56 protein-coding genes and 2 pseudogenes (1 of these 58 running past the window's edge) are annotated in these 57,671 nt (G+C 42.9%); 32 read left to right on the top strand and 26 right to left on the bottom strand.

Features of this window, described 5'->3' with window-relative positions:
* Positions 1-199 precede the first annotated feature (199 nt).
* Together HUJ21_RS22130 and HUJ21_RS22135 are read left to right on the top strand one after the other, a co-directional pair.
* Positions 200-1,603, top strand: coding sequence for a Gfo/Idh/MocA family oxidoreductase (locus HUJ21_RS22130; protein ID WP_291372908.1), 1,404 nt, complete (start codon positions 200-202; stop codon positions 1,601-1,603).
* Between the two features lie 212 nt (positions 1,604-1,815).
* Positions 1,816-2,202 (top strand): VOC family protein, encoded by a 387-nt coding sequence (locus tag HUJ21_RS22135; protein WP_291372910.1) that lies wholly within the window; start codon positions 1,816-1,818, stop codon positions 2,200-2,202.
* Between the two features lie 2 nt (positions 2,203-2,204).
* Here HUJ21_RS22135 and HUJ21_RS22140 read toward each other — a convergent pair whose 3' ends face one another.
* From HUJ21_RS22140 to HUJ21_RS22165, 6 genes are read right to left on the bottom strand one after another with little or no spacing between them, the layout of a single operon-like run.
* Entirely contained in the window at positions 2,205-3,095 is an 891-nt protein-coding gene (locus HUJ21_RS22140; RefSeq protein WP_291372912.1) for a DUF5777 family beta-barrel protein, read from the bottom strand.
* Positions 3,092-3,634: a YceI family protein gene (locus HUJ21_RS22145; RefSeq protein ID WP_291372914.1), complete on the bottom strand. Its 543-nt coding sequence runs from the start codon at positions 3,632-3,634 to the stop codon at positions 3,092-3,094. The genes HUJ21_RS22140 and HUJ21_RS22145 overlap by 4 nt, the downstream gene beginning before the upstream one ends.
* A 6-nt stretch (positions 3,635-3,640) precedes the next feature.
* A complete protein-coding gene (locus tag HUJ21_RS22150) occupies positions 3,641-4,009 on the bottom strand; it encodes a 2-polyprenyl-6-methoxyphenol hydroxylase (RefSeq protein ID WP_291372915.1) in 369 nt (122 codons plus the stop codon).
* Positions 3,996-4,502, bottom strand: a complete 507-nt coding sequence (locus HUJ21_RS22155) for a CHRD domain-containing protein (RefSeq protein ID WP_291372917.1) — start codon at positions 4,500-4,502, stop codon at positions 3,996-3,998. The genes HUJ21_RS22150 and HUJ21_RS22155 overlap by 14 nt, the downstream gene beginning before the upstream one ends.
* A 12-nt stretch (positions 4,503-4,514) precedes the next feature.
* The gene (locus HUJ21_RS22160; RefSeq protein ID WP_291372918.1) at positions 4,515-5,699 is read right to left on the bottom strand and encodes a hypothetical protein; all 1,185 of its coding nucleotides are present in this window, start codon (positions 5,697-5,699) and stop codon (positions 4,515-4,517) included.
* The gene (locus HUJ21_RS22165) at positions 5,671-6,234 is read right to left on the bottom strand and encodes a sigma-70 family RNA polymerase sigma factor (RefSeq protein ID WP_291372919.1); all 564 of its coding nucleotides are present in this window, start codon (positions 6,232-6,234) and stop codon (positions 5,671-5,673) included. Before HUJ21_RS22165 ends, HUJ21_RS22160 begins: the two co-directional genes overlap by 29 nt.
* Before the next feature lie 261 nt (positions 6,235-6,495).
* Here HUJ21_RS22165 and HUJ21_RS22170 point away from each other — a divergent pair, with 261 nt between their 5' ends.
* The 11 genes and pseudogenes from HUJ21_RS22170 (at position 6,496) to HUJ21_RS22220 (ending at position 17,496) form a co-directional block, all read left to right on the top strand.
* Positions 6,496-8,328, top strand: coding sequence for a rhamnogalacturonan lyase (locus HUJ21_RS22170; protein ID WP_291372921.1), 1,833 nt, complete (start codon positions 6,496-6,498; stop codon positions 8,326-8,328).
* A 74-nt stretch (positions 8,329-8,402) separates the two neighbouring features.
* Positions 8,403-8,627: a hypothetical protein gene (locus tag HUJ21_RS22175; RefSeq protein WP_291372922.1), complete on the top strand. Its 225-nt coding sequence runs from the start codon at positions 8,403-8,405 to the stop codon at positions 8,625-8,627.
* Between the two features lie 187 nt (positions 8,628-8,814).
* Positions 8,815-11,631 (top strand): DUF1553 domain-containing protein, encoded by a 2,817-nt coding sequence (locus HUJ21_RS22180; protein ID WP_291372923.1) that lies wholly within the window; start codon positions 8,815-8,817, stop codon positions 11,629-11,631.
* Positions 11,628-13,115 (top strand): DUF1501 domain-containing protein, encoded by a 1,488-nt coding sequence (locus HUJ21_RS22185; RefSeq protein WP_291372925.1) that lies wholly within the window; start codon positions 11,628-11,630, stop codon positions 13,113-13,115. The genes HUJ21_RS22180 and HUJ21_RS22185 overlap by 4 nt, the downstream gene beginning before the upstream one ends.
* 5 nt (positions 13,116-13,120) lie before the next feature.
* The gene (locus HUJ21_RS22190; protein ID WP_291372927.1) at positions 13,121-14,572 is read left to right on the top strand and encodes a c-type cytochrome domain-containing protein; all 1,452 of its coding nucleotides are present in this window, start codon (positions 13,121-13,123) and stop codon (positions 14,570-14,572) included.
* Positions 14,573-14,633: 61 nt separating this feature from the next.
* A pseudogene (locus HUJ21_RS22195) lies at positions 14,634-15,410 on the top strand (RHS repeat-associated core domain-containing protein); the annotation flags it as partial.
* Positions 15,397-15,777, top strand: coding sequence for a hypothetical protein (locus HUJ21_RS22200; protein ID WP_291372929.1), 381 nt, complete (start codon positions 15,397-15,399; stop codon positions 15,775-15,777). The pseudogene HUJ21_RS22195 and the gene HUJ21_RS22200, both read left to right, overlap by 14 nt.
* 360 nt (positions 15,778-16,137) lie before the next feature.
* Complete coding sequence (locus HUJ21_RS22205) at positions 16,138-16,548, top strand: type II toxin-antitoxin system HicB family antitoxin (RefSeq protein WP_291372931.1); 411 nt, start codon at positions 16,138-16,140, stop codon at positions 16,546-16,548.
* Positions 16,549-16,649: 101 nt separating this feature from the next.
* Entirely contained in the window at positions 16,650-16,799 is a 150-nt protein-coding gene (locus HUJ21_RS22210) for a hypothetical protein (RefSeq protein WP_291372934.1), read from the top strand.
* Between the two features lie 134 nt (positions 16,800-16,933).
* The gene (locus HUJ21_RS22215) at positions 16,934-17,179 is read left to right on the top strand and encodes a hypothetical protein (protein WP_291372935.1); all 246 of its coding nucleotides are present in this window, start codon (positions 16,934-16,936) and stop codon (positions 17,177-17,179) included.
* A gap of 5 nt (positions 17,180-17,184) precedes the next feature.
* The gene (locus HUJ21_RS22220; protein ID WP_291372937.1) at positions 17,185-17,496 is read left to right on the top strand and encodes a type II toxin-antitoxin system RelE/ParE family toxin; all 312 of its coding nucleotides are present in this window, start codon (positions 17,185-17,187) and stop codon (positions 17,494-17,496) included.
* A gap of 636 nt (positions 17,497-18,132) precedes the next feature.
* Here the strand turns inward: HUJ21_RS22220 and HUJ21_RS22225 are convergent.
* Both HUJ21_RS22225 and HUJ21_RS22230 read right to left on the bottom strand, forming a co-directional pair.
* Entirely contained in the window at positions 18,133-19,278 is a 1,146-nt protein-coding gene (locus HUJ21_RS22225; protein ID WP_291372939.1) for a hypothetical protein, read from the bottom strand.
* Positions 19,279-19,353: 75 nt separating this feature from the next.
* Positions 19,354-19,656 carry a hypothetical protein gene (locus tag HUJ21_RS22230; protein ID WP_291372940.1) on the bottom strand — a complete coding sequence of 101 codons (303 nt, stop codon included), beginning with the start codon at positions 19,654-19,656 and terminating at the stop codon, positions 19,354-19,356.
* Positions 19,657-19,986: 330 nt separating this feature from the next.
* Here HUJ21_RS22230 and HUJ21_RS22235 point away from each other — a divergent pair, with 330 nt between their 5' ends.
* The 5 genes from HUJ21_RS22235 (at position 19,987) to HUJ21_RS22255 (ending at position 25,296) form a co-directional block, all read left to right on the top strand.
* The gene (locus tag HUJ21_RS22235) at positions 19,987-21,306 is read left to right on the top strand and encodes a PQQ-dependent sugar dehydrogenase (RefSeq protein WP_291372941.1); all 1,320 of its coding nucleotides are present in this window, start codon (positions 19,987-19,989) and stop codon (positions 21,304-21,306) included.
* Between the two features lie 643 nt (positions 21,307-21,949).
* Positions 21,950-22,900: an NAD(P)-dependent alcohol dehydrogenase gene (locus tag HUJ21_RS22240; RefSeq protein WP_291372942.1), complete on the top strand. Its 951-nt coding sequence runs from the start codon at positions 21,950-21,952 to the stop codon at positions 22,898-22,900.
* Positions 22,901-23,108: 208 nt separating this feature from the next.
* Complete coding sequence (locus HUJ21_RS22245) at positions 23,109-24,293, top strand: PQQ-dependent sugar dehydrogenase (protein ID WP_291372943.1); 1,185 nt, start codon at positions 23,109-23,111, stop codon at positions 24,291-24,293.
* A gap of 182 nt (positions 24,294-24,475) precedes the next feature.
* Complete coding sequence (locus HUJ21_RS22250) at positions 24,476-24,751, top strand: hypothetical protein (protein ID WP_291372945.1); 276 nt, start codon at positions 24,476-24,478, stop codon at positions 24,749-24,751.
* 371 nt (positions 24,752-25,122) lie between these two features.
* Positions 25,123-25,296, top strand: a complete 174-nt coding sequence (locus HUJ21_RS22255) for a hypothetical protein (RefSeq protein ID WP_291372947.1) — start codon at positions 25,123-25,125, stop codon at positions 25,294-25,296.
* A gap of 328 nt (positions 25,297-25,624) precedes the next feature.
* Here the strand turns inward: HUJ21_RS22255 and HUJ21_RS22260 are convergent, their stop codons facing one another.
* The 8 genes from HUJ21_RS22260 to HUJ21_RS22295 form a co-directional block, all read right to left on the bottom strand.
* Positions 25,625-27,721 (bottom strand): PKD domain-containing protein, encoded by a 2,097-nt coding sequence (locus HUJ21_RS22260; protein ID WP_291372948.1) that lies wholly within the window; start codon positions 27,719-27,721, stop codon positions 25,625-25,627.
* Between the two features lie 239 nt (positions 27,722-27,960).
* Positions 27,961-29,469, bottom strand: a complete 1,509-nt coding sequence (locus HUJ21_RS22265; RefSeq protein ID WP_291372949.1) for a hypothetical protein — start codon at positions 29,467-29,469, stop codon at positions 27,961-27,963.
* 250 nt (positions 29,470-29,719) lie between these two features.
* Positions 29,720-29,851 (bottom strand): hypothetical protein, encoded by a 132-nt coding sequence (locus HUJ21_RS22270; protein ID WP_291372950.1) that lies wholly within the window; start codon positions 29,849-29,851, stop codon positions 29,720-29,722.
* A 35-nt stretch (positions 29,852-29,886) separates the two neighbouring features.
* Positions 29,887-31,026 carry a helix-turn-helix domain-containing protein gene (locus HUJ21_RS22275; RefSeq protein WP_291372951.1) on the bottom strand — a complete coding sequence of 380 codons (1,140 nt, stop codon included), beginning with the start codon at positions 31,024-31,026 and terminating at the stop codon, positions 29,887-29,889.
* Positions 31,027-31,578: 552 nt separating this feature from the next.
* Positions 31,579-33,996, bottom strand: a complete 2,418-nt coding sequence (locus HUJ21_RS22280; RefSeq protein WP_291372952.1) for an ABC transporter permease — start codon at positions 33,994-33,996, stop codon at positions 31,579-31,581.
* A gap of 362 nt (positions 33,997-34,358) precedes the next feature.
* Positions 34,359-34,622 (bottom strand): hypothetical protein, encoded by a 264-nt coding sequence (locus HUJ21_RS22285; protein ID WP_291372953.1) that lies wholly within the window; start codon positions 34,620-34,622, stop codon positions 34,359-34,361.
* Between the two features lie 372 nt (positions 34,623-34,994).
* Positions 34,995-35,189, bottom strand: a complete 195-nt coding sequence (locus HUJ21_RS22290; protein WP_291372955.1) for a helix-turn-helix transcriptional regulator — start codon at positions 35,187-35,189, stop codon at positions 34,995-34,997.
* Positions 35,186-35,587: a hypothetical protein gene (locus HUJ21_RS22295; protein ID WP_291372957.1), complete on the bottom strand. Its 402-nt coding sequence runs from the start codon at positions 35,585-35,587 to the stop codon at positions 35,186-35,188. Before HUJ21_RS22295 ends, HUJ21_RS22290 begins: the two co-directional genes overlap by 4 nt.
* Positions 35,588-36,084: 497 nt before the next feature.
* On the opposite strand from HUJ21_RS22295, the gene HUJ21_RS22300 reads away from it, so the two are divergent.
* Positions 36,085-37,185: an MBL fold metallo-hydrolase gene (locus HUJ21_RS22300; RefSeq protein ID WP_291372958.1), complete on the top strand. Its 1,101-nt coding sequence runs from the start codon at positions 36,085-36,087 to the stop codon at positions 37,183-37,185.
* 304 nt (positions 37,186-37,489) lie between these two features.
* Here the strand turns inward: HUJ21_RS22300 and HUJ21_RS22305 are convergent, their stop codons facing one another.
* The 5 genes from HUJ21_RS22305 to HUJ21_RS22325 form a co-directional block, all read right to left on the bottom strand.
* Positions 37,490-38,041: a DUF4256 domain-containing protein gene (locus tag HUJ21_RS22305; RefSeq protein WP_291372960.1), complete on the bottom strand. Its 552-nt coding sequence runs from the start codon at positions 38,039-38,041 to the stop codon at positions 37,490-37,492.
* A 176-nt stretch (positions 38,042-38,217) separates the two neighbouring features.
* Positions 38,218-38,421 (bottom strand): hypothetical protein, encoded by a 204-nt coding sequence (locus tag HUJ21_RS22310; RefSeq protein WP_291372962.1) that lies wholly within the window; start codon positions 38,419-38,421, stop codon positions 38,218-38,220.
* A gap of 228 nt (positions 38,422-38,649) precedes the next feature.
* Positions 38,650-39,624: a hypothetical protein gene (locus tag HUJ21_RS22315; protein WP_291372964.1), complete on the bottom strand. Its 975-nt coding sequence runs from the start codon at positions 39,622-39,624 to the stop codon at positions 38,650-38,652.
* A gap of 20 nt (positions 39,625-39,644) precedes the next feature.
* Positions 39,645-40,313: a hypothetical protein gene (locus HUJ21_RS22320; protein ID WP_291372966.1), complete on the bottom strand. Its 669-nt coding sequence runs from the start codon at positions 40,311-40,313 to the stop codon at positions 39,645-39,647.
* The gene (locus HUJ21_RS22325) at positions 40,300-40,845 is read right to left on the bottom strand and encodes a sigma-70 family RNA polymerase sigma factor (RefSeq protein WP_291372968.1); all 546 of its coding nucleotides are present in this window, start codon (positions 40,843-40,845) and stop codon (positions 40,300-40,302) included. The genes HUJ21_RS22320 and HUJ21_RS22325 overlap by 14 nt, the downstream gene beginning before the upstream one ends.
* Before the next feature lie 346 nt (positions 40,846-41,191).
* Here HUJ21_RS22325 and HUJ21_RS22330 point away from each other — a divergent pair, with 346 nt between their 5' ends.
* Positions 41,192-41,389, top strand: coding sequence for a DUF433 domain-containing protein (locus HUJ21_RS22330; RefSeq protein ID WP_291372970.1), 198 nt, complete (start codon positions 41,192-41,194; stop codon positions 41,387-41,389).
* Here the strand turns inward: HUJ21_RS22330 and HUJ21_RS22335 are convergent.
* The 3 genes from HUJ21_RS22335 to HUJ21_RS22345 all read right to left on the bottom strand — a co-directional run bounded on the left by HUJ21_RS22335 (position 41,346) and on the right by HUJ21_RS22345 (position 42,380).
* A complete protein-coding gene (locus HUJ21_RS22335; RefSeq protein ID WP_291372971.1) occupies positions 41,346-41,546 on the bottom strand; it encodes a hypothetical protein in 201 nt (66 codons plus the stop codon). The genes HUJ21_RS22330 and HUJ21_RS22335 overlap by 44 nt on opposite strands.
* Before the next feature lie 51 nt (positions 41,547-41,597).
* Positions 41,598-41,807, bottom strand: a complete 210-nt coding sequence (locus HUJ21_RS22340) for a hypothetical protein (protein ID WP_291372972.1) — start codon at positions 41,805-41,807, stop codon at positions 41,598-41,600.
* A gap of 219 nt (positions 41,808-42,026) precedes the next feature.
* Positions 42,027-42,380, bottom strand: coding sequence for a VOC family protein (locus HUJ21_RS22345; protein WP_291372974.1), 354 nt, complete (start codon positions 42,378-42,380; stop codon positions 42,027-42,029).
* A 138-nt stretch (positions 42,381-42,518) separates the two neighbouring features.
* On the opposite strand from HUJ21_RS22345, the gene HUJ21_RS22350 reads away from it, so the two are divergent.
* The 10 genes from HUJ21_RS22350 (at position 42,519) to HUJ21_RS22395 (ending at position 53,550) form a co-directional block, all read left to right on the top strand.
* Positions 42,519-43,094, top strand: a complete 576-nt coding sequence (locus HUJ21_RS22350) for a YdeI/OmpD-associated family protein (protein WP_291372975.1) — start codon at positions 42,519-42,521, stop codon at positions 43,092-43,094.
* Between the two features lie 336 nt (positions 43,095-43,430).
* Entirely contained in the window at positions 43,431-43,796 is a 366-nt protein-coding gene (locus tag HUJ21_RS22355) for a BlaI/MecI/CopY family transcriptional regulator (RefSeq protein WP_291372977.1), read from the top strand.
* A complete protein-coding gene (locus HUJ21_RS22360) occupies positions 43,793-45,019 on the top strand; it encodes a M56 family metallopeptidase (protein WP_291372978.1) in 1,227 nt (408 codons plus the stop codon). Before HUJ21_RS22355 ends, HUJ21_RS22360 begins: the two co-directional genes overlap by 4 nt.
* A gap of 166 nt (positions 45,020-45,185) precedes the next feature.
* The gene (locus HUJ21_RS22365; RefSeq protein WP_291372979.1) at positions 45,186-46,073 is read left to right on the top strand and encodes a hypothetical protein; all 888 of its coding nucleotides are present in this window, start codon (positions 45,186-45,188) and stop codon (positions 46,071-46,073) included.
* A 430-nt stretch (positions 46,074-46,503) separates the two neighbouring features.
* Positions 46,504-46,776 carry a DUF6364 family protein gene (locus HUJ21_RS22370; RefSeq protein ID WP_291372980.1) on the top strand — a complete coding sequence of 91 codons (273 nt, stop codon included), beginning with the start codon at positions 46,504-46,506 and terminating at the stop codon, positions 46,774-46,776.
* A complete protein-coding gene (locus tag HUJ21_RS22375) occupies positions 46,757-47,176 on the top strand; it encodes a PIN domain-containing protein (RefSeq protein WP_291372981.1) in 420 nt (139 codons plus the stop codon). The genes HUJ21_RS22370 and HUJ21_RS22375 overlap by 20 nt, the downstream gene beginning before the upstream one ends.
* 192 nt (positions 47,177-47,368) lie before the next feature.
* Entirely contained in the window at positions 47,369-49,222 is a 1,854-nt protein-coding gene (locus HUJ21_RS22380) for a ChbG/HpnK family deacetylase (RefSeq protein WP_291372982.1), read from the top strand.
* 672 nt (positions 49,223-49,894) lie between these two features.
* A complete protein-coding gene (locus tag HUJ21_RS22385; RefSeq protein ID WP_291372984.1) occupies positions 49,895-51,571 on the top strand; it encodes an aryl-sulfate sulfotransferase in 1,677 nt (558 codons plus the stop codon).
* Positions 51,572-51,602: 31 nt separating this feature from the next.
* Entirely contained in the window at positions 51,603-52,283 is a 681-nt protein-coding gene (locus HUJ21_RS22390; RefSeq protein WP_291372985.1) for a sulfotransferase family protein, read from the top strand.
* Positions 52,284-52,362: 79 nt separating this feature from the next.
* Positions 52,363-53,550, top strand: a complete 1,188-nt coding sequence (locus HUJ21_RS22395) for an MFS transporter (RefSeq protein WP_291372986.1) — start codon at positions 52,363-52,365, stop codon at positions 53,548-53,550.
* 398 nt (positions 53,551-53,948) lie between these two features.
* Here the strand turns inward: HUJ21_RS22395 and HUJ21_RS25120 are convergent.
* Both HUJ21_RS25120 and HUJ21_RS22400 read right to left on the bottom strand, forming a co-directional pair.
* Positions 53,949-54,116: pseudogene (locus HUJ21_RS25120) on the bottom strand (hypothetical protein); the annotation flags it as partial.
* A 37-nt stretch (positions 54,117-54,153) separates the two neighbouring features.
* On the bottom strand, positions 54,154-54,486 hold the full coding sequence (locus tag HUJ21_RS22400) for a M56 family metallopeptidase (RefSeq protein ID WP_291372987.1): 333 nt from the start codon (positions 54,484-54,486) through the stop codon (positions 54,154-54,156).
* 372 nt (positions 54,487-54,858) lie between these two features.
* On the opposite strand from HUJ21_RS22400, the gene HUJ21_RS22405 reads away from it, so the two are divergent.
* Both HUJ21_RS22405 and HUJ21_RS22410 read left to right on the top strand, forming a co-directional pair.
* Positions 54,859-55,359, top strand: a complete 501-nt coding sequence (locus HUJ21_RS22405; protein ID WP_291372988.1) for a pyridoxamine 5'-phosphate oxidase family protein — start codon at positions 54,859-54,861, stop codon at positions 55,357-55,359.
* A 352-nt stretch (positions 55,360-55,711) separates the two neighbouring features.
* A protein-coding gene (locus HUJ21_RS22410; RefSeq protein WP_291372989.1) for a hypothetical protein crosses the window boundary here: on the top strand, positions 55,712-57,671 show its 5' portion. It continues 380 nt past the right edge of the window; 1,960 of the gene's 2,340 nt are visible here — the first part of the coding sequence; the start codon lies at positions 55,712-55,714; the stop codon falls past the right edge of the window.

Raw genomic sequence — 57,671 nt, forward strand, 5'->3', positions numbered from 1 at the left:
ATAATTATTTAATAAAACAATAGTAAACAGAATAAAATAATAATAATCAAAATAGATCAACCTTTTTATGCTTTAAGGGGTTAGGGGTAATTATTTGTCAATTCCTCAAAATTTGATTATTATGCAATCGATTGCGCAGGTGCTGGTTCTTTTCACTGGACCCAAGCTTCAAATTCAAACATAAACCAACTTTATCGTCATGGAAAATAAATTTTCAAGAAGGTCATTTCTACATGCTGTCAGTTTGTTGGCAGCCGGAACAACCTTGACTGCCCCTTTAACGGGCTTTGGCATGAAAAGGAAACTTAGAGTGACCCTGGTAGGAACAGGAGTCAGGGGTACCTCCTTCTGGGGGAGAAGACTGGTGGAACAATACTCAGATATTCTGGAGTTTGTCGGTCTAAGTGATATCAATCCGGGCAGGTTAGACTATGCACTCGATTATATGAAGGTAGACTGTCCGACTTTTGTGGATTTTGATGAAATGCTAACCCAAACCAAACCGGATTTGGTCATCGTCACCACCATGGACTCTACCCATCACGAGTTCATTATCAAAGGCCTGGAAGCCGGATGTGACGTGCTCACCGAAAAGCCCCTGACCACGGATGAGGACAAATGTCAGCAGATACTGGAAGCAGAAAAAAAATCCGACAAAAATCTGATCGTAGGTTTCAATTACCGCTGGAGTCCTTATATAACCAAAATTAAAGAATTGCTTCAGAACAAGGAGATAGGTGAAGTTACTTCTGTTGATTTTCACTGGTACCTCAACATTCATCACGGAGCATCTTATTTCCGGAGATGGCATGGAGTGACCGAAAACGGGGGATCACTTTGGGTACATAAGGCGACCCACCATTTTGACTTGTTGAATTGGTGGCTGGATTCTGACCCTGAGGAAGTTTTTGCCTATGGTGCCCTGGAGCACTACGGCAGCAACGGTCCTTTTAGAGGGAAAAATTGCCGCTCCTGTGTACACAAAAATGACTGCAAGTATTATTGGGACATCACCAAAAGCCAGCGTGATGTGAAGCTTTATGTGGAAAATGAGCACCATGATGGTTATTTCAGAGATGGCTGTGTTTACCGCCATGAAATTGATATTTATGATAAGATGTCGGCCAATATCAAATATGCCAATAAGGCGGTGGTCAATTATTCCCTGACGACGTATAGTCCTTATGAAGGTTGGAAAATAGCATTCAATGGTCAGAAGGGCAGAATTGATGCCTGGTTGGATATCCCTTTCATGAGCAATGAAACCATGGATCAGGAAGCCCTTCATGCGGCAGAAATGAACCAAAACAATGCAGGGGAGGACATGCACAGAGAGCCACTTGTATTGCATAAAAATTGGGAAAAACCACAGATCATACAGGTTGTCAGTGAACGTGGAGGTCACGGTGGTGGCGATAAAAGATTGCATGATAAAATCTTCAAAAATCCGGAAGCAGCAGACCCTTACAAACATGCCGCTGGATTACGGGATGGAATCATGTCCGTAATGGTTGGTGTGGCGGCCAGAAACAGCATCAATTCCAACGGACCTGTTAAAATAGCAGACCTTACCAGTATCAAGCCCAGTCCAAACAGGGCATAAATTCATTTTATTTTTCCCCTCCATCAAGGTAAAAATTACCCATGGAGGGGTTTTTTTGTATTCTTTCCATAATTAAATTATTTTCACCGTATGAAATCGACACGATTAAAACCATCATTAATCACACTGGACAATGATTATTTTAATCGTCAAAGATTCCATAGCTTGACCCGACTAATCGGGGTGACCTGTTAAAAGCAAATTAAAAACACATGAAAATAGAACATTTAGCACTCAACGTACACCATCCTCAGGCGATTTCAGACTGGTATGAAAAAAACCTGGGGTTAACGGTGGTTAAAAAAATGGATAAAGCCCCTTTCATGACTTTTTTGGCCGACGACAGTGGCAAAGTCATGATCGAACTTTACCAAAATGCCAAAGCATCGGTTTTGGACTATGCCAATCTCAATCCCCTGATGCTACACCTGGCTTTCGTATCAGAAAACCCGGATGATGAAAAGAAACGTTTGGTAGCAGCTGGTGCGGAATTGATCAGCGATGATACCCTGGAAGATGGTACCCGGTTGCTGATGCTTAGGGATCCCTGGGGTCTGGCCATTCAATTCTGTAAAAGGGCCAAACCCATGCTTAAATAAACTTATTTCCTGGCCGGCCTGGTGTTTTTCAATTGGAAATTACGGGTAATGTTGAAGCCAAAATGGATGTCTCCATTGAAAAAATCACCCTTAGTGGAAGGTATAAATCCTGTTTCTGTCATTTGTTGGGCATTGGTCAGGTGCAATTGAAACACATGGCCTCCGGTTTCAATATCAACTCCTATGGCCAGAGGATGGGTGTTTCCATTTTCCTGCTCTGTAAACCGGTGATAATATTCAATATTTAAGTGAATGCTTTTGGTAATCTGGTAACTCAATCCTGCCCCCATTGCCAGTAAAGCGTTTGGGTCTGTCCTTTCCCGGACCAGGTTACGGTGGATATAAGTGGGCATCAGTTGAATAGAAGCCTTTTGATTCAGCTTGCTGGCTACTAATAATTGATGGGCATATTGCAACCTTCTATTCAGGTTCATGGGAATCTCCGGACGGCGGATAGTGTTGATGGAAGCATTAGAAAGCCAAACCAGGGTTATTGGCAGTTTGATTTTACCCTTGCTTTGTTGATAAAGGCTGATTTTAACAAATCCATCATACATTTTGTTGAAAGAATTTCTTCCTATCCCCAGGGTAAGCCAATCCTCCCATGCATAATCCAATCCCAACCGCATATTGGCCTGATCCATGCCAAAGAATTGATAGGCACCAGAATTGATCCTTCCAAAGCGGTGGGAAATTAAAAATTCCAAATTCCCCTTTTTCCTGGTTTCAACCGTATGGCCGTTGATCAACCTGATGGCTTTAAAGGTGGAGGTGGGCGTATTCCATTCGGTTTCATCTTCTTCCCTGAGCTGGTCCAATAAATTGTCCTGCGCCAATGTGCTGAGAAAAAGAAAATAAAAGATCAGGGAAATTACCAGTATTTTGTTTGTCATCGGTCTGTTTTTTCAAATACAAAGCTTACAGTTACCTTTACCTCTTCCGCAATGTTATAAAATAGCACCTTTGGTATCTGAATGTCATAATCTTCGAGTTTTACCGGAAAAACGGCGTCCATGATGATTTGGTCACGCGTGAAATTGATATTACCAGGAACCCGTACTTTATTGGTTTGGCCATGAATGGTTAAATTGCCTTCAGCCAAAACCTCCTGGGATCCGGATCTCTCCCGCTCATAGCCGCTCAGTTTTCCTTCAAAGGTGGCTTCTGGATAGGTATGCGATTCCATGAATTTGTCATTAAAATGTTCCTGCATCAGGGATTTCGGGAATTGGAAGGCTTTAATGGGTACCAGAAAGGCCAGGTTGCCAGTTTGTTCATTAAATAAACCGGTCGGGGCATTGTTTACAGCCTGAATATCTTCCACCGGGGCACTGCTAAAGAACTCAATTTCCCCCGACACCGTTTTGTGTCCCTGGGCTTGAAGGGACTGTGATAACAGGAAAATAAAGATGGTTATACAGCAATTTTTCATAATAGGTTAATTATCCAATGCGCCGTTTTCCACCCAACAGTAGATGGATTCTAATTCGGCGGCAGTCAATTGTTTGCCTGATTCCGGGGCTGGCATAAAACCACTTTGGGTAAAATTCCTTATCTGATTCGCATACTGAATAATATTTTCGGGAACAGAGAGGTTTACTCGCTCTGATCCCGATACATGGCATCCGGAAATGGCACAATTCTGGTTAATAATGGGTATGATATCACCTGAGAGTGAGGCGGACTCCTCGCCACACCGCTCTTCCTCAGGCAATAAATCAGCTTCATTTTCAGTGGTACAAGAGAATAATGTACACGCAAGCAATACCCATAAGCAGGGTAAATAAAAGTTTTTAATAGCCATCATTATTGTTGTTATCTGGATTGGAGTCATTGGGCATATTTGCTGTGGCATTGTCACCAATATTTCCCTGAGCAATCAAGGTAGACATGGCAGTTGAACTTAAATGTACGTTGGCATGCCCGTCAAAATTCAGGAGTTCTTCATAGTTGATGGCGGTGCCATCGCCGGTTTGGGTAACAGTAGTTTCACTGACTCCGCTAGCACCATCTACATTGTTCAATCCAATGGCGATACCACCACCTTCGCTGGCAGAATTGTTGTGGATATGGGCTGGGTGAGAATTTCCGGCCTCAGTCCCCTCCAATTCAATCCGGATTAAAGTGCTTGTTTCACTTTCTTTGGTAAAAGTGATGGTGCCCTGTATCATGGGATCCGACACCGAATTCAATACATACTCTTTTTGGATAACCCGGGGGCCATCATCATTTTTTTCACAGGCGACTGTGAAAAAAGCAAGCAGGATAAACATGTTAAGCGTTAATTTGGTCGTTTTCATGATTTCTGATGTTTAAAATTTTAATTTTTGATTTGAGGGATAATATTTGATACCAAAGAAGATTCCTGTACTTTTCAAATCCAGGTTTCCTTCCCCGATACCCACCAGGGGTAAGCGATAATAAGGTTCCACATGGACAGCCAATTTTCTACTCAGCCTTCTTTCATAGCCAAAGCCGATGTTCCAAATACCAAATACATGTTGGTTATTCCCGGTTATTTCCAATTCCTCGGAATAAGGATTGCCTCCATAATTTTCATAGGTCAAAGTATAGTTTTCCTTCATCATGAAATAGGAAGACAGACCTGTACTTATAAACCATTTGTCATTTGCACCCATTATGGGGTAATACCTGAAATTAACTGGCACTTCAAGTATCCAACAATCACCTCTTAAGGATTGATGGGCTGCATATCCTTCCCAGTAGCCAGGGCCCTGTTGGTAGGTCTTTTTTGAATGCATGGCACCCGTGGAAATGCTCCACCTTTCACTGAGAAAATATTCCAGGCTTACACCAATGCTTCGGCCAAAGGGTGGAAAATTCGTATACCTGACTGCACTGATGTCTGGAGAAACCTGAAAGCCAAGGGCAATATTGTTTTTTAGATTATCTGGTGAAACTCCTTTTATTGGGATAAATGCAGTTGTTTGGATTTCGAGTTTTGGGGATTTGAGCCCAATCCGGTTAAATTTCTCAAACACCTTGTTTTTTGCATTCGGGTCCAAATTAAAATCACTTGGAGCCAGCCTTTCATTGGTCAGGTTTAGGTCTGAAATGGCAGGATAAAATGGAGCATTACCGGAAACAGCGGTGTTTTCCCTAGATTCTTTTTCTTCTCTGGCCGGGGACAGGGCTGCTGAGGTAAAACTTAAATCTTTAATTTTTATTTCTATATTTTTATAAGGATCTAATTGGGTTAACAGGGAAGAAGAGGAGATCGAGGTGGTTTCAGGGCTTGCCGGAATATGCCTGTAAGTAGCCTCCATCCAAACAGTGAAAGTAAGACTGGCAAGCAGCAGTAATCCTAAAAGGATCCATTTGTGTCCATTCAGGGGTTGGGCCACCTTTTTCTGGTCCAGCATCTTTTCCATTTTATTCCAGTCTTCCGGAACAAAGGGGATTTCAGGGGAGGAGGATAATTTTTTCAAGAAATCATCCAGCTCTTTATCACTCATGTTTGATACTCGCTTCTTCATGATTTCTATTGGTTAACATAGCCCTTAGCTTTTGCCTCGCCCTGTGAAGGTTTGATTTTGAGGTTCCTGTAGAGATGCCCAGCATCTCCGCTATTTCCTGATGTTCATAACCTTCTATGACATAAAGGTTAAACACGGTTCTGTACCTGATGGGTAAAGCCTGTATAAGTTCAATCATTTCCATATATTTCAGGTCGTCAGTGGCACTTTTCCCCGAATCCGGAATTTCTGAAATATGTTCCAGACCCAAATGACCGGAGTGATTCAGGTTTTTTTTATGGTAATTGATGGCTCCGTTGATCAATATTCTCCTAAACCACAGCGTAAAAGGACGCTGGGTATCGTACCGGTCAATGTGTTGAAAGACATTCAGGTATCCATCGTGAAGGATTTCCAAACTTTCTTCCCTATTGGCTGCGTACCGGAGACAAATACTCATGCCATAACTGTAAAACTGCTTGTACAGCATCTCCTGACATTTCCGGTCTCCACCTGAAATTCCATTCAAAAGCTTGTTTGACAGGTATTTTTCCACAGTTGCTGGGTTTGTATCTGCCTATACAATACATAAAGCAGATGGGTTGCGTGGGACTAATTAATTTACAAAATATTTATGGCTATTCTTGAAAAAAATCCAAACAACCTCAATGAAAGTTGATATCAGGCCATTTTTAAGTTGTACAGAGCAAACCACTGAACACAATTTACTGCGTATTTTGTGGAATTTGCTTTAAATTGATTTTTGGACCTGAATGCCGGGTAATTGGAGTTGAAAAAAAGAAAAGTAACCATAACCATGAAAGGATTCCGAATAGTCTCAACATTTCTACTTTTGATGATTGGCTTTTCCCTGTATGGGCAAAGGCAAATGGAGTACCTGGACAGAGGTTTGGTAGCCGTGAAAAATGAAACCGGTGGAATATTTTTGAGTTGGCGTTTGTTGGGAGATGAGCCCGTGGATACGGGATTTGACCTGTATAGGAAATACCCTGGTGAAAAGGCGGAAAAAATCAACAGTGTTCCAATAACCGAAGCAACTAATTTTGAGGATGGGCAGGCTGATCTCAGTCGTAACCCCGGTTATTCTATCAAAAGCACAACCCAGAGAAAAAGCCGGGAAGTAACTGTTTGGGAGAAAGAATACCTTGAAATTCCTTTAAAAACCCCGGAGGGTTATCGCCCTAATGACACTTCTGTAGGGGATTTGACAGGAGATGGGCAGTACGAATTGGTAGTACACATGACCGGCAGGTCCAGGGACAATTCCCAGGATGGGTTTACGGATCCGCCTATACTGCAAGCATATACCCTGGAAGGAAATATGCTTTGGGAAATCAATTTGGGTATCAATATCAGGGAAGGAGCACACTATACCCAATTCATGGTATATGACCTGGATGGGGATGGGATTGCGGAGATTGCCTGTAAAACAGCCGATGGAAGTAAGGATGCCCTGGGGCAGGTGATAGGAGATGATAGCAGAGACTGGAGAAATGAGGACGGTAAAATCCTGGATGGGCCCGAATATTTGACTGTTTTTTCCGGCAGGACAGGAGAGGCTTTATCTACGGTTGATTATATCCCTGGCAGAGGTGATTTGTGCGGCTGGGGAGGTGAAGGTGGCAATGCGGGGAATGACTGCAATGGAAACAGGGTGGACCGGTTTTTAGCCGGGGTAGCTTATCTGGATGGATCAAGCCCTTCATTATTAATGGCCAGGGGATATTACGGCAGGTCAGTGGTAGCTGCCTGGGATTTTAAAAAAGGGGAACTACAGTCGAGGTGGGTTTTTGACTCAGAAGGCAGGGAAAATCCTTTTTCGGGGCAGGGAAATCATAGCCTGAGCATCAATGATATTGATCTTGACGGGAAAGATGAGATCGTTTATGGAGCCATGGTCATTGATGATGATGGCAGCGGGTTTTATAGTACCGGACTAAGACATGGGGATGCCCTGCATGTCAGCCGGTTTCATCCGGAGCAGGCAGATCAGTTGGTCTGGGGCATACACGAAAATGAAACCAATGAAGCCGGATATGGGGTAGCCTTGTTCAATGCCCGCAATGGAGAAATAGTATGGGGCCATGAAGAGGGGAAAGATGTTGGAAGGGGCCTGGCAGCTGATATTGATCCCAGGCACAAGGGGGCAGAATACTGGTGGAACGGATCCCATGGTTTGTTCAATTATCAGGGTGAGGAAATCAGTCAGAAGCCGAACAGTATCAATTTCGCCATCTGGTGGGATGGAGACCTGTTGAGAGAATTGTTGGATAAAAACCACATAGACAAATGGGATTATAAAAATCAAAGCCTGCAACGCTTAATGACGGCTGAAGGCTGCCTGTCCAACAATGGCTCCAAATCCACACCAGCTTTGGCTGCAGATATGCTGGGCGATTGGCGGGAAGAGGTTGTTTTCAGAACAGCCGACAATCAGGCTCTAAGGATATTTACGACCCAATTGTCCTCTCCCCATCGATTTACTACCCTGATGCACAACCCACAATACCGCCTGAGCATTGCCTGGCAAAATGTGGGATACAACCAACCCGCGCATACAGATTATTACCTGGGTGTAGATATGTCTTCACCCGGAAGGAAAGAAATCAGCATTATCAGGAAAAAATAAATTTTTTTATTTTTTTCAGGACAAATCAATATTAACCTGCGTACAGGTAAATGAACCTAAACCAAATCCTATTTATGAAAAGCAAATGGTTGTTTTTGCCGGATATTTTTTTGGTCTTGCTGATTTGCATGACCTGTGAACGCAATGAAATGACCCATTTGGAGGAAAATCCGGAATTTACTGTTCAGGGTGAACAGCTTAGACCGGTCAATCAGCAGGAAATAAAAGCTAATAAGCAACAATTGGAAGTCGATTGGAGTAAGTTGTATTACAGGGTTCAGGAAAAGACTGAAAATTAATCTCAAATGATATTATAGATTAAGTTGGTGATTTTTTAATTGTTCTTTTTTGGAGAAGGTAAGTGCATCTGCACTTACCTTTTTTCCACTCAAAGTAAAAAAGAAGGGACTAACCCTTTATGTATTTGAATTGATTCCTTTTTTAATTACTTTGTTCTGAAAATGAAGGCTGCTGGCAAAATTGATTATGCTCACCCAAAATAAAATAATAATTTACGCTTTTTCAGGCGTATTTCTTCTGGCTTTATTGGTATGGATACTTCGCATTGTTCCCCTGGAAAACAAACACCAGGTCATTCCCGCATTTGTGCTGGGTGAGCGGGTGGATTACAATCGGGACATCCGGCCCATAGTAAACAACAAGTGCATTGCCTGCCACGGAGGAGTCAAGAAGTCCGGAGGGTTTAGTTTATTATTTGAGGAGGAAGCCTTAGCTGTCAATGAATCCGGTGAGCGCGCAATTGTTCCAGGGAATACCCGCAAAAGTGAATTGTTAAACAGGATCAGGCACCATGATCCGGAGTTGCGCATGCCCCTGGAGTCTGAGCCCCTTTCCGAAGAGGAAATTGCCTTGTTTACCAATTGGATCAATCAGGGAGCTGCCTGGGATGATCATTGGGCCTACAAAGCCCCAAAAGAAAAGGAAGTACCCAAAACCAAAGGCGAATGGGCCATCACGGATATTGACAGGTTTGTACTGGATAAATTGAAGGAAAAAGGTTTGCAGCCCAATCCCCTTTCCGATCGCTACTCCCTGATACGCAGACTCAGCCTGGATCTGACAGGTCTTCCACCGGAGCTTGAAAAGGTGCAGGAATTTGTGGGGGATACATCAGAAAACGCCTATGAAAAATTGGTCGATCATTACCTGGCATCACCTGCTTATGGAGAGAGGTGGGCGGCCATGTGGATGGATCTGGCCAGGTATGCAGACTCCAAAGGCTATGAAGCCGACCGGCCCCGGAAGATCTGGAAATACAGGGATTGGCTGATTAAGGCTTTTAATGATAATATGCCGTTTGATCGCTTTGTCACCGAACAACTGGCCGGGGATTTATTACCGGATCCTACGGACGAGCAGTATATTGCCACTGCTTTTCACCGCAATACGATGAACAATGATGAGGGCGGTACCGATAATGAAGAGTTTCGTACTTCGGCAGTGCTTGACCGGGTAAATACCACCTGGACTGTTTTACAGGGAACCACTATGGAATGTGTACAGTGCCACAGTCATCCCTATGATCCTATCAGGCATGAAGATTACTACAGAAGCCTGGCTTTTTTCAATCAGACTGCCGATGCGGATATCCCCAGCGAAGCACCGGTGCTGATCAAATTTGACTCCCCGGAAGACCAGGAGAAGCTTGAAAGAATTCAAAGCTGGGTGAGAAACAGTTCAGGTGATACCAAAACAAAGAACGAAAAATATTTCACCCAATTGATCCGCCTGGGAGAGCCTAAAATTCATCCCCATTATTTTGAGCAGATGGATAAAGGAATACCGGTGAAAGGCACAGCAACTTTCAAAGTGGATCCGCTCATTTATTCTCTGACAAAAGCCCTGCCTTTTGCGGGTGAAGACCGGCTGATGTTTAAGGTTCGTGCCAGTGATAGTGGTGGAAAAATATCCTTTCGGTTGGACAGTCTCCAGGGAAGGGAAATAGGAACCTGGGATGTGCTAAGTAAAACCAAAACCAGGACCAATGAGGAGACAATGGAGGAAGAGTCTTATGCGGTGATGGAAGTGGTTTCTATACCGATAAGCCCGTTGCAGGGAAACCATGACCTATACCTGGTTTATGAAGGGGCAGAAGAAAAGGAGTTGACCTGTACTTTTGAGTGGGCGATGTTGCATCATTCCTTGCCTGGAAAAGAAAATCCGGGATATGAGGAGGTTGAAGAAGCCTTTTACGAATTATACAATTCCGAAAACGAGAAGGAAACTACGCCGGTCATGGTCTCCCTTCCGGACCGCTACAAACGAGAAACACGCTTGTTTGAGAAGGGAAGCTGGATGGTGCCCGGAGAAAAGGTAACTGCGGGTGTTCCTGAAATATGGAATCCTTTCGAGGGTCAGTATGATCCTGACAGACTTGGATTCAGCCAATGGCTATTCAGTCCCGATAACCCACTAACCGCCAGGGTAATGGTCAATAGAATTTGGGAACAATTGTTTGGCAGGGGCCTGGTTTCCTCACTGGAGGATTTTGGGTCCCAGGGCTTTGCCCCTACACATCCGGAATTATTGGATTGGTTGGCATTGAAATTCATGCATGAAATGCAATGGGATATCAAAAAGCTGCTTAAGGAATGTGTCATGTCGGCCAGTTACAGGCAGTCTTCCCATTTCAGGGAAGAACTTAAAGAAGCGGACCCCTTGAATGAATGGCTGGCCAGGGGCCCGAGGCTGAGGCTTTCTGCCGAGCAGATCAGGGATCAGGCACTTGCCGTTTCGGGACTATTGAGTGACAAAATGTATGGCCCCAGTGTAATGCCCGAACAGCCCGAAGGCATTTGGCAGGTGGTGTACAGTGGGGACCAATGGAAAACCAGCAAGGGAGAAGACAAGCACAGACGGGCACTGTATACTTTTTGGAGAAGGACAAGCCCATATCCTTCGGTCATCGCCTTTGATGCCCCGAGCAGGGAGTTTTGCCTGCCTAAGAGAATTGAGACCAATACGCCTTTACAGGCACTTGTGACATTGAATGACCCTGTTTATTTGGAGGCAGCCCTGGCTTTGGGAAGAAAAGTGCTGGATGTTTCTTCCGGGAATGAAAGGGAAAGACTTTCTTTGCTTTACAGCATGGCGGTCCGGAAAGGAATCAGTGATGAAAAGCTGGAGGATCTGGTATCCCTGCACCAGCAGAGCAAGGTGTACTTTGAAACACAACCTGAGGCGGTATGTCAATTGATAGGAGAAGAAAATGAAGCTTTGGCCATTTATACCGTACTGGCCAATGCAGTAATGAATTTGGATGAATTCCTGATGAAGTCATGAGCAGAAGAATAAGTATTACCGAGGAACACCAATACAGGCACCTGCAAAGTCAAACCCGCAGGCATTTCCTGAAGCAATGTACCACAGGACTAGGTGCCCTGGCACTTGGAGGAATGGTGGGCTGCAACAATTCGGCTGGTCCGAAAGACATGCAGGGAAAGGTGGATGAATTGCTCAGCCAGGTGCCTCACTTTGCCCCCAAGGCCAAGCGAATCATTTACCTTCACATGGCTGGGGCTCCTTCCCAATTGGAATTATTTGATTACAAGCCGGAATTGGCAAAACTGGATGGGCAGGACTGTCCACAATCTTTGCTGGAAGGTAAAAAGTTTGCATTTATCCAGGGTATACCCAAGATGCTGGGACCACAGGCTCAATTTAGACCGAGAGGAAATTCCGGCATGGTGGTTTCGGATAATTTACCTCATTTTTCCAGCATTGTGGATGATGTGACCCTGATCAAAACCATGCACACGGATGAGTTCAACCATGCTCCTGCACAATTGCTGCTGCAAACCGGCTCGCCCAGATTGGGCCGGCCCAGTATGGGGAGTTGGGTGACTTACGGTCTGGGTTCTGAAAATGAAGACTTGCCTGGATTTATGGTTTTGGTTTCCGGTGGGAATACACCTGATGCCGGGAAATCAGTTTGGGGAAGCGGCTTTTTGCCTTCGGTTTACCAGGGAGTGCAATGCCGGTCTGAGGGAGACCCGGTACTTTACGTTTCTAATCCATCAGGCATGGACGGAAGCCTACGGAAGCAGACCATTGATGCCATCAACCGCATCAATGAAAAAGAATACAGTGAGTTCGGAGACCCCGAAACCCTTACCCGCATTTCCCAATACGAAATGGCCTACCGCATGCAGACCTCCGTGCCTGATGTGATGGATATCAAAGAAGAGCCGGATTATATCCATGAAATGTACGGTACCGAGCCGGGAAAAACATCTTTTGCCAACAATTGTCTGCTGGCCAGAAGACTGGTAGAGAAAGGGGTGAGGTTTGTACAGTTGTTTGATTGGGGCTGGGACATGCATGGCGTGGCAGAAAGGGAATCCCTTGACGAGGGCCTTCCGATTAAATGTAAACCTGTGGACCAGGCCATGACGGCTTTGGTAAAGGATCTGAAGCAGCGGGGTTTGCTGGATGAAACGCTGGTGGTCTGGGGAGGAGAATTTGGCCGTACCCCCATGCAGGAAAACAGGGGAGGAAGAGAATGGCCTTTCAAGGGACGAGACCACCATACGGAGGCATTTCCGGTTTGGATGGCAGGTGGAGGCGTAAAAGGTGGGTTTACACTTGGTGAAACCGATGAAATAGGTTATTATGGTATCGAAGATAAGGTGCATGTGCATGACTTGCAGGCCAGCATCTTGCATTTGATGGGAATGGATCATGAAAAGTTCACTTATTTTTCCCAGGGAAGGGATTTTAGGCTGACCGATGTGTCAGGAAAAGTTGTACATAAAATTATCGCATAAAATAAATGGAGCAGTCCTCAGAAATCATCATCTTCTTCGGAAGATTTCATCCTTTGTTGTTACACCTACCCATTGGCTTTCTTGCCCTGGGCTTCCTCATGGAGTTATTATCCCGCAGGGAGAAGTTTGCTTATCTGAAACCGGCCATTGGCTTTGTACTGGGCTTGGGGGCTATTTCAGCCTTTGCCACTGCCATTTTGGGCCTGATGCTGGCCCAGGCGGGTGATTATGGAGAAGATTTGTTGTTTGTCCACCAGTGGGCAGGTATTCTTTTGGTGCTCTTTGCTTTTGGCACCTGGTGGCTTTACAGTCAAAAAGAGAAAAAAACCACCCTCAAATTGAAAAGGGCCTACCTGGGATCATTTTCCCTGATGATGGTATTTCTGGCAGTGGCCGGCCATTACGGAGGGTCCCTCACCCACGGGTCCAATTACCTGACCCAGTACCTGCCCAAGGGAATAAAAAAACTGGCGGGGATGTCCATAGAGGAAAAAGGCCCAAAGCTGATCGAAAACCTGGATGAGGCCGTGGTGTATACGGATATCATCCATCCAATTATGGAAATTCGTTGCAACTCCTGCCACAATGCCGATAAGAAAAAGGGGGATCTGCAGATGCATACCCGGGAGGCGCTGTTGAAGGGGGGCGAAAACGGGGCCATCTTTGAACCGGGCAATGCTGCCGAAAGTGAAATGATCAAAAGGATACACCTGGACCAAAACCACGATGATCACATGCCGCCGAAAGGCAAGTCTCAATTGTCCGATGAGCAGGTGCTGCTATTTGAATGGTGGATCAATGAAGGAGCACCATTTGAAAAGAAGGTAGCCGAGCTGCAGGCCGATCAGGAGGTACAAAAGGTACTGCTTACCCTCACCGATCCCAATGCCAATAAAACCGCTGTAGAAATTCTGCTGGCCGAAGGAACTACGGTTCCTGATGAGGAAAAATTAAATGCCTATGTGAAGGAAGGCATCGCCATCAAGCCCCTTTCCAACGATGCCAACTGGCTACAGGTTACCCTGTACAAAAAAGACCCTGTGGATGAGATTTTGAGCAGGCTGGCGGCAGATTTTCCGGAGCAGATTACCTGGCTGGATGTCAAAGATACCCCATTAACGGATGAAGGGTTGGCTTCCGTTGGACAATTTAAAAACCTTACACGGCTGCGGGCGGAAAAGACGGAGATCACCGATGCCGGGCTGGCACATTTAAAGGATCTGGAATTTTTGGAATCCCTGAATATATATGGAACAGAGGTAAGCAATGAAGGCCTGGATCATTTGGCAGAATTGCCTAACCTGAAGCGGCTTTATGCCTGGGATACCCAAGTCAGCAAAGAAGGAGCTGCCAAACTTAAGGAGGGGGCCGCCCAGCTGGACATCAACCTGGGCTACGAAGTGGAGGTCATAGATTCCCTTACCGTTAAAGTCCTGCCGGTAGCCAATCAGGAGTAAAATTTAGCAGGTACGATCAGGTACGACGGGGAAATGGTCGTAGGCGTACCGATATGGGTTCAATGGGATGGAAGGGGATGATGAGGTAAATGGCCCCGGAAGGAGCTATACGACCGAGTTCAGGCAGTATGATCCAGTCGTAGGAAGATGGTGGGGGGTTGATCCATTAGAAAATCATCAAAGGCAAATCGGAATGTCACCTTACTCTTCATTTTGGAATAATCCGATTAAATGGAATGATCAGGATGGAAGATGTCCTTCTTGTGTTGGATTTTTTGTCGGTGTTGTAGTGGACTATGGACTTCAAGTAACAGAAAATATTTTATTAAATGATGGTAATGTTACTCTAGAAGCATTTACCAAAGTCAATGGAACCTCAATTGCAATGTCGGGTCTTGCAGGTGCCACAGGTGCTGGGCTTGCAACAAAGATTAAAAAAGCATCAACTCTTGTAAAACTTGGAGTGGAACTTTCATCTGATGGAGGTGCAAGTGCAATAAACCAATTTGTAAATGAGGGAGAAGTTGATTTAGCAGATGTAGCCATTGATGCAGCAGCGGGACAGATTATTGGTAAAAGTGTCAGTAATTTTGTAAAAGGAAAAGTTCAGGGAACAGATGTAGGAAATGCGTTAAAGAGAGATGCTGATAGAGCACAGAGAGTTGCTGCCCAACCTAAAAGAAGTCCTGACAGACAAAAAGCAAAACAACAAAAAGCTGATGAAGCCTTTGAGAGGTCTGATACCTATGGAGAATCCAGGGGTGCAGCAGCAGGTTCATCCAGTGCTGGAGCTGCTTCATATGTAGTACAAACAGTGAAAGAGGATGAAAATAAATAAAAAACTCTTGGTAGATTTCGGCAAGAAAACTTTAATTCCTGTTTTTATTATTATCATTTTAGTTGTATTTGCATCAGGTAAATATGGGTTTACACCAGTCTTAATGGGGATAGGAATTTTTACATCAATAGTTTTATTTAATATTGTTGCTGTAAGAATATATCAAGAAATGTTTGTGTATTTCAAAAAAGGAAAATGGAATGAAGGGTTAGTTTTAACAACAACAATGTTGGGAATATTAATTGGAGTCCCTTTTGTATTTATTGTTTACTTAAATGATTCTTATTTAATTTTAGGAACAGTAATTAGTGTCGGTGTTTTAGGGGTTTTGTTAGTTTATGATATAATTAGAAAGATATTCATATGATTAAGGAGCATACCGCTATGGGTTTAATGGTATGGAAGCCGATGAAGAGGTAAATGGCCCCGGCAGGAGCTACACGACAGAGTTCAGGCAGTATGACCCCGTCGTAGGATGATGGGGGGTGTGGATCCGTTGGCAACAGAGCGAATTTGGTTCTCGTAGTATAATTTTGTGCAAAACAACTCGATTCTAAGTGTCGATCCTGATGGGCCTATTGGTCTACCATGGACTGTTACCGGCTGAATTGGAGAACCTGAAAACCCCACGATGTAAACGTATACAGGGGAAGTGTTTACATCAGGGGAACGCACAAAATAAACAGTAGGGAATTACAGCTGAAGCCCGAAAAGATTATGGTTTTTCATGAGTACCCCATCCAAGCGGGAATATGAAGGAATACCAAATGAAACAGGTCAGAGAACTATTGTAGTTATGAACTATCTGAAATACAAAGGTTATACGGGCAGCCTTGAGTATAGTCCCCAGGACAGTCTGCTCGATGGGAAAGTGGTGGGCATCAGGGGTCTGATCTACTACGAAGGAGAGAACGGAAAACATCTGGAAGAGGATTTTAAAGAAGCCGTTGATGCTAATCTGGCTGATTGTAAGAAAGGGGGGAAATCCCCTGAGAAGCCGTTTAAAGGAAGTTTCAATGTTAGGATACCGCCATCGTTGCACCAACGGGCTGCATTGCTGGCCATGGAGGGCAAGACCTCACTGAACAACTTTGTGGCAGAAGCGATACGGTACAGAGTCGACAAAGAACCTACCTGATTCATTTAATTTTGCAGGAATGCATGTATTTGGAGGAAACTTGAGTTCTTTTTCTATTTATCTCCTATGATGAGGGTGTTTTAAACGCCGTCAAATCACTTTTGAACATTGAGGACGAGGTGGATTTTTGGGAAGGGTTAAATGCGGAAGACCGGGCAGCCATTGGTGAGGGTCTGGAGCAGTTGGATAAAGGACAACAAGTGTCCCATGAATCGGTCCGTGAGGAAATCAAAAACCGGTTCAATTTTTAGGTTTGGCGTTGGTGATCCGCTATTCTCGTCGTGCAAGGCATGAGTAAATAGAATTGTTGAAATATCATCCGTTGAGATGAAACCCACAAATCCCAAAAAAACGTTAACTTTATGAGGACAATACATAAAGAGGAATGGACATTAAAGCAGAAAAACTAAACCTGATAGAACAGCTGGCAAGACTGGAAGATATAAAGATAATCCAGCAGATCAAAGATTTATTGAGTTCCCAGAAAGAACCAATAGCCGGTTATAAACCGGATGGAGGCCCCATTACCAAGTCAGAATTGATAGCAAGGGCGAGGGACGCAAATAAAGCTATCAAAGAAGGAAGGGTGACCAGTATTGAGGATCTGGAAAAAGAATCGGAAAACTGGTAGGCAGAATGAATGTTTTAATCACCGATCCTGCCAAGGAATCATTGAAAAAAATTTGTAAACACTACAGAAGTTTAGAGTTAGATTCTTATGCTATAAAGGTACGAAAAGTGATACTTGGAAAAGCCAAGAGTTTATCGGACAACCCGGAAAGAGGGCAGAAAGAAGAAATGTTAAAATCCCTCGATCAGGACCACCGTTATTTATTGGTCGAATCCCACTTTAAAATCATCTACCTAATAGACGAAAAACGTGTGATAGTGACCGATATATTTGACACCCACCAACATCCCGATAAAATGCCCAAAGGGAACCGGTAACGATCAATCAACAACTAATTAGAAACATACTACGCCGTGTCATATGGGCTTTGGGGAACTTTGCTGCAAATCCGTGGCATTCGCAGGTAAAGCAGTGTTCGTCATTGGCAGTCGGCAAAAAGCCAAGCCATCCCGGTGTAGCAGCCTTCCACGGATAGTTTAAAAATGGGGTGTTCCAGGCAGCCGAACCGCCCGCCCCAGGCGCAACCCGCTTGCCCGCAAACCGCCCCACTCCCTTGCTTTTTGCCCATAACTGCAGAATCAGGAGCCTTCTTTTTTTCTTTTAAGAACGTTTACAAAAAGGAAGCCCGCCCACACCTTTATTTCACCTGAAAAACTTTCAACTGAAAAAGAAAAAAACTATCTATTTAATTGTCTACAGCGGTGAAAAGTTCTTTGTTTACAGGTACAGAAAATGGTTGTGAGAAAATTGTAAGAGCTTTGGAAATTGGGATGCAGGGATTTTCCGTTATGGTTTATGAAGGTGGTTCTGTCGGCTTGTGGTCACGTTGAAGCGTTTATAAAGCTCTTCCAAAGTGATTGCCCGTTTTCTTTTTCAAAAATTAAGGTAAGAGGCAGTACAAAAGCACCATCCACCGGGATTGGGAAAACCTGAAGAAGTCTGCCTGGTCACTTTCAGGTTTCCGTTTTCCAGTGCAACCGGCACATCTGTGTGCCCAGTGCCGGATCATGGTTGGAAGAAAGGTATTCGTCCCCAGCTACCTGGTATATTTCCGGGGCGGCACAGGGGATTTGCCCCAGATACTTCCGGGCTGCTGCTTCATTTCCCTTACCAAAATCCAGCGGGTCTTCACTGCGGAAAACATGGGTAATGGCCTTGACATAATTTTGGGTTCTGAACAGGTAAAAATACCCCTCCCTGTAAACCACATGGGGGCATTCTATTTCCCACCAATTGCTGCCAAATTGGTGGGCCCGGTGTACCAATTGGTACGCAGACCAATGGAGCAGGTCTTTTGAAGTACGTACGAACATGCCGCCTTTTTGTGGATTCCCTTCTTCCAGCCCGGTGTAATACAAGTGCCAAAGGCCGTCTATCTTGATAAGGCAAGGGTCTCTTGCCTCTCCGGGACCTGTAAAGGCCCGGCTCAATCCATCGTCAAAAGTATACCTGTTCCACTTCAGCCCATCCGGGGACGTCATGATGCAAATCTGGCATTCCGTATCGAAGCTTTCATTTCGGCTATTGCCCCTTGCAGGTATACCTTCCTTGTTTCTTCCGGTACTGTGTCCACCATAAAACATATAGTACAGGCCCTTTTCTTTTACAATAAAGGGAGATTGTATCCATTCTTCCTTGTCCCATCCATTGATGCTTTCGCCGAAAGCAGCATTAGCGCGGATAAATTCCCCGGTGTCTTCCCATGGGCTGTCTGTCAGATTTTTGGACTTCCAATGATAAAGAATTCTTCCCCATCCGGTATGACGCACACAACCCCATAAATGCCAATACCCGTCATCAGCCCGGAAAATATGGTGATCTACCGATTCATAGGGTCGGATTTCCCCATTTTCGCCCATTTTTACCGGAATACTATGGCTTCCTTTCAGAGGAGGTGGGCCGATAAGCCACCAGTCGCCATCCAGGATTGGCCGGAGTTTCCTTTTGGCAATTCCCGGGCTGGTATTTATGGTTAACAATGGAGATAAACCACTTCCTGATACCAGACCAAAAGTCCCGCAAAACACACTATTCTTGAGGAAGTTTCTCCGGGAAGTTATTTTTGTACTCGTGCTGGTAATTTGATTTGTTTTTTTCAAAGCAAAAGAGAATGGGAAATAAGGGGAATTTCAATATCTTAATACAATTGTTAAAAGGAGTTGATCTTTTACCTGCTACCTGACTGTCAATTTACACAATGTATTTTTATTTCCAATACGCTTAGTTTGTTGAATCACCAACATAAAAAATACATTATCCCATCCGTCTGCATTAAAATCTGCTATGGCTACTCCTGCACCATTGTAGAAATATTCATAGGTAAGAATATTCATAAACTCATCCTCCTGAAGGCTGTTTTCAAAATGCAGGCCGGATTTGGAGGAAGAAATTTCAGAAAGCATGCTTTGCTCCTGGCAGGAAAATCCTAAAAAAAGCAGGACTGGAAACAGGAATTTGGGGATACTTTTCAGACACATGGGAGTAAAACAGTTAATGGCCAGGAGGATGATTTTAAATATAGTTGATTTGCCATGGGATTTTTATGCTTTGCTATTATTTCTTTGTGAACTTAATAAGGAAAGGAAGAAATCAGGGGGATTTGTCCAAACATGAGCTGATCTACATCCTTAAAGGCATTGGAATAATTGGGAGTTAAAAGGGGAAATGGCTTTCTTTTTTTTATCCTTAAAAACCAAACTTTTTACCGTAACTAGCAGGAAGAATCGCTCCCGGGTAATATTATTTGTTAGTAATGCCCGATTTTCCTATATTTAACCTTATTCCAAACCGAAAAAACCAACCAAAACATGGACTTAAAAAAACTAATTTATCTGTTTGTTATCCCTATCCTAGGAATTGCTTCTTGTGGAAGTCCCCAGGAGCAGGAGGAGGATAACCCCTATTTTACTGCCGATGAAGATCAGGGAGGACTAAACCTGGCTCCGGGTATGCAGGCCTATGTGGTGGCTGAAGACCTGGGAAGAGGAAGACATCTGGCCGTCAATGAAAATGGTGACATTTACATGAACCTACGCGAAGCTACCGAGGAAGGCGGAATTGTTGCCCTGCGGGATACAGACGGCGATGGCCGGGCAGACGATATCCAATACTTTGGTGATTTTGGCGGTACCGGCATGGCTTTTTACAAGGGAAATCTATATGCCTCCAATGACAGCACGGTGTTCCGTTTTACTTTTTCAGGAGACAACCTGATTCCGGATAACGCCACAGCACCCGACACGATTGTTTCCGGTCTGCCCGTACAAACTTCCCATGCGGTGAAGCCCTTTACTTTTGACGAACAGGGCCACATGTACGTGAATGTCGGGGCACCTTCCAATGCCTGCCAGGAGCAAGATCGTACCCAAGGCTCCCCCGCAATGGATCCTTGTCCGCTATTAGAAAGGCACGGCGGCATTTGGCGCTTTGATGCCGAGCAAACGGGACAAACGCAGCTGGAACATGGTTACCGGTTCTCTACAGGCATACGAAATGCCGTGGCACTGGACTATAATTCGGCAGATGGCCACGTATATGTGGTTCAGCATGGACGCGACATGTTACACGGTCTCTTCCCTGAAATGTATAGCGAAGAGGAAAGTGCCGAGCAGCCAGCGGAAGAAATGTTCCGCTTAAGTGACGGAGCCGATTTTGGCTGGCCGTATTGCTATTATGATCCTTCTCAGGACAAAAGATTGACGGCTCCGGAATACGGGGGCGACCGGGAGCAGGCCGAGCGCTGCGAAGGCACTGAAGATCCTGTCATGACATTCCCTGCCCATTGGGCCCCCAATGACCTGTTATTTTATACAGGAGATCATTTACCGGAAAGTTACAAGGGAACAGCCCTGGTAGCCTTTCACGGGTCCTGGAACCGGGCGCCTCTGGAGCAGAAGGGATATTTTGTGGCAGCAGTACCATTTGAAAATGGTGCGCCCACGGGAACCCACGACACTTTTGCAGAAGGTTTTGCCGGAGTGGAAACCATTGAGGCCCCGAGCGATGCCAAGCACAGGCCCACGGGTCTGGCACAGGCTCCGGATGGTACAGTGTTGATTTCTGACTCGGTAAGCGGAAAAATATGGAGGGTATTTTACCAGGAAGACGAGACCATGGCCATGAAATAAATAGGATTAAGGTTTTGGCCTTTTTGTAAAATTAGGCAAAGCCGGTTTCCCCATCAGGAAGCTGGCTTTTTTATTTCAATTGGGTTGAGGGTTTAAGGCAAGTTTTTTATTCCCTATTTATTTTGGAGAAGTTAACCTGGGTTTACATGGTGTTGGATTTTCGGGTTCGTTTTCACGATTTATCATTCTTCTAAAACAATTATAATGATGCTATTCGCTGCCTGGGGCTAAAAATAAGGGCTAATGATATTGGCCCCGACCGGGGCTTGTTTAAGAGCTAAAAAAGCAGGTGTAACTTACTTAAGGTTGCTTTTTTGTGTTTTTCTTGGTTGGTTTATTGATTATGCTTACATATACCATCAAAATTGAACCGTTTTTCTAGTCACATTCAATAATATGATTTATTTGGCCACTTCTGTCCGTACATTCGATAGGATAAGTGATTTTTTTAAAATATCGCTGTTTGTAGCGTCCACATTACCTAAATATACAATGGAATTAAATTAAAAAGAATTCCGGTGTATCTCTACCAAATCCGCAAAATCAATGGATGTTTTGTGTAAATTGCCGTAACCCTTCCAGGGTAAGAAGCATGCGAATTTTTTATACCGTCAATATAAAATAAAAACCCAAACTACTGAAAATGAAAGCCTTTACAAAAACCAAATATGGAGGGCCTGAAGTCCTTCAGCTAGAAGAGGTAGAAATGCCCATTATAAAAGAGGGGCAGATCCTTGTAAAAGTATTGGCCAATTCAGTCAATCCGGCAGATTGGCATATTCTCAGAGGAAAACCGTTTTTTGCCCGATTTGCTTTTGGCTTGTTCAAGCCAAAGGATAAAATACCGGGTGCTGATTTTGCAGGGATCGTGGAAAAAGTAGGGGATAAGGTCAGTGAATTTAAGGTGGGAGACAGGTTGTTTGGAGAAAACCTTAAAGGAGGTGCTTTTGCCGCATATATTTGTACATCGGCAAGCGTTTGTGGGCACATGCCGGCAGGTGCGGGGTTTGCAGAAATGGCCTGTGTACCTATAGCGGGGTTAACGGCCCTGCAGGCACTGCTTACTCACGGAAAAATAAAAAAGGGAGAATCGGTTTTGATTAACGGTGCCTCGGGAGGGGTGGGTCATTTCACTGTTCAGATAGCCAAAGCCTATGGTGCCAGGGTAACAGCTGTTTGTTCCAACAGAAACCTGGATTTTGTAAAAGCCATGGGTGCAGATCACCTGATCCCTTACGACAAAGAAAACATCCATCAACATAGCGCAAAATATGACCTGATCATAGATAACCATGGCAACCTTACGCATCAGGATTTTCAGCGCATGGGTCATCGGGGGGTGATTGTGGGTTTCACCACCCTAGGTCATATGATTGGGTTGCTTTCAAAAAATGCCATTAGTAAATTTCCCCTGGCACAATTCACAGCAGAAGCCAATACGAAAGACCTGGAGGTTTTGGCTACTTTGATCGAAACGGGAAAAATTAAAGTGCACATCGATAAGACCTTTGCTCACAAACAACTGCCGGAAGCCATCAGCTTCATTGAAGCCATGCGGACCCGGGGAAAAGTGGCTGTGGTCTGGGATGACTAATCTATAGCTTTTGTATGGGGATTGATTCATTGGATTTTTTATTCCACATAGTATTTAAGCTTTTAATAACATAATCTAGCGGTTTAATTGAAATCCATTTTCCCATTGTAACCTTCCAGATTAGAAAAACGGCTTACTTTCAGGCTTTTGTGGTCGTGGCATATTCTTTGCGCCTTTATTGGAATAAATCAACTATAAGTCACTATCCATGAAAAGTTTTTTCCCAGCCACCTGCATTTTGTTCAGCCTGTTTGTTTTCAATGCCTGCGTTCAGGAAGATCCCGTTCCTGACTCAGTAGAAAATAGGCCACTGCAATTGGTGGAGGCTTTTCCGAACCTCAGTTTTAACCGGCCACTGGATATACAACACCCCGGAGATGTGTCTGACCGCTTGTTTGTAGTGGAGCAGCGTGGCGTAATTTCGGTATTCCCCAACCAACAAGAAACAGGAGAAAAATCAACCTTCCTGAGCTTGGTGAATCAGGTCAACGACACCGGAAATGAAGAGGGTTTATTGGGACTCGCCTTTCATCCCGATTATGCCAGCAATGGGTTGTTTTATGTCAATTACACCGCTTCCAATCCTGCGAGAACGGTGATTTCCAGGTTTCAGGTATCAGATTCGGATCCCGATCAGGCTGACCCGCAAAGCGAAATGGTGCTTTTGGAAATTGATCAGCCCTATACCAATCATAATGGGGGGAAAATTGCTTTTGGTCCTGATGGCTATTTGTATGTTTCAGTTGGAGATGGAGGATCAGGAGGTGATCCGCAGGGCAATGGGCAAAACCGCGCCACCCTGCTTGGGTCTATATTGAGGATTGATATCGATGGATCATCTTCCGGAAAGAATTATGGCATTCCGGCAGACAATCCTTTTGTTGGCAATGAGGAGGGCTTTCGGGAGGAGATTTATGCTTATGGTTTGAGAAATGTGTGGAAGTTCAGTTTTGATCCTGAAAGCAACCGCTTATGGGCGGCTGATGTAGGACAAAACCGCTTTGAGGAAATCTCTCTGATAGAAAATGGAGGGAATTATGGATGGAATACCATGGAGGGCTTTGAATGCTTTGATCCGGAGTCAGGTTGTGAGCAGGAAGGGCTGGAACTTCCAATCTGGGCGTATGACCACAGCGAGGGGGATGGCTCTGTCACAGGCGGATACGTATACAGGGGAACAGCCATACCTGAATTGCAGGGAGAATATGTTTACGCTGATTTTATATCCGGAAGGATCTGGTCACTGGAATTTTCCGACCTAAGCGATCCCAACAATTCCGAATTGATGCAAGCCCCTTTCCCTGTAGCCGCTTTTGGACTGGATCAGGAAAATGAACTTTTGATCTGTGGATTTGACGGTAAAATTTACAAATTTGATTATCAGTCTGATTAAACAGCCAACTAATTTTATTTGCCAATGGTCTGAAAACCTGGTAACGGCGCCAAGACCAAGGTGGTAACTCAATTGGTTATAGGGTTCATTTTAGTGTTTCCTGCCTATTTCTCTGTCGAAAATCCGGAAATTTGTCTTCATCTGGAGCTAAATGCTTTAAAAAGCTTTAAAAATGAATTAATATGGATTTCTCAAAAAGAGACTTCAAAGAAATTGAAAAAATCGGTCAAACTTTAAATAGGGTTGACAAAATTGATCAGAAATCTGTTGATTGGATTTTAGGTGAATTATCTAATTATCAACCCTTACTTTTGTCCCTGATTTTAGGTTATCAGCCTGACTTGAAGCAGCCAGAATTTGAAGAAATAATGAAAATGTATTTTATCATTTGGGAATACTTTAAGGACAAGAAAAATGGTAAAAAGATTAAGTTAACCCAAAAACAGTTTGAGAATTAAGAGAAAAGGAATCTATATTTTTTTAAATATCTTGAGAATTCTGAATCCACTGATAAAGAGTTTGCTATAACGAGCGATTTAGAAAATACACAATCCAAGGCATTGTTAACAGGGATATTTTACAGATTTAATTCACAAGCAGTATTGTTGACGATGCAGGAAGAGAATAAAGGGATTATACTCATTGGCATCAAAAGCATAATCGATTGTTTCGAAGAAATCGGAAAAGAATAGTTTAAAATAAAATCCAAGATTTTGTTTTATTTTTTTTACTTTAACCAACTATCAAATTAAATTTTATTAACCTATTTAATTACAATAGTACCTATCGCCTGAATACATTTAGTTTACAATACTTTTTTACCAGAGACATGGAGGGCAACATGCCGAATATACGGGATTGGGTAGCACCGGATAATAAAATTAAATATGTGATTATCAGTGGTAATGTGGCAGGTCGTATGGCCAGGTCCAGGTTAGACATGAGTAATTTCGAGGCTGTTATGCAATTTTTAAAAGATGAAGGTGGCAGTGTTGACTCCTGAAAATAAGGAATGGCATGAAAATTAAACCTTAACCATAGGTACTGCTAAAATGGCATTATAAAGGAAAGCTTTTCCCTTTTTATATTTTTTTATTCCGGACTATTTGAGCTTGCTGAATAGCTATTCGCTTCTCAAGCTATACACAGGATTCATCAGTGCCGTTTACATTACCTGAAAATATAGGTAAATTAATGCTGATTGATGGTGGTCAAAGCAACTAAAATGGTGAGCAACAACGCAAAATCCTCCAGCTTTTAAATAGAGACTTTCTAATAGTCAATTTCAAAAATCATTGAAATAGGTTGGAATCTTGGGGAAATTTTAAAGTTTACTTTTGCACAACCACCCTGACTCGACCTAGGTTTTTGATTCTGGAGAATGGGGTGTTGGCATCCCCCTTTCTTTGAGAAGTTGCCCGCAAAGCCACGAAGTAAGTGCCAGGTTCGGGGTACTTGTGCTCAGTCTCAATTTCGAAAATGCTGGATTCTGAAATGGGGGAGGTTACTTTTTCAAATTCACCGTTGCCGTTAAAGTCCCATTCAAGTGCCACAATTGTTCCGCTGCCTTCAGGCAATTCTATTTGTGCAGAGAACTTTACAGATTCACCTGCTTTTACAATCGCCTTTGATGTTCCATTGGCTTCAAGTCTAATGACAGGCTGGATCCCCTTTCTTTCTTCAGCAGTTGCGGGGACCATTACTTGTCCATCGACTACCTCATAATTTGTACTGGGCGCAGGTTCGGTACCATTTTCCACCCAATCGCTAAGATCCAGTAATGCTTGCTGAAGTACACCTAAATAGCTCACAATATGATTGGGGTCTCCGGCTGATGCCCGGTCCGCATGACTGGCATGGTCGGTAAACCAAACCCTGAAATGATCACCGGTTTTCTCTCCCAGATTTTCAATCACCCGGTCTCGGTACCAATCAGCCTGCCATGGATACGCCTCACTGTCCCACAAAGATTCCAGCAAAATCATTTTTCCTTCGAAAATGCCTGTTTGGACTGCACCTGAAGCTCCTCTGGTAAATATGGGCCCTAAAAGAAATGGGCGTTGGGGATAGATAGGCTCACCATTCTCATCTCTGAACTGATCGTATACAGGATATTCTTCGCCTGGAACCTGATGTCTGTGATAGGTTTGAGCTGCCAGAAAATTTGAATTGTCTACCAGAACTTTATCCCCAACTTCTATTTTAGCGGTCACAGAAGGATCTGCCACCCCGAGATATACGATTTCTCCATCGATAGCCTTCAACATCACTTTTCTACCGGCTGCACTACCACTTTTAATCATTAGATCTCCTCCCAAAAATTGTACTTGAGCCAACTCATCAGCTAACTGAAAGGCTACAGGCTCATTAATTTGCTTTTCGCTTAGACTTTGGAAAGCAGCATCGGCCGTCCCACGCGCCTGCCCTGCGAGAGGTTCCACATTCAGCTCCATCCTAATCGCCTCACCACGGGTGATGATTTTGGAAACAGTACTTTCCTGCTGAATTCGGTCACCGTCAAACGATTCCGGATGATCGTACCCCAGGTATCCGGGCGTCGTCCAGAATTTCTCGAAATATCCCGGATCAGCCGCTACCATACCCTGATATAGGACGGCAAACCCATGAATCCCCATATCCTTATAGGCATACCATGCTTTCGGTGGAAATCCCATTTTTGTCACCTCCTGCAGGGCGGCTTTCTCTTCCTCATTTAGCCCACTGTACATACCTTCGCCTCCGGGCTCAACTGCATCGACTATCTGCGGAAGTTTATCCTGAAGGATTCGCATGGCATGCATTCGGACGGTAAATACGTTTGGAATGGCCATGGGTGAACCTATGACATAGGGGACTGCCCCATCCCAAACGCCCACGGTGTTTTCTAGCCCCCCGATAGTCCTGAATGCTCCTCCACTTCCTCCAAATGCATAACCAAACACCCGGTGGTCACCAAAAAGTCTTTTTGCCAGCTCCTTGGAATAATTGGCCGCTGCGGCATTCGCTTTATAGGCTCCAATGGTGGGGTCATTGGTATCCGACCGAACAGCCGGGTTCCAGGGCCCGTCCCCATTCGTCTCTACAAAATAAGCACCATGGGATACGGCAAAACCTATTTTATCCTCTTCACCTGTTTGTCCCTGAGAGAGGGTTTCACTGTCCGGGACAGGCGTAATGTACTGGAAAAAATGCCCCTCATACGCTTCTTTTTCTGGAAAATAAAAGGAAAACCTTGTCTCAGTCCCTTCAAATCCACCATGAATGTAGAGGTGCCTGACAGGGGACTCCCGCCACTCTTCCAAATCTATATATGGCTTGGAAAACATTGGATCATCTTTTGGATTATATTTATCAGTTTGGGCATGTATTCCCTGACCATGCATCCATACCAGGCAGATCAAACTATAGAATAATATTTTTTTCTTCATTGCATTGTTGTTTTGAAATATTAGGTTCTCTTGTAACGCCCCAAGTTAGTGACGGTACTTCTTCATCATCTTGCTGATGGAATTGGTCGCAGCAACTGAAGGACTAATTCCCTTACTATGCCACTTCTTGCACCAGTGACGAAGATGGCTTTATTTTATACGTATATTTTAGTTAGTATCACAGCACTTTTTCCCAGCAACTTTACGCCTTTCCTCTGCGAAATAAGCTTGTTCCTCATTTATTTCTTAATAGCCAGAAACATAATGCCATGCGCAGGAACCTGGATTTCACCGGCGGTTATCATTTGCCCACCTATAGCAGGGAGCGCGTGATCACCCGTCAATTCCAATACCGTTCCATTCAGGTGTACGGTTTTGCTTTGCAAAGAATCTGCGGTAAGCAGGAATTTTTCTGCGTCCACTGGCAGGGAAAATGAAGATTCCATGTCCTTAGGGTTTACGATCAATACCCCATAGCCATCAGAAAAACCTTTAAGGCTGTGCACAAAGATATCCAGCTCATCATGGGAGAAATCAGCTTCATATACTTTTGTTCCCATCAGTTTGTTCCACATCAATGCTGACCAATAATTGGGGCGTGGATCTAATGTTTCGCTATCCAGCAAAGCATATTCACTTCTGGCCAGGGTATTGTGCATGACCACCTTCACACCCTTTTTGGCCAGTCTGCCCAGTTGCTCGAGATAACGGAATGAATCCAAATAGGTGACTGCCCAGGGATTTCCCCCACAGGCTGCCTCAGCAGTTTCCGTAAGCCAAATAGGGGCATCTGGTAAGAATTTGTCCCTGGCCTCCTCATAATATTTTAATCCCAGTTCTGTTTTGCTTAGCCATTCCTCGGAAAGCGCACCCTCCGGGGTTAATCCTCCCTGACATCGCCGGGAAACTCCGCCATAAAAATGGTAGGAAAAGATATCAAATTCAGGCTGTGGGTTTGCGGAAAGAATTTGATCAGTGGCCATAGAGGCATCTATAGGAAGTATGCCACCTTCACCCGTCGACCCCGGGCCCAGAATCGTCATATCAGGGGCAGCCTTGTCGATGAATTTTTTGAATATCTCAAAATCCTGTGCATAATCAGCTGCGGTGTACCCCTCAGGGGCTCCACCATGACTTGCATGGGAGGGCTCATTGAACATTTCCGCAGCGTTAATTTCTCCACCGATAGATTCAGTGTAGTTAAGCAATGCCTGAACCTGATCAGGAGTCCAATGGCCATTGCGGTCTCTTATGCCCTTACTGATGGCAAAAGAGGTAACCAGTTTCGCATCCATTTCATTGACAAAATCAATTACGCCCTTCCATTCCTTTCTGGTAAGGACGGTTTCAAAACCCTCAGGGGCCTGGGTCATTTTTGGTTCATCGTTATCTTGAAAATAGGTGGTATTTGCCCAGGTGCCGCTTACCCGGATGTACGCTGATCCCAACCCCCTTGTCAGTGTTCGTAATTTTTGCTCATAAAGATCAATCGGTGAGATGCTGTGTTTTAAGGCCGCAAAACCTTCTTTCTTAACCTTCTCAGGATCCAATCGTCCATAAGGCACCCAGAAATCACCGCCCACAACTTCACACATTTCTATATTGAAGGATTGGTATCTTTCATCCACTTCGGTAATAAAAAGAAAATCGGATATTTCCAGCTTTGGAGGTTCAGGTTTTTGCTGGCCAAATGCCGGTATTGCTAAAAAGGTCAGTGCGAGAAGAAGTTGCCAGGGTTTACGAATCATAATTTTCTTTTCTATAATTAAAATGGAGTCTATTTTTTACACTTTCATCTCAATTTCAAAAGTTGTGAGATGATTGGCATTACATGCTTTTCAAAGCTACCAAAAAGAAAATGTAATGTTGTTCACTTTTCTTTGCCCGGGGCAAGTTGTCGTCCACCTGCTCAGGGCAAGGCGTTCGTTTAAAATGGGCTACTGTAAATCAGGCACTTACAGGACTCTTGTTTATCGCTAAAAAATATGGGGTTTTTTGTCATCTGTTCATGTTTTGATTTTCAAAGGCAGTTAACCTGCTTCTGACCTTCTGGAAAATCTCGCCATGATAATCCTCTTTCTGTGTGGGGGGTATATTATGCCTGTCTGCATCTGGCAGGCTCCAATTCATCAGATGATTGATAATTGGAAGGGAGAGTATAGCGGTTAATTGCTAGCGGTATTTCTATATTCAGAAGGAGTCAAACCGGTGATTTTTTTGAAAAAATTATTGAATGCTGTTTTAGAATTGAAGCCGCATTCATAAGCAATCGCAACAAAAGACCAGGCTTGGTATTCAGGTGAGGCAATCATTTGTTTAGCTTCAGCGATGCGATATTCATTGACAAAAGAATAAAAGTTTTTTCCCAGGTGCTCATTCAGTACCTGTGTAATGTAGTGCTTCGGGATCCGGGTTTGTTCCGAGATTTTGGCAATGGATAGTTCATTGTCTTTCCATGCCAGCGTTTCTTCCATAAACCGGGTCAATTGAATTAAATAGGCATTGGCTTGGTCATTCTTCAAGCCTGATTTTTGGTACTTATCTGAGGAAAGGATACCTGCTTTATTTTCAGGCCGGTGCATATATTCCTTTTCCGAATTAAGCGCTGAAGACAGCTGATTTTGCCTGAAACCCCAAAAACCTGCAATGTAAACGAATACCAACAAAGATACATTTACCAGGGGCTTGATATCAAATTGGATGTACCCGGTTTCAAATAGGGTAGTGGCCAAAATAATGAAATTTTGCACCACCATAAAAGAAATAACAAATACCAAAAGCCAATTTAAGCTGTTCAGGTCTGACTTGAAAGAGTAAAGATCAGACCTTTGTTTCCGGTATTGTCTAATTTTTCGAATAGCCAGGATCCCATAAATCCAGAGAAGCAGGATAAATACAGACCCTAAACTGTTTCTTAACCAACCAAGCTGGCTAAAATGCTCCAAATGAAAATAAAAATCCCGGATTTTCGAATTTCTAAAAAGAAAAATCAACACCAAAGAGGCAATAAAAGGAATTGCATGCAGATAATCTCTCCGCTGAAATCGTTCAAAATCTACCGAGACATATTTGGAATACAAATAAAGAAAGGCCGGATAAGTAAGGGAAATTGGGATTGAATAAAACCAGGTTTGCTGGGTTACCCCTTTAACTTCCTGGGCTATATTCAAGGCAAACATCCAGGCTATAAAAACCATAAAGACAGCAAGGATTATATCAGCGATCCTCAAGGGTCTTTTCCAAAACATCAGTATGGCTATAAAAATAGCTTGAGCAAAGCCAATATAAACAACCGGGATTTCCATAGACCAAATGTAGCTATTCTTCACATAGGGTCAGTCAAGACTTGTAAGGTTAGTTTGATTTAGAGATAAATCATGTCACAATAAGCGAGTATAGCCAGGACTGGCACACCCTTTCTTCCCTCATTTCCACAGAAAAGGGTTACCGATGACCTGTTTGTTAAGTACCTTTAAATCAATAGGTTGAAACCCCATCGTCATCCCGATTGCTGCGTTTTTTAAAATGTCAGGTCAACCGATGACAGATTTTAAAAATCAGAGGTGTCGGGCCACTGGCATTAACGATAAGCTGGCTTCACTACTGAGCTTACTGGCGACCAATGTCCTAAAATACCAACTCATTGACACCCCAGGCTTCACCTTCTGGGTCGGCTTACCCGGGGTTACCAAGATAGGACCCCACCGGGGTGCTATATAAAATACTGTCATCGGGATTCCTGCGTTTAAAAAATGTTAAATCTCGCATTGACGATAAAGCCGGTTTTTAAGGAGGTTCTTAAATTGAACTCAGGTTAAGTGAATCGGTAGCTTCACCTAAATTTAATTCGAATACCTCTAATCACTCTTCAGCGATTTAACCGGGTTGAGCATGGCTGCCCGGATTGCTTGTGAGCTGACGGTTGCCATGGCTACGATGATGGCAACTATCCCGGCTAAGGGATAAATCCACCATCCAATTTCTACTTTATAAGCGAAGCCTTCCAACCACTCGTTCATTACATACCAGGTAACCGGTGTCGCAATCACAATCGCCACCAGTACAAGTTTGATAAAATCCTTTGACAGCAAAGTGACGATACTCGAAACTTCTGCTCCCAGTACCTTTCTAATCCCGATTTCCTTGGTCCGGATTTCAGCCGTGTAGGTTGCCAATCCGAAAAGTCCCAAGCAGGCAATCAATATGGCAAGCACTGAGAACGCTGAAAATATTTTTCTGAACTTGATATCTGCCTGGTATTGTTTGTCAAAATCTTCCTCCAGAAAACTATATAAAAAAGGCCTGTGGGGGGCAATCTTACTCCAAATTTGTTCCACTGCCGCAACGGTCTGTCCTATATTTTCTGGCTTTAGTTTGACCGATAAATACCGGCTTGCCCTGGCTTCAAATGGCAGGGTCAAAGGCTCAATATTTCGGTGCAAGGAAATGAAATTAAAATCCTTAACTACCCCGATCACTTCACCTGCTCTTCCCCATTGTTCAAATTTCTTTCCGACGATGTCGGCAGGATTTGCATAGCCATATTGCCTGGCTGCAGCTTCATTGACCACCAGGGCGGAGGTAGAATCCGAGGGGAAATCCCTGGAATAGCTTCTTCCGGCGACCAATTCCATGTCAAAATGGTTGATAAAATCAATTCCAACCTGAAAAATGGCTTGACCAATTTGTGTCATTTCTCCATCAGCATGTTGTATGGTCGTTCCTGCATTTGGGAAATAGCTACCTGGAACACTTCTTGAGAAAGCTGCCGAAATTATGTCCGGATGGGCTTCCAGTTCTGATATCAAGGCACTGGATTTTGCATTTACGGCATTGTCATAGTTGTAGTCCAAAACCAGCATTTGTTCTTTATCGAAACCCAGGTCCTTGTTGAGCAGGTGGTTCATTTGGGAATACACGATGATCGTTCCCGCAATCAGCAGTATAGAGAGGCTGAACTGAAAGACCACCAGCCCTTTTCTGAGGTTTACACCGCTGCTGTTGGTCACTGATATCCCTTTTAAAATCTGAACAGGCCTGAACCCCGACAGTACAAAAGCCGGATATGAACCTGCCAATACGCCGATACCAAGCAAAATCACCAGAAAAACAGGTGCATTTTGCCAAGTGAGATATTCGAAAATCACAATTTCTTTTCCTGTTAGCCCATTCATCATAGGTGTAGCCACTGTAATAAAAATAAGGGATGCTAGCATGGCGAAAAACACAATGATGATGGATTCCCCCAAAAACTGGAAAATCAAATGCATTCGTTCTGCGCCGATGGATTTCCGTATGCCTACCTCTTTTGCCCGCTCCATTGACCTGGCAGTGGAGAGGTTCATAAAATTGATCATGGCAATGACCAGAATGAAAAGGCCAATGACTGAAAACACATAGATATTGGGCAAACTGCCCGTTTCTCCCGGCTGTCGGTCAGCATCGGATCTCAGGTAAAAATCCGCCATTTTTTCGACCTTAATGGTATAGAGCTGGTCATCTTGCCTGGAAGCCAAAAAATCAGGAATCTTTTGCTCAAATGATGCCAGATCAAAATTGTCATTGGCCAGAAAATAGGTGTAAAAGTCCACATAGCCCCACCGATCAAAAACCTCAGGCCAATATTGGCGGAAGGTACTCAGGGAAAGCAGCATGTTGAAACTAAAATGGGAATTGGCAGGAATATCCTCAATTACTGCTGTTACCGTATAATCACCAGCGTTTGACCTACCGGGTGAGTCACTGCCCTTCAAGGTTTTTCCGATCGGATCCTCATTGCCGAAATACCTTTTGGCCGTGCTCTCTGTCATGACCATGCTGTAAGGTGCAACCAAAGCGGTTTTGGGATCACCTTGGATTACTTCCCAGCTGAAAATATCAAAAACGGTAGAATCCATAAAAAACACACCCTCTTCCTGATAGGAATTTTCGCCATCGGTAAGCAAAATATCCGATCTACCGGAAAACTGAACAACTTTTTCAATTTCGGGGAAATAGCTTTTGATCGCAGGTCCTATGGCAGGATTGTGCCATACCCAAAACGGATTTGCTCCGGCATTTTCTGGCTGGTCGGGGGAAGCAAGTTCGCCATGAGTTATGCGATAAATTCGATCGCCTTTTTCATGATAGGCATCCACGGATAGTTCGTCCTGCACAAAGGTGTAGATGAGGAAACAGCAAGCCATTCCCAGTCCCAGCCCGAAAATATTAATAAAGGTGTAACCTTTGTTTTTGAGCAGGTTTCTCCAGGCGATTTTAATGTAGTTTTTCAGCATAAAGCGGTTTCAGTTTTTTGTTGTTATTCACAGTACCTGAGCGAAATAAATGATAAAATTTTATTGTTTTTTGTAAAAAAATTCAGTATGATTACTTGGTGCCTTCATTTAGAAATCTCCTGTCATGCAACTTCTATCCTCCGGCTTTTACCCTTATTGCCAGTACCGTGCCACCGGAAATCTTTGCGGGGAGTCAGAAAAGCCATGTTCTGCATTTATTCTTTTCTATTAACCGAACAAATTTGTCCGCCAGTGGGCAACATCAGAATAAATTCTCTTTCGCTGGTCGCCAATTGCCAGATCATTTCCATTTTCCGGTAAGGGTACGTTTAACTTTTCCAAAGTTTTAAACTTTGGAAAAGTTAGTCATCCCTTTTTTCTACAAATGTGATTGGTACAAACTGGTCAGTAGGTGCCCCAATATAATATAGCATCCAATTGGGATCCTGATGAGATAGCATTTCCGATAGGCAATCCGCACGGTGTCCCTGTGGGTTCTGACAATCATCCCAATAAAACAATTCCACTTTGTAATGCAGGGATTGCTTTTGGTTATTGATGGTCACCTCAATGTTGATGTCCTGCTTTCCAGGAGCCATTGGGATGGGTATGGCGATATGGGTCATGGTCTTTATGGTTTTATGAAAAGGGTTAATGCGATATTTCGTTAAATAAATTTTTGAATGGTCTAAAGAGTTGAAATTTACAATTCTCGAATTTTTCTGAATGAGTCATTATAGTAGGCTTTCCATATCAATTAGCATAGCGACTTTAATGCCATACTTTAAAGGCGATATTTGCCCTTATTAGCCCCATTTCTATTGCAATAGGTTTGTCAACCGGACAAAATTGTTCGTTGACGGGCATGTTTAATGGTCTTTTTAAACGGCAGGCCATAATATGGAGTATCACGTTTCATTTTTTGCGTTCAAGTAGCCATCATTTTGTGTAATCAACTAATTCCCATTTATTTTTTGTATTTTGTTCTCAAATCCCATTTATTCTTCAAAAAAAAAGATCTGATCAATTGGCAGTTTAAAGAGTTTGGAAAGCTTAAAAGCGGTGGGTAGACTAGGATCGAACTTCTTCTTTTCGATCGCATTGATGGTTTGCCGGGATACACCGATAATTTCAGCAAGATCCTCCTGCGTCATATTCCTGGCGGTTCGCAGTTCTCTGATTTTATTTTTCATCGATACCGCCGACTATTTATGAATACTGAGGTCAGGTAAGTAAGTCCGATAAACATGACCAGGATGCTGATTTGTGCATCCTGTTGGATCAGATTAGTGGTGTCCAACAGGGAGTAGGACATTCCGAAAATGACAGCCAGGCCAAGTGTGATGCCCAACGATTCAAGATGAATTTTTTTCTCCAGTTCATCGAAATGGTTGAACAGATTCCGGTTGGCAAGAATCATCAAGATACCATTTGCGAAGTTAACAATGATCGCAAAAGGTGTCAGAAATGGATGATGGTCCCAGATAAACTCGGGTCCAAATGTGGCGATTGCCACGGTAGCTACCCAAGTCCAGGTCCAGATGGCTAATTTTTTAACTCGTTTGTTTCGTTCAAGTTTCATTGTTTTCATATTTTCATGTAAAGTGTACTTTACAAATGTAAATAAAACTTTACATATGTCAAGTTTTATTTACATTTATTTTTTTCTTGAATTAGAAAACAGTAACCTGTATGGAGTTTACCTTACATAAGTCGCAAGAACGCCAGATCATTTATTACGTTGAGAAAATCAATTTTTGTAAGAAGAATTAAAACGGAATGAAAAAGTCGGTATCTTTACCCAATGGATAAAGTCTAAAAACGTAACTCTTTTAACTCAATATTTTCTGATTACTCTTATTGGCTAAATAGGGTACCACCAACGGTTGGATGCGATTGAATTTTTAGGGGAGCAGTATATCAATTTTAATCAAGGTACTAAGCAAAGACTTCAAAGAGTCGGTATAATCACTTTTCGAAGAGAAGTAAAATATTTGAACTTTGGTAGCGCACTCTCGTTTCTTGAAAAAAAAATCACACTTCCTATCAGATTAAATGACCAAATTTATTATAATTTTTAAACGCCTTATGCTGCTATCGGTAACCATCTTCATTATTTTTGTCATTGCATTCCTACTTTTCATGCAACTACCCCAATTTGGCAAAGCCCCTCAGAGAGAGCGGTTGGAAAAGATCAGGCAATCACCTCATTATAAAGAGGGCAGCTTTAAAAATTTGAACTTCACACCTTATCTTTCTGAGGGGTATTCCATGACCAAAATAACGCTGGAATTTATTTTTAAAAACTTTCCAAAAACCAGCCCAATGGATACCATTCCTTCCATAAAGACAGACCTCAAGGCTTTACCAAAGGACGAAAATATCCTGGTCTGGTTCGGTCACTCTTCTTATTTTATTCAGTTAAATGGGCTTCGGTTTTTGGTGGATCCCGTATTGTCCGGAAGCGCATCCCCTGTGCCCTATTCTACCCATTCCTTTGTGGGTACAGATATTTATACAGTGGATGATTTCCCGGAAATTGACTACCTGCTTATTTCTCACGACCATTATGATCATTTGGATTATTTCACCATCCTAAAGTTAAAGCCAAAAATCCGGCAGGTTGTTTGCGGCTTGGGTGTTGGCGAACATTTTGAATATTGGGGCTACGAGCCAGCCAAAATAGTAGAAAAGGATTGGGACGAGCGATTGGAAATTGGGGAGGACTTTGCGCTACATACGGCCACATCCCGGCATTTTTCAGGCCGGAGCCTCAAACGTAGCAACACCCTCTGGGTGTCCTTTGTGCTACAATCAAAGGATTACACCTTGTATGTAGGTGGCGATAGTGGATATGACACCCATTTTGAAGAGCTTGGCAATAAATTTACTGGCTTTGATTTGGTTATTTTGGATAATGGCCAGTACAATGAAGGGTGGAAAGAACTTCATATGTTTTCTCATGAGGTACTTCAAGCCGGAAATGACCTGAACGCAAAGCGCATCATGCCTGTACATTCAGGGAAATTCAAATTGGCAAATCACCCCTGGGACGAACCTTTGGAAACGATTGTAGCCCTGAATGAAGAAAATTTTCATTGCCCGATTGTTACCCCTAGAATTGGCGAAGTAGTGATGCTGAACGACAGCACCCAGACTTTGTCAAGGTGGTGGAGGGGCATGAAATGAAAAAAACACTGTTATATTTTTGGGTCCTTAGTTTAAGTCCTGTTTTCATGGCGTTTACCCATACAGGCCCATGAGGGGAAACCAGCGCACTGATAAGCCTGTTTAAAAAATCACAAACTTTTTTTTTCATCACGATCTCCTCAAAATCCCCTGGTATTTTCAACTCCAAAATTATCCACCGTTTTCGTAGAAAAAAGCCGTCTCTTTTTCATCAATCATGCCCCAAAAACGAGAGGGTACAAAATCAGAATTTTCAGGATGTATTTTGGTCTAAAAACAAAACCAACATTCATTTTAAGGCGGATCAAACCTTTAAGATCCCCCGAAACCCCCGCGCTCCATAGTAGGATTCGGCTCCATTGTGGTAAATGAATACCCGGCCAAACCGCCAATCTCCGAAGATGGCACCTCCCAGTTTTCTAACTTCTTCCGGCGTTTGAAGCCAACTTGAGGTTTTGGTATCAAATTTTCCAAACTGCTGCAGTTCCTGGTATTGTTCTTCCGAAAGGAGTGTAATACCCATTTCTGATGCCATCCCAAGTGCACTATTTTTGGGTTTATACGTCTTTCGTGATTCCAAAGCTTCGGGGTCATAACAATGGCTCCTTCGTCCTTTAGGACTTTCTGGGGAGCAATCAATAAAAATAAATTGTCCTACTTCCTTGGTTATGTTTACCACATCGGGTTCTCCTCCCGTTTCTTCCATTTGGAGCAGGGATCGGAGTTTTGCGGGATGGGCCAGCAGTTTTTCCTGAACAGGCTCCCATTCGAGGCCTTGGTGGCGTTGCCTGTTTTTCTTAAAGCGGTTTTTCAAAGTGCTTAATAGAGTTGCTGTTTGTTCTGGTGCAAGTTCCATGTTAAAGCGTGTAAATTGAAGGTTGAATAGAATTTGCCAATTAGGTATACAAATATATTTCAATAATATTTAAGTATGGGCTATTCGGCTATTAATTAGGTTGAACAGGGTAACAGATCTTCTGGTAGATCGGCATATAATAACTAGCCTGCCATTAAATTACAGTGACATTAGCGTTAAAAGCTTTGAAATACTTGAGCTATTCCATTATACTCATCAACGACTTTATTAATTTCTTTTTCAAGATATCCCTCTTCATAATAAGGATCCTTTAAAAGGATTAAGAAGTCATTGATTGATACAGTTTCGGCATTGAAAGAGTCTGCGACTGTTAATATCGCCGAGGGATGAAATAAATTTCTCACGGCAGAGGTATTCATTTTTTCTCCTTTTTCGATTGTTATTTGATCGAGAAGTTCACCAACTATTCCTTCAATTGAAGAGACCTTATTCCCTTCAATTCCCTGTGCAATAGTTATTGTAGGTGTTAAATTAAGTTAAATATTATTCTGAAATGTTTCATTGGGTTGTTCTCTAATGGTTCCCAATTTTTTTAAACTGGAATGCTCTGTCTCACTTGGGCATACCTATTGACCAATAATCCAAGCCTATAATCCAATCCCGATCCTGAATCCTGGACTTACCTGTCTGAAAAATCCATTGAAATAAAGCTGTGGCGATACGGTGATATGTTTGCCAACCTGCCAGTTGACGCCAAGCCTGTGGGTGTTGGATTGGAAAATGTCACCACTCTTTTTGGTCACTGTACCCAGTTCAACTCCAAACCAATTGGGTTTGTCTTTATGGTTAGAGAAGTTCCTCCTATATCCGACATTGGTGAAGTTGTTGATTATGGCCGTGTTTGCTGCATCGAAAGCAAACATGAGGTTGTTGGAAATATAAAATTGGTTTTTAAGGATGCCTTTGTGGTTCAGTTGCAAGCTTATTTCCCCGGAAAAATCTGTCAGGAATTGACCCCTATACACATTGGCACCTACGCCAGCCTGCAAGCTCAGCATATCAAAATATCCGGTGTGCCTGTCTTCCTTTAGGACGATATTTCCGGTTTGAGCGTCCGGTCGGAATTCCAAATACCTTAAAAAGCGGTGCTTTTCCGGAAGGCTATCTGCTATGGCAGTCAACATCTTGGAAAAGTCCACGTTTATCAATTCCGTGATATCGTTAAACCCAATGATCACCTCATAGCTTCCTGAATTATCCCGTATGTAAGCCTCGTTTTGGAGATTTTCTGAGAGCCTATTATCGGCACTGATGTCGAAGCTTTTTATTTTGTCACTGTCCCGGATATCCAATTGTTTTTGAAATCGGTAGTCGATGGTGTAGGCAGTGTTGGGAACCATCTGGTCAATTTCCTTCAGCCTTAATTGGAAATCTTCCATGATGGCTTGAAATCGACTTTCTTCCGCCAGAAGGTGGTAATCTTTTATCAGAATCTTCATATCCAGTGTACCAGAAGCCTGGTAGAATATGGTGTCTCTGTAACTTTCCGTATCTTGGGAAAAGGCAGGAGTAAATGAAAAAAGGCCAATGAAAGTAAGCAGGAATAGTGATTGGAATTTCATAACGGTTGTTTGTTTTATTTTTACAATTTTAGGTTGAGGGCCAGTGTTTGAGGTTGACCTTGGGCAGGATAGCTGCTGCCCATTCTGATTTTTAGCTTGAATGGTTTCGTTTCCATGAGATTTTGATAGTCATTCGTTTCGGGCAGGAGCATTTCAGTAGTCAATTCCCGGAGGACCGGGTTGGGCATGGCTGTACCCAACTGGAATTCCAAAACCGGCCGTTCAACAGTTGGAAGGGGAATACCGATGCGATGTTCGACCTTTTCGATCGGAGAAATTGACAATTCAGGTGCCTGCACCCTGGGCGGAGGATTTTTATTCTCTGCCGCTGGAACGGGCTCAGGCAAGCCTGCATGTTGCTGGTCCGGTAGGTTTTGGGAAATGTTCTGGTTTATTAAGTAATCATCGTCAGCGACCTTGGGTGGGGTTTCCTGCCGTACCAGTGCCTGCAACGCATTCAATTCTTTTTGTTGGGACTCCAGCTTGAGGAAAAGGAAAACGGCAACCAGGAAGAGGGTAACCGCTGCCGCCAGCGATGTCACCAGTCCCCAATACAAGGCCCTCGACTTTTTGGGTTTTGTAATGCCTTTCCAAACCCTTGATTTTGACGCATTGACCACCTGGTCATTTCTTCTTTCGGCTTCCTGTAAGCCCATTTTGATAATTTCGTCTATATTATTGGGTTGCATGGCTGTTTCTGTTTTTCAGTTTTCGGATCATATAATTTCTTGCTTTACAGAGCTGTGATTTTGAAGTGCTTTCATTGATTTTCAACATTTCTCCGATTTCTTTATGGGAATACCCCTCTATGGCAAACAGGTTGAAAACAGTCCGATACCCTTTGGGCATTTGCTGCAATACCTGCTGGACCTCCTCTATATCCAATGAATCATCGCTTTCCAGTTGGGGTACATTCAAGCTCAGCACCTCGTCGTCCTCCTGAAACAGCAGTGCTTTTTTTCCCTTCAGAAACCGGATGGACTCATTAATCACGACGGTGATGACCCATTTCTGCAGGCTGCCATTGCCGCGGTATTCAAACCGGTCAATGTTTTTCAATACCCGGGTAAAGGATACCGATAGCACATCTTCGGTATCGTGGTGGTTTGCCAGGTACCGCATGGCTACATGATAGCTGTGCCGATAGTGCCTGTCAAACAGTTGTCTCTGCGCGGTAGATTCTTTGCGGATGCATCTTCTAATGATAATTTGCTCTTCCAAAAGATATTGTGGTTTCCGAAAGTTGGAACCCGAAAATTCAGACAGACGTTGCCTGTGGGAAAATTATATCATGTGAAAAGATGTTAACGGGAGTAAAGGTTGTATACAAACCTGGGTAATACTTTTTAAATTGTGACCGCACTAATTGAAGGAGTCATCAAAGCGAATACCATTGAGCGGAAGCAATTGTGAATTCTTATGGCAAACGCTTCCCGAATTTCAGTATGATTTCATTAAATTTACATTAAATGATGACAAAAGAACCATATAATGGAAGATTGGAAACGACGCATTAACATCAACCCCAATCAGTGTGTGTGGGGGGGGGAGGCCATGTATCAGGAATATGAGAATAAGAGTAATTGATATATTGGATCTGCTTGCCGCAGGTCTTAATCAGGAGCAAATTTTAACGGAGTTGCCTGATTTGGTAAATGAAGACATTGAGGCCTCGATCAAATATGCACGAGGCAAAATTAATCACTCCGTTTTTGCCGCATTTAATCAACTTCTACGATCTGCTTCAATTTTTCCAAAGCCTTAGGATAGGTACTGTCAAAGTAGTCCAGATGTTCATCCGTGACATCTACTTCTACAATCACCCTGGTTATTTCTCCCGTTTCTTCAAACCTGTAATTTTCGTGCCCTCCTGCCCACTGTTCCACCTGTGGGCCCGCTGTGATTTCCTTGTCCCCGTCCAAAATTCCGTAATGCTGGATGGAAATAAACTGGTTCGGAATATTTTCGGCTATTCAGGCCACCATACCAGCCCGGTTTCCTTGGTCATCTGTCCCAATAAAGTAGATTTTCTGCCCTTTTTCCCAGCTACCTTCATAAGTGGAAGTGGGGTTAAAAAGTGCGGTCCATTGTTCATAGGTGCTTTTATTGCTTAGTCCCAGCATGGTATCAAATACCTTTTCCACCGGAGCGTTGATTTCGATTTTATATTGCTTTTTTTCCATGGTGCGATTTTATGTCTATTATTTTAATCCTTCAACTTAACCCATTTTTTCCAAATTTAGCGACTCCTTTAATAAGTCAAAGGGTGTAAAAGCGTCAATGTATAGGGTAAATAGGGACATATTAATGGCGTTCTCCGGTTTTGATCCTTAAAAAGAAGGCTTTACGTAAGCTTAACGTTGGGGAATCAGGACCGGCAGCACCATGTGCTCTCCGAACTGTCACACAGGCTGTCCGAAAGTCAGCAAATTGTTATCTGGATCGAGCAGGGAAAACTCCTTTTGCCCCCAGCCCTTGACTTCCAAATGCCCATTTGGATGAATGGGTATGTTTTTATCAAGCATTTCCTGGTAAAGCGCCTCAATATTTTCTGTCCTGATGTAAACCTGTCCGTAATTTTTATTGGGATCCAAATCCCTAAACTCAAAGAAATGAAATTGAATGTTGTCTTTTTGCAGCATCAGGTAACCCTCATAGTCCTTTTCTCCGAATGCTTCAAATCCCAAGAGGGTATAGTAGTCCCGAGTTTTGGCTTTGTTCCGCATGGGTAATTTGGGGTGGATGGCTGTAAGCATAGGATTTAAGTGGGGTGGCTTTTAAATTTAATCAAAATTATTCCTATTTTTAATTTGTATAATAATAAGAGGTTGGGCTAAATAATTGATTTAATCTGGATTTACGTCTTTAGTGATTACAAGATTTAGGGTTATTTGATGAAAAAGCGTGAAATTAGTGAAATATACTTGCAGAATTCCAAAGAATGGAGGGAATGGCTGGAGAAAAATCACGACAAAGTAGCCGGCGTTTATTTGATTTTTTATACAGTTGACCATGAAATGCCGTCCATGCGGTGGGAGGAAGCGGTAATGGTAGCTTTGTGCTTTGGATGGATCGATTCTACCACCTACAGCCTGGGCAATGGCAAACGCCGGCAATACTTCACAAGGCGGAAATCTAAAAGCAATTGGAGTGCCATCAACAAAAGCTACATTGATAGGCTGTTAGCAGATGGATTGATGCATGAAAGTGGAATGAACGCCATTGCAATAGCAAAAGAAAATGGCAGCTGGAATAGTTTCGACGATGTAGAAAAAGGGATTATTCCCGAGGATCTGAAGTCAGCTTTCAAAAAGCATCCAGAAGCGTTTGCCAATTACCAGAATTTTGCTCCATCATACAGGAAAAGTTACTTGTACTGGCTGCAACAAGCAAAAAGACCAGCGACAAGAACAAATCGGCTCTATGAAATCATTGACCTGTGCAAAAGGAATATCAAAAGCAGACAGTAATCCTTTGGGGTCTTTGGGAAGGTTTTCTAAGGCATTACTAAAGGATTTAGGAAAGACCTTTCAAATATTTATTTCTGCAGCGAATTCTTAAAGGGATTGCCTATGCATTGATGGAGAAGACCTCCGAGGTTTGAGAAACCTCAAATGTACCAATCCAAACCAATTAGGTCTTCAGTTATGGAATTGATGGAAATATAATTGCTAATGCTTATTCCGGGTTGAATTATCTACTCAACCAGCCTGTGAAATACCGAGAAAAGAAATTTATCTACGAAATAATCGTAATAAAATGATTATATCGTAGGTTTTTTCATTTTGGTTTTTTACCTTTACCTTATGGAAGAACTAATACCACAGGAAGAGCAGGCAATGCACATTTTTTGGAAAATTGAAAGGGGAGTGGTCCGGGACATTCTGGATCGGTTGCCAGAACCAAAGCCACCTTATACCACCTTGGCTTCCACCATCAAATCACTGGAAAAAAAAGGATATCTGGGGCATAAGACCTATGGTAAAACCCATGAATATTTTGTGGTGGTAGAGCAATCAGCCTATAAAAAGAAAAAGTTTAATGGGATTATTAAGGATTTCTTTGACGGATCGGTGGATAACGTGCTTTCCTTTTTGGTGAAAGAAAAAAAGCTTACCAGAAAAGAATTGGAGGAATTAAATCAACTTATTGAGAAAGGAGGCAAACCATGAACACATATTGGAATTATCTTTTTGAAGTAAGTATTGGTATTGCTCTTGTCTGGTTGGTTTATCGATTAATCTTTAAGGGGCTCACATTTTTTGGATGGAACAGGTTTTTTCTTTTGACGGGGATGTTGGTTTCAATAATGATGCCTCTTATTGAAGTCCAGTTTTTTCCTAAAAGCACCCTTCCGGTTCAGGAATTTATTTACTCTTTTGATCAATTGGAGGTAGCAATCCGCAACTCGGCTACTTTTTCATCGGGCTGGAATCCTTTGCTGATGCAGGTAATCCTTTATTCTTATTTTGGATTTTCAGCAACGAAAGTTTTGGTTTTTGGAATAAGTATCATTTCATTATTTCAGAAAATCAGAAATGCAAAAGCCCAAAAATTTCAGGAAATTGAGATTTATACGGATCCGGAATTCAAGCCTGCCTCTTTTTTTAATAAAATTTTGATGCCCTCATTCAACCCAGACAATAAATCTCATCTTCAGATTTTCCTTCATGAATCAGCACATGTGCGTTTGAGGCATTCCTGGGATCTCCTGGGTTTGCATTTCATCAAATCCCTGTTTTGGATCAATCCCTTTGTTTACCTTATAGAAAGGGAGTTAAGGGAGGTTCATGAATTTCAGGCAGACGGTATAGTAATTCAACAAATTGCATGCAAAGATTATTGCCAGCTATTGGTGAATAATTTAGGTCAAAATAGTAGCAATCAACTAATCAACAGTTTTAATCAATTTCAAATCAAAAATCGGATCGTTATGATGAACAAACGCAGATCAACAAATGAGAACAAGTGGAAATACCTTATTGGTATGCCGCTATTGATATTGGTACTTGCTTTATTTTCTTTGAAAATGACAGGGCAAGAGGATAATGTTACAGGAACCTGGCTAGGTTCAGATTTTGAATTCACCTTACATGAAGGACCGGATTTAAATGAGTTGATTGATGGAGGCAGAAATCTTCATGTGAATGGTAAACTTATCCTTGGCCAGGATAAATCCTATCAGATATTGGATCCTACAGGGGAAGTAAATGGCGAAGGGAATTGGAACCTGGAATCGAGTAATCTTATGCTAAACAGCCTGGATGGTCACCTTGTAGCCTACCAAATCGAGGTAATATCCAACGCTAAAATGATCACCAGTCATCAGGTTTCCATGGAAACCCCTGAGGGAACAATTTCCGGAACCATACGGCTTACTTATGTAAAACGATAAAAAAATTTAAAACCATCTACGATGTAATCGTAGATGGTTTTTGCGTTCTATTCTTGACTCATATACCCAAGTTTTCAATGTTTTTTCTAGTTTTTGTAGCATTTTTAAAAGCAGTTGCGTCTTAATAGCAAGAGAAAATACTAATTTTACTTAAAATTTCATAACAATGAAAAACAGGTACTGGACAGTCATTTTATTTTCGGCCCTTTTGTCTTCGTGTATCATAGATGGTGGCGAAGGGACCCCAGTTGATTTGACAATGGTAAACCAGGGAAATGTGGTACTTGATCTATCCGATATTGATTATTATGATTTTTCCAGTCATATCGTTTACCTAAAGGGAAGCAATAGGCTTGAGGGAGATTTTGATCAATTGCGTGGAGCTAAAATTTTGGTAAACGGAACCGAGATTTATCCCCTCAATATTCATGATCTCTATTTGTCTACGATGCCTGTTGGGCCACATATCCAAAGCTTAATCGATGTTTTTGGTGATTTTGCATTCCGAATTAGCTTTAGTGACTATCCAGATGGGTCCGGCAGTAGTATTAAAGACCCCAGGTCGGATGCAAGAATTGTATCCGCATTAAAGAAACACAACAAATACCGGGCTGGACTTTCCATAGAAGCCGAATCCATTTTAAGGCAGGGAAATCAGATAAAACTTAAAATCAAAATAAGAAACCTGGACAGCCAAAACTATTACTTTTTAGATCCCCATAAAATGGGTGAGGGGCTGTTTCATTATTTTACCAATGGACTTGGGTTTTTTGATCCGCAACAAATGGGATATCAGCAAAATAAAATTGAACATGAACCACCCGAACCCCACCTTTATTGGTCTTTAGATTGGATGTCTGTCATCAAAGGAAAAGAAAGCAAAACATTCGAATTTACCTATCCTTTTGAGAATGTTCCTACAGGTAGAGATTTGAAATTTTCATTTGTCTTTCCGAGTCCTGAACGCAGTATACAACTAGGGTCAGATTTGGATCAGCAAGGCGGTAGAATTTGGTTGGGTAGTGTGATAATGGAATTGACCAAAAGGTTTTGATAGAAATAGTTTAATGAATGGAGCAGAAATTAATCCTACTGCCACCGCTTTTGCAATTTATACATTCAATAAAAAAGACTTTCCTATTATTCAAGATTTGAAATTGTATATAAAAAGTCCTTGACTATTGCATATTGGAAAACTACCAATCCTCTGCGGTTGGAAAGCTCGCTTTTTCTGTTCTGAAATTTCTAATACAAAAAACTAAACCAGAAAGGTAAATGGCTGGATAACTTTCAGATAATAGGTCCGTAAAAACCACATCTCCAGCTATTATCAAAAACTTTCTTACATCTAAAGGTCGAGAAATTCTTTTACTGGTCAGGATTACCGAAATGCAATACAAGGATTGGCCATGCAAAATAGCAGGTGTTGACATTATCATGCGTATTCACTAAATTTATACGCATAATTGTCCGGGTAAATACCTATGAAAAAGCGACTAAATATTACGGTTAAGGAAGACTTGATTCAGAAAATGAAAAAATACGCAGATCTGAAGGGGACCAGTATCTCCAATCTGGTTGAGGAGCATTTTGAGCAATTATTAAAACAACCATCCAAGTTTTCCAAAGAAATGTCCCTTGTGGAATTTGTGAAAACTTTGCCAAAATCCAAGGTAGATTTTCCAACTGATTTTGATTTTAAAACGGAATATTTTAATGCAAAATCAAAAGAATACGATGAACAGAATCTTGTTTGATGCAAATGTTCTTTTGGATTTTTTTCTGGAACGCAACGCCCAGCCAGAAAAGATAGAAAAGTTGTTTGGCTTGGTTGATGACAAAACAATTGAAGGGTTTATAACGCTTTCCATTCTTCAGATTTGTTCCTATTATTTGACCAGCACAAAAGGGATTGTAGTCACCAAGGGTATTGTAGAGATGGTTATTTTGAAATTTCAACTTTTGGAAGGCAGTAGTAAAACAGTTTTGAATGCCGTAAAATCGGATCAACAAGACATTGAAGATGCCATTCATTATTTTATTGCCCTGGAAAATGAAATGGATGCAATAGTAACATTAGACAAGGAGTTTCTTAGGTTGTCTTCTCCCTATTTACCAATATATAGCCCAATCAACCTTTTGGCTAAATTATCTTAAGGCGGACCTTTTTATTACCAGGATTGGACAAAGAAGGATTAGTCATTAAAAAGCATTTACTATTCTTTTTTAAGCACCTTTTTTTTTAAAAATTAGATACGTAATGTAGGTAGATGCACTTACGTTCTTTAACAATTCATAAGAATGATAACAAAAAATTGTTAATTTACCACTTTCCAAAGAACCTGAGCCATGCGACTTTCCTACAAAACGATTCCTATTCTATTTTTAATCGTACTAACCTTTTTTTCTAATGCCCAGGTACCCCAGGGCCCCAAACTGATTGTCAGGGGGGATGACATGGGTTCGTCCCGGTCGGCCAATCTTGCCAGCATCGAAACCTTCGTCAATGGCATAGAAACCTCCATAGAAGTGATGGCGATAGCTCCCTGGTTTCCGGAAGCTGCCCGCATGCTAAGGCAAAATACAGGAGTAGAGGTGGGACTCCATCTGGCCATTACCAGTGAATGGGATGGTGTCAAATGGAGACCGCTGAGTAATTGTCCCAGTCTGACGGATGGTGACGGATATTTGCTTCCAAAGATAAGACCGAACCCAAATTATCCCGGACTGGCCATTCTCGATAATCCATGGAAGCTGGGGGAGGTGGAACAGGAATTTCGGGCGCAAATTGAATTGGCCCTGAAGCATGTTCCTCAAATCAACCACCTTTCCGGCCATATGGGTGCTACCGGGTTTCATCCTGATGTGGCAAATATGACTGCACGTTTGGCAAAGGAGTACGGACTTATGCTGATCGATGCGGATTTGATGCAGGAGTCGGGTATAGGCAGGACCAGCTACGCCGGTCCTAAGGGAACATCTGAAGAAAAGGAGGCTTCATTCATTCGCATGTTGGAAAACCTGGAAGCCGGAAAGGCCTACCAATTCGTAGACCACCCTTCCTATGATAATCTGGAAATGCAGGGGGTAGGCCATATCGGTTATGAGCAGGTGGCCGAGGACAGGCAGGGTGTCACGGAGACCTGGACCAGCGAAAAGGTAAAGGAGTCGATCGCCCGGTTCGGTATTGAACTGGTTGATTTCAATACCATTGTCAAGGCCTTGCCGAGAAGCGAACCTGAAAAGGAAAATGTCGATCCTGCTGCCATACAGGAATACCTTGAAGCAGTTAAAAGCCATGATCAGGATCTGCACAGCCTGATGATCCTCAGAAATGGGAAAGTGGTATTCGAGCATTGGCTGGGCGATAATGCGGCCAATAAGTCCCATGTCATGTTTTCTGTAAGCAAAACCTTTACGGCTACTGCCATCGGTTTTGCCGTACAGGAAGGGCTGTTGGATGTCTCCGATAAGGTGATTTCATTTTTTCCTGACCAGCTACCAAAAGAGATGAGCCAAAACCTGGAGGCACTGGAAATCAGGCATTTACTTACTATGAGCGTGGGGCACGATGTGGATCCTACAGGTATTCTGCGGGAGCGTGCTGATGCGGACTGGGTGGAGGCATTTTTAGCCTTTCCAATTCCCCATAAGCCCGGAGAGCAGTTTGTTTACAATAGCCTGGCCACCTACATGCTATCTGCGATTCTTACCAAAGTGAGTGGCGAGCGGCTTCTGGACTACCTGCAGTCCAGGCTTTTCAGGCCTCTGGGAATCACCGGAGCTACCTGGGATAAAAGTCCTCAGGGCATCGCTATCGGAGGTTGGGGGCTAAAGGTGAAGACGGAGGACATGGCCAAATTGGGACAATTTTACCTGCAAAAGGGAAAATGGAATGGCAAGCAACTTCTCAAGGAATCCTGGTTTGAGGAGGCGACTTCAAAACAAGTCCCATCACTTCCTGCAGGAGTGAAAAGGGAAAACCTGAAAGTGAAAACAAAGGACTCTGACTGGTTGCAGGGCTATGGTTACCAGCTATGGCAAAGCCGCCACAACTCCTACCGGGCAGATGGCCGGGATGGGCAATTTATCCTGGTGCTTCCGGAAAAAAATGCAGTGATTGTAACCACTGCCAATATTTCCAATATGCAAGCGGAACTCAATTTGATTTGGGAACACCTATTGCCGGCGTTCGAGGACTAGGTTTAATTCAATAAATACCTCTAGAATAAAAAGGCTTTTTGAGGAAGTAGGAAGGAGGAAATTTCTCTTTTTCAAACAGTTTTTTAAAATACAAAACCGTTTTCCTATCCTAAAAAAATACCTGCAGCCACCCGTCTTAATTCATTTTTGTAAACTATTTGGAATACCCTATATCATGCAGCTCATGCCTATGTGTTCCTTATAACTATTTGGTTTAGAAAAATTTGAGCTTTTATTTGGGAGAAAAGTTCAGCCATATAGCATGCCCGTTTTATAAAGGGTCAGGTATTTTCCTTTGCTTAAGGTTGGCTATCTGGTAGATGTACTGAGTCTTATGGGAAATGGATTGGACCTGTAAATCCACAAGCTGAGCCGCTTTTTTTAAGAAGCCATTGCCATCCCAAAAAGAGGGCTGCGCTTGAGGTTTAATTTTTTAATTGGATTTGAATGGCTGCTACAATACAAGTTAGATAATATTTCCCTTAATTGACTAAATATACAATTTAAGTTCGTTATAAATATTTTTTAAAACATAATATTTTATAAAAAAGTTTTAATTAAATTTATTTGTTAACTTAGGTTTTAAAAAAGTTAAACCATGAGATTTATATCAATTTAACAATTGCAAATCAATAAATCAGATCTAACAAAAACCCATTTTAACCAACCAAAATGAAAAAAGTCAGAAATCTATTTCTACTTGGGCTCCTTGTTTTGAGCCTGTATTCCTGCAAACAGGAGAAAAAACAGGAGCCTGAGACGGTGGCTACTGAAATCCGACAATGGAAGCCTGAAGATACCCGAAGTTTGTCTGGAGTAACCGCCAAACGGGGCCTGATCCACAACTCTGAAAAGAGCACTCCCGGATACTTGCTTTATGAGCCATCCAATAGCACCTACACTTATCTATTGAACAAGAAAGGGGAGTTAGTGCATGTCTGGAACGCCGATCTGAATTCCATGAATTCCTATCTTCAGCCCAATGGGCACTTGATCCGCCTGGAACGTGACGAGGACTTTCCCACTTTTGCAGCCGGTGGCCAGGCAGGCCGTATCCGCGAATACGACTGGGATGGCACTATTCTTTGGAACTTCAAGTACTACAGTGAGACGGAATTGATCCACCACGATATCGAGGTAATGCCAAACGGGAATATCCTTGCGATTTCCTATGATGCATTGACGCCCAAGGAAGCGATTGCAATGGGTAAAGATCCACAGCATATACCCAAAGCAGGGATTTGGCTCGATAAAATCATCGAGATTCAACCTACCAAACCTGAAGGGGGAAAGGTTGTCTGGAAATGGCATATGAAAGACCATTTGGTGCAGGATTTAGATGATACAAAGGCCAACTACGGGCTGTTGTCCGAAAATCCAAGAAAGATCAACCTTAATATTTCAAGTGGGGAAGCAGGGCCTCCCATGACCCAGGAACAGGTAGACCATATGAAACAAATGGGCATGATGACCTCCAATGCTACGGTAGACAACCGGGGATCAGACCTAACCCATACCAATGCCATATCTTATAACCCAGACCTGGATCAAATCGTCATAAGTGTTCCCGGATTTAGCGAAATATTGGTGATTGACCACAGTACCTCCATGGCAGAGGCCAAAGGCAGTACAGGGGGCAAAGCAGGACATGGCGGAGATTTACTGTATCGCTGGGGTAATTCGGTAAACTATGGTTGGGGTACAGAGGAAAATCAACAATTATTTGGCCAGCATGATGTGAAATGGATACCCAAAGGCTATCCCGGTGAAGGAAAGCTGATGGTTTTCAATAATGATATCCGCAACCCTGAAAGTAAATTACCAAACATGTGGGCTGCCCTTGGAGGGGCAGACTCGCCTGAAATAAACGTTACCATTGGCGATGTGGGTAATTATAGTGCGATCTATGAATGGGCCATTCCCAAAGATAGCGAGGGCAACTATTCTATGACGGAGGGAGGGGCCTTTGGCCCGGAGGAACCCGACTGGTCTTATACAGCTCCGGACAAGTATTCTTTTTATTCAGCCTTTATCTCTGGAGCACATCGATTAAAAAATGGCCATACCCTGATTACCCAGGGCATGCAGGGGCGCTTTTTCGAAATTGACGCAAACGGTGAAGTCGTTTGGGAATATTGGAACCCATACAAATACGATTACAAATTACCTGATGGTTCACCTGCACAACCGGGAGGGCCTTTCATTTACGGAGTTTTCAGAGGCACTTTATACCCAGCCGATTTCGAGGCTTTTAATGGCAAGGAACTGGTTCCGGTAACTCCGCAACCAGCGCCTTCCATTTTTAAAATGCCGCCTCCGCCAACGCAAGCCTCTGCCTCTATTCAATAACCTAAAATAACCAACCATAAAACCACAAACAATGTCGATAAAAATTATAGGTGCCGGATTTCCCAGAACGGGTACCACTACCCTTAAAGAATCCCTGGAGTCACTAGGGTTCAAGCATGTTTATCATATGAAAGAACTTCTGGTCAACCCTGATATGCTTCATTACTGGCAAACGCTTGCCGAAACGGGTGATACCGATTGGGAAAGCCTTTACCAGGGTTATGATGCTACCGTAGATTTTCCGGGCTATCCCTGGTACAAAGAACATATGAAAAAATACCCTGACGCAAAAGTGATCCTTACGGTGAGAGACTTTGAAGCCTGGTATAAAAGTGTCGACAGTACTGTTTTCCGGGCTGGTCCACAGACCCCTGCGGAAAAGATCAAAATGATGGGCAAACTGCTTTTCAGCGCAAGGGCACGCAAGGTGGTCAAATGTATTAAATTCTTTAAAAAAATATTTTTTGCGAACAAGTTACAGGGCAAATTTAAAGAAAAAGAATTTGCCAGGAAGACCTGGGAAGACCATATCACCGATGTAAAGGCCACCGTTCCCAAAGACAAGTTGCTTGTATATGATGTGCGCGACGGTTGGGGGCCTCTTTGCAAGTTTTTAGGCGTCCCGGAACCGGCCGAACCATTGCCACATTTGAACAAGAAAGAGAATTTCAAGGAAATGCTCCCCCAATTAATGAAAGGCAAAATGGTTTAACCAACAGTAATCGTCATTTAATATTAATGCCCCCATTGGTCAGCATCAACGGGGGCATTAATTATAAAAACCCACCCCTATGAATACCGAAAGCTGGCAAGTAAAAGCAACTTTGTTGTTGGTAAGCAGTCTTACCATTATGTCGATGATCACCATCTCGGCCTCCCTTCCCGATATGACCATAGCCTTTTCTGAACTGTCCAACGGGCCTGCATTGGTAAAGCTTTCCTTATCTTTTCCTGCACTTTTTATAGCCATCATTGCAGTGTTCGCCGGCCTGGTAATCGATCGCTTTGGCAGACTCAAATTACTGGGGATAGCGCTTGTCTTTTATGCAATTGGCGGAAGTTCAGGTTATTGGCTCGATAACCTCTACCTCATCCTTGCCGGCAGGGCTCTTCTTGGAATTTGTGTCGGTATTACCATGACCATTGTTATTACCCTTGTTGCAGATTATTACCAGGGAAAATCAAGACAAAAATTTGCCGGATTGCAAATTGCCGTGATGTCCATTGGAGGCATTGTATTCGTAACGCTGGGAGGCTTCCTGGCAGATATCAATTGGCGGATACCCTTTTTATTGTATTTTTTTTCCATACTGGTTTTACCGGCAACCTATTTGTATCTGAAAGAACCCAAAGAAAGTATCCTTTCCCAACGATCGGATGCGGTTATAAAATCTCCTCCGATCATCTGGCTGGTGTTCTTTAATATGATGTTGATGTGGATTATGTTTTTTATCATTCCCGTGCAAATCCCCTTTTATTTGAAAACCATTGGCGTAGAGACAAATGCCCTGATTGGAATTGCAATCGCTTCAACAACATTGTTTTCTGCGATTTCATCATTCTCCTTTTCACGTATAAAAGATAGGTTGAGCTTTCAACAGATTTTCGGCATTGGTTACCTTTTGATGGCTCTTGGATTTGCGAGTATTGCCATGGGCAACAGTTATTCCATGGTCATGGTAGGGATGCTATTGTCCGGCCTGGGCATGGGACTCATGATTCCCAATGCCAATGTATGGATAATGCAATTGGCCCCGCCTGAAATAAGAGGGAAGGAAATGGGCCGGTTGACCACTTTTTGGTTTATGGGGCAGTTTATTTCGCCCATTGTGTTGTTGCCATTTTTAAATACCTTTTCCCATTCCCAGCTATTTTTTTTGATGGCGGGTGTATTAGTGGTATTAAGTATTGGTTTTTTTAGCACCCATCTCTGGTTGTCAAAAAGCAAAAAAAATAATTTGGTTGGTCAACGTTTATGATGGCTATGTTGCTTTGAAGAATTATCGGATAAGATTGGTTGTAGGAGCACACGGGACATTTTTGTGGGTCTGAATTTTATGAATCAAAGTCGTTTACGAACAAGTTCATTGTATAGATTACAGGGCAAAATCGAGAACGGTATCCTTGCAAAAGATGAACTTTTTAGGATTGTCTGCTTAAAGGTGAAATCGGTAAATGAATATATACCAAAAACAGCAATAGAAATTTACCCTGGTATATATTAGTTTGTTATTCCTGCGGATCAATGTCACCGTTTTGTCCGCTTATTTCAATTTTTCTCCATGGGCCCGACATTTTACCTGTATTTCAAATCCTTATTGATCCCCGGAGTTTTAGTTGAAAAGAACGTGATCGTTACCCTTTTTTCCTATCTTTATCAATTGCTTCTTAATTTCACACTTTCATACCTAACAAAACTGATCGTAAGGGGTATGGATAGTGCGATTTTAAATGAAAACTGCCCATTTATATCCATTACTGTTCCCAAATAGGGGTCTTCTGTTACTATTGTTGCTCCAGGAAGGGGATATCCTAATGGGTCTCGGACAGTACCCTTCCAGAGGCCATATGAGTAGCTCGCATCAACAACAAGTTGGCCGTTTGGTTAATGGTTTGTTCACCATAATTAGTCGGTTTTTAAAAGAGGAAGATGCCATGGAAATCGCCCAGGCAACCTGCTGGGTTCGAACAGTTAGTTCCAATAGTAATTTTTTGTAGGCCTTCGTTTGAGTCGTATGTTGCACCTTTTGGTCTGCCAGGTATTCATGGTTCAGTACCATGGCTTTTTTTACCAGATAAACTATGGGATTAAACCAGCAAATAACCGTCAAAAACTCCATTAGGATCAGGTCAAGATGGTGTTTTTCCCTAATATGAACCAATTCATGCTCAAGGATCATCGCTGGTTTTTTCATTGGCTTCGTGTATTTCGATAAACCGCAAGGCATGTGAAGCGTGTTTCTTATGGTTTCTGTGCGAAGATCAACCCTTGCCTTAGTTAGGCCAGCCTCTATTTCAGTTCTTTCCTGCTATTGGGCAGGTGGAATATACAGGTAAAAACCATATTCCGTTGAGATATATAATTTCTAAGCTAAGCCTTCATAGGTGGTTAAAAATAAAAATTGTCCGGAGTCAACGTAAGGTTTGAATCAGTAATCGGCCTTGGGTCACCCAAATATGGTTTTTGGAATGTGATTTGCACTAATTGTTATCGATTGCCCAAGAGATGGTGCTTAAAACAATTCATTTTACATTGTTTTAAATAAGAACTAAAAAACTTAGCAAACATGTCAAGCCCGGAACACAAAAAATTAATTTGGGACCTTATCAAAGATATAAAAGTAGGAATGCTCGTCACTCAAGACGAAAATGAAGACGGAGTTATGAGGGCTCGTCCAATGAGTCTCGTGCAGGATGCGTATGACGGGAGCTTATTTTTTTATACACCGAAAAGTGATGCCAAAGCCTTTGAGATAGAGCAAGACAGGGATATCTGTCTGACCTTTAGCAACCCTAAAGACAATGTGTATGTTTCTCTTTCTGGTAAAGCCAGGATTTCTGAAGATCAGAATTTAATCGATCGGTATTGGAATCCATGGGTAGCTGCCTGGTTTAAAAATGGGAAAAAAGACCCCGACTTGGGAATGCTTGTGGTAAAAATTAACAAAGGCGAGCACTGGGATTCAAAAAATAACAAGCTGGTCCAGCTTTTTGAGATTGCCAAATCAAACCTGATTAAGTCGGAAATCCCCAATTTGGGTGAGAATGAAAAATTTGGAACGGAATAGCAATGAGATACTCACAGGTATAACAAAGCCTTTGGAATGATTTCCTGAGGCTTTGTTGTTCCACAAAATGGGTATTGGAAATTTTCCGCCCTATGAGGGTAAATAATCAATTTTTTTATCCTTTCTTTCAATTCTTTAAATTAGCGCCCATTCATATTTTGAATATTACCGGCCGTTGGTTACTCTCAACCAGGTGTAACCTGTATGGTTTTTTTACAAAAAAATTACGCTTCAGCCTTGGTAGGATTCGTTAACTCTGGCGTATTATTTATTGGGGTGCACATTGGTGAGGATTTCCTTAGCCAAGAACATAAAAACACGATTCAAATACCAACGAAATTACTTTTACCTCATGGAAAATAAACTCACCATTTGGCTTTTGTGCATGATTTCGACCACATTACTGTCTTGCTCAGCCGAAGACCAAAAAACCCTGGACTTCTCGGAGGCTATCATTCTTATTTCGCCCCAAATCAACTCACCCTTGAAGGAAACTGCCGGAACTATTCTTGTCGAAGAAATCGAAAAACGCACCGGAACTTCGCTGAAAGTGAGCCGTGAATGGGATTCAAATACCCGCATTGCCCTGGTCCTGGCTTCAGATACCAGCCTCTTTGGAAAAGCCATTCCTTTCCGGAAGGGCTCCGGTGCTCCGGAACGGCAAAAAGAAGGTTATCGGATCTTTCATGAATCCAGCGAGGCAGGGAACACCCTGTGGGTGATAGGCGCAGGTGCCCGGGGAGTCCTTTATGGGATTGGCAAACTGCTACGAACAGCCCGACTGAGCAAGGGAAAAATCAGTTTGGATGAAGGCTTTGATTTTTCTGAATCCCCTCAATATGCGCTTCGCGGCCACCAGTTTGGTTACCGGAATACCGCCAACTCCTGGGATGCCTGGACAGTGGAGCAATTTGACCAGCATTTCAGGGAACAGGTGCTCTTTGGAGCCAATGCGTTTGAAAACATTCCCTTTCAGAAAATGAATTCCAGCCCACACTTTAAGGTGGACCCGCAAGTAATGGAAGTGGAGTTGAGCAAAATTTGTGAAAAATACGGTGCTGATTATTGGGTTTGGACACCGGCGCCCCGGGACCTGACTGAAGCAGGCGCCCATCAGGAGGGTTTGGAGACACAGGAGGCCTTTTTTGCCAAATGCCCCCGTTTGGATGCGGTATTTGTCCCAGGTGGAGACCCGGGCGAAAACCATCCGTCCGATCTGATACCCTACCTGGAGGATCTGTCAAAGGTTTTGAAGGAATACCATCCGGAAGCCGGCATTTGGGTTTCCTTACAGGGTTTTAACAAAGAGAAGGTAACCTATTTTTTTGATTACCTGGAAAAGAATAGCCCGGATTGGTTAAAGGGCTTGGTTTATGGCCCCAGTAGTCCTCCCATAGCCCTTGAACGGGAGCTTTTGCCGGAAAAATATATGCACAGATTTTATCCCGATATTACCCATACCATTCGCTGTCATTATCCCGTGGAAAACTGGGATCAGGCCTTCGCCCTGACCCTGGGAAGGGAACCCTGCAACCCTCAGCCAGAAATGTACACAAGGCTTTTTCAAAGGGACAGCCCTTATACCGATGGTTTTATTACTTATTCCGATGGTACCCACGACGATGTTAACAAGGTTATATGGAGCCAGTTGGGTTGGGATCCGGGAAAAGCCCCTCCCACCATCGTTTCGGAGTATACCCGCTTCTACTTTGGTCATGAGGTAGGAGAGGAGGCCGCAAGGGGTATATTCGCCTTGGAAGAAAATTGGGATGGTCCCATTTTGGAGAATCCAGCTATAGAAAAAACCCTGGCCTTGTGGAAAAGGATGGAAGCTGCTAACCCCCAGCTGTCCGGTAACTGGCGCTGGCAGCAATTGCTGATGCGGGCCTATTACGATGCCTATATACGGGACCGGCTGGCCTTCGAAAAAAGTCTGGAGGCTGAAGCCTACGAAATCCTGGCCGAGGCAGATTCCATTGGAGCTGATCAGGCCATGTACAAAGCCCTGCAACAACTGCAAAAAGCAGATACAGACCCCGTTTCTCAGGAACTAAAGGAAAAAGTGTTGGCCTATGCTGAAATGCTATTCAAAAGCATAGGCGCACAGAGCAGTGTGGAAAAGTACCAGGCAAGCGGTGCAGAAAGGGGTGCGATTTTAGATTTTATTGATTACCCGCTCAACAACCGCTGGTGGCTGGAAGACGAGTTTGATAAAATACGCAATTTTGGATCTGAAGCAGAAAAATTGGCTCGGTTGGACTTTATCCGAAGCTATGAATCACCGGGAGAAGGCAGTTTTTACGACAATATTT

It is taken from the genome of Cyclobacterium sp., assembly GCF_014762705.1.
Taxonomy (GTDB): Bacteria; Bacteroidota; Bacteroidia; order Cytophagales; family Cyclobacteriaceae; genus Cyclobacterium.

What these genes read in the sequence shown, in the direction of transcription:
- HUJ21_RS22375 (WP_291372981.1), top strand. Translation starts at nt 46,757, where the DNA reads ATGAACAGAATCTTGTTTGATGCAAATGTTCTTTTGGATTTTTTTCTG.
- HUJ21_RS22140 (WP_291372912.1), bottom strand. Translation starts at nt 3,095, where the DNA reads ATGACAAACAAAATACTGGTAATTTCCCTGATCTTTTATTTTCTTTTT.
- HUJ21_RS22320 (WP_291372966.1), bottom strand. Translation starts at nt 40,313, where the DNA reads ATGCAACCCAATAATATAGACGAAATTATCAAAATGGGCTTACAGGAA.
- HUJ21_RS22190 (WP_291372927.1), top strand. Translation starts at nt 13,121, where the DNA reads ATGGAGCAGTCCTCAGAAATCATCATCTTCTTCGGAAGATTTCATCCT.
- HUJ21_RS22385 (WP_291372984.1), top strand. Translation starts at nt 49,895, where the DNA reads ATGAAAAAAGTCAGAAATCTATTTCTACTTGGGCTCCTTGTTTTGAGC.
- HUJ21_RS22395 (WP_291372986.1), top strand. Translation starts at nt 52,363, where the DNA reads ATGAATACCGAAAGCTGGCAAGTAAAAGCAACTTTGTTGTTGGTAAGC.
- HUJ21_RS22280 (WP_291372952.1), bottom strand. Translation starts at nt 33,996, where the DNA reads ATGCTGAAAAACTACATTAAAATCGCCTGGAGAAACCTGCTCAAAAAC.
- HUJ21_RS22240 (WP_291372942.1), top strand. Translation starts at nt 21,950, where the DNA reads ATGAAAGCCTTTACAAAAACCAAATATGGAGGGCCTGAAGTCCTTCAG.
- HUJ21_RS22180 (WP_291372923.1), top strand. Translation starts at nt 8,815, where the DNA reads ATGCTCACCCAAAATAAAATAATAATTTACGCTTTTTCAGGCGTATTT.
- HUJ21_RS22350 (WP_291372975.1), top strand. Translation starts at nt 42,519, where the DNA reads ATGAAAAAGCGTGAAATTAGTGAAATATACTTGCAGAATTCCAAAGAA.
- HUJ21_RS22310 (WP_291372962.1), bottom strand. Translation starts at nt 38,421, where the DNA reads ATGAATACCTCTGCCGTGAGAAATTTATTTCATCCCTCGGCGATATTA.
- HUJ21_RS22270 (WP_291372950.1), bottom strand. Translation starts at nt 29,851, where the DNA reads ATGAATTGGAGCCTGCCAGATGCAGACAGGCATAATATACCCCCCACA.
- HUJ21_RS22230 (WP_291372940.1), bottom strand. Translation starts at nt 19,656, where the DNA reads ATGTGTCTGAAAAGTATCCCCAAATTCCTGTTTCCAGTCCTGCTTTTT.
- HUJ21_RS22155 (WP_291372917.1), bottom strand. Translation starts at nt 4,502, where the DNA reads ATGAAAACGACCAAATTAACGCTTAACATGTTTATCCTGCTTGCTTTT.
- HUJ21_RS22160 (WP_291372918.1), bottom strand. Translation starts at nt 5,699, where the DNA reads ATGAAGAAGCGAGTATCAAACATGAGTGATAAAGAGCTGGATGATTTC.
- HUJ21_RS22145 (WP_291372914.1), bottom strand. Translation starts at nt 3,634, where the DNA reads ATGAAAAATTGCTGTATAACCATCTTTATTTTCCTGTTATCACAGTCC.
- HUJ21_RS22200 (WP_291372929.1), top strand. Translation starts at nt 15,397, where the DNA reads ATGAAAATAAATAAAAAACTCTTGGTAGATTTCGGCAAGAAAACTTTA.
- HUJ21_RS22245 (WP_291372943.1), top strand. Translation starts at nt 23,109, where the DNA reads ATGAAAAGTTTTTTCCCAGCCACCTGCATTTTGTTCAGCCTGTTTGTT.
- HUJ21_RS22235 (WP_291372941.1), top strand. Translation starts at nt 19,987, where the DNA reads ATGGACTTAAAAAAACTAATTTATCTGTTTGTTATCCCTATCCTAGGA.
- HUJ21_RS22215 (WP_291372935.1), top strand. Translation starts at nt 16,934, where the DNA reads ATGGACATTAAAGCAGAAAAACTAAACCTGATAGAACAGCTGGCAAGA.
- HUJ21_RS22405 (WP_291372988.1), top strand. Translation starts at nt 54,859, where the DNA reads ATGTCAAGCCCGGAACACAAAAAATTAATTTGGGACCTTATCAAAGAT.
- HUJ21_RS22275 (WP_291372951.1), bottom strand. Translation starts at nt 31,026, where the DNA reads ATGGAAATCCCGGTTGTTTATATTGGCTTTGCTCAAGCTATTTTTATA.
- HUJ21_RS22400 (WP_291372987.1), bottom strand. Translation starts at nt 54,486, where the DNA reads ATGAAAAAACCAGCGATGATCCTTGAGCATGAATTGGTTCATATTAGG.
- HUJ21_RS22170 (WP_291372921.1), top strand. Translation starts at nt 6,496, where the DNA reads ATGAAAGGATTCCGAATAGTCTCAACATTTCTACTTTTGATGATTGGC.
- HUJ21_RS22265 (WP_291372949.1), bottom strand. Translation starts at nt 29,469, where the DNA reads ATGATTCGTAAACCCTGGCAACTTCTTCTCGCACTGACCTTTTTAGCA.
- HUJ21_RS22355 (WP_291372977.1), top strand. Translation starts at nt 43,431, where the DNA reads ATGGAAGAACTAATACCACAGGAAGAGCAGGCAATGCACATTTTTTGG.
- HUJ21_RS22370 (WP_291372980.1), top strand. Translation starts at nt 46,504, where the DNA reads ATGAAAAAGCGACTAAATATTACGGTTAAGGAAGACTTGATTCAGAAA.
- HUJ21_RS22330 (WP_291372970.1), top strand. Translation starts at nt 41,192, where the DNA reads ATGAGAATAAGAGTAATTGATATATTGGATCTGCTTGCCGCAGGTCTT.
- HUJ21_RS22300 (WP_291372958.1), top strand. Translation starts at nt 36,085, where the DNA reads ATGCTGCTATCGGTAACCATCTTCATTATTTTTGTCATTGCATTCCTA.
- HUJ21_RS22255 (WP_291372947.1), top strand. Translation starts at nt 25,123, where the DNA reads ATGGAGGGCAACATGCCGAATATACGGGATTGGGTAGCACCGGATAAT.
- HUJ21_RS22290 (WP_291372955.1), bottom strand. Translation starts at nt 35,189, where the DNA reads ATGAAAAATAAAATCAGAGAACTGCGAACCGCCAGGAATATGACGCAG.
- HUJ21_RS22390 (WP_291372985.1), top strand. Translation starts at nt 51,603, where the DNA reads ATGTCGATAAAAATTATAGGTGCCGGATTTCCCAGAACGGGTACCACT.
- HUJ21_RS22380 (WP_291372982.1), top strand. Translation starts at nt 47,369, where the DNA reads ATGCGACTTTCCTACAAAACGATTCCTATTCTATTTTTAATCGTACTA.
- HUJ21_RS22205 (WP_291372931.1), top strand. Translation starts at nt 16,138, where the DNA reads ATGAGTACCCCATCCAAGCGGGAATATGAAGGAATACCAAATGAAACA.
- HUJ21_RS22340 (WP_291372972.1), bottom strand. Translation starts at nt 41,807, where the DNA reads ATGGAAAAAAAGCAATATAAAATCGAAATCAACGCTCCGGTGGAAAAG.
- HUJ21_RS22305 (WP_291372960.1), bottom strand. Translation starts at nt 38,041, where the DNA reads ATGGAACTTGCACCAGAACAAACAGCAACTCTATTAAGCACTTTGAAA.
- HUJ21_RS22315 (WP_291372964.1), bottom strand. Translation starts at nt 39,624, where the DNA reads ATGAAATTCCAATCACTATTCCTGCTTACTTTCATTGGCCTTTTTTCA.
- HUJ21_RS22130 (WP_291372908.1), top strand. Translation starts at nt 200, where the DNA reads ATGGAAAATAAATTTTCAAGAAGGTCATTTCTACATGCTGTCAGTTTG.
- HUJ21_RS22185 (WP_291372925.1), top strand. Translation starts at nt 11,628, where the DNA reads ATGAGCAGAAGAATAAGTATTACCGAGGAACACCAATACAGGCACCTG.
- HUJ21_RS22135 (WP_291372910.1), top strand. Translation starts at nt 1,816, where the DNA reads ATGAAAATAGAACATTTAGCACTCAACGTACACCATCCTCAGGCGATT.
- HUJ21_RS22360 (WP_291372978.1), top strand. Translation starts at nt 43,793, where the DNA reads ATGAACACATATTGGAATTATCTTTTTGAAGTAAGTATTGGTATTGCT.
- HUJ21_RS22285 (WP_291372953.1), bottom strand. Translation starts at nt 34,622, where the DNA reads ATGACCCATATCGCCATACCCATCCCAATGGCTCCTGGAAAGCAGGAC.
- HUJ21_RS22250 (WP_291372945.1), top strand. Translation starts at nt 24,476, where the DNA reads ATGGATTTCTCAAAAAGAGACTTCAAAGAAATTGAAAAAATCGGTCAA.
- HUJ21_RS22260 (WP_291372948.1), bottom strand. Translation starts at nt 27,721, where the DNA reads ATGAAGAAAAAAATATTATTCTATAGTTTGATCTGCCTGGTATGGATG.
- HUJ21_RS22365 (WP_291372979.1), top strand. Translation starts at nt 45,186, where the DNA reads ATGAAAAACAGGTACTGGACAGTCATTTTATTTTCGGCCCTTTTGTCT.
- HUJ21_RS22345 (WP_291372974.1), bottom strand. Translation starts at nt 42,380, where the DNA reads ATGCTTACAGCCATCCACCCCAAATTACCCATGCGGAACAAAGCCAAA.
- HUJ21_RS22220 (WP_291372937.1), top strand. Translation starts at nt 17,185, where the DNA reads ATGAATGTTTTAATCACCGATCCTGCCAAGGAATCATTGAAAAAAATT.
- HUJ21_RS22175 (WP_291372922.1), top strand. Translation starts at nt 8,403, where the DNA reads ATGAAAAGCAAATGGTTGTTTTTGCCGGATATTTTTTTGGTCTTGCTG.
- HUJ21_RS22150 (WP_291372915.1), bottom strand. Translation starts at nt 4,009, where the DNA reads ATGATGGCTATTAAAAACTTTTATTTACCCTGCTTATGGGTATTGCTT.
- HUJ21_RS22295 (WP_291372957.1), bottom strand. Translation starts at nt 35,587, where the DNA reads ATGAAAACAATGAAACTTGAACGAAACAAACGAGTTAAAAAATTAGCC.